Raw genomic sequence first — 57,185 nt, forward strand, 5'->3', positions numbered from 1 at the left:
GCGGTCGGGCTCGTGGAGAACTGGGCCTCGACGAGCTCGACCACCGCGAGATCACTCCGGCCCGACGACGCCCACGCGTGCCGCCCGGACCACCTTCTCGCCGATCTTGTACCCGGGCTCCACCACGAGGTTCACCGTGGTGGCCGTCGCGTCAGCGTCGGTCGAGTGCATGAGCGCCTCGTGCACGGTGGGGTCGAACTCCTCGCCCACCTTGCCGAACCGCTCGACGCCGAACTTCTGCAGGCTCTGGTCGAGCTTCTCGGCGATCGCGGCCATGGCCCCGCTCAGCTCGCCGTGCTGCTTCGCGCGCTCGACGTCGTCGAGCACGGGCAGCAGGGCCGCCAGCACGTCCTGCACGCCCCGGTTCCGCGCGGCCTCCTGGTCGCGCAGCGCCCGGTTGCGGTAGTTCGTGAAGCTGGCCCGCTCGCGCTGCAGCGAGTCCAGGTGCTCCGCCGCCTCGGCCTTCGCCTTCAGGACCTCGGACGCCTCTGCCGCTTCACCGGACGGCTCGAAGTCGAGTCCAGCCAGGGGGTCGCCGGAGGCGTCCGGGGTCTCGGCAGGCTCGACCACCGGCGCAGGCTCGACCACCGGCGCGGGCTCGGCCGCCGGCGCGGGCTCGGCCGCCTGCGCTGACTCGTCCGCGGACGCGGCATCGTCCGCCGGCTCGGCCGGGCGGGCCCGGTCGCCGGAGCTGTTCACCTTGCGCTTGTCGGTGAACTGGAAGGGGTGTTCCCCCGAGCCCTCGGGCTCGGGGGGACCCTGGGTGTTCTCTTCGGTCACTTGCGCTCGTCCTCGTCGTCCACGATCTCGGCGTCGACGACGTCCTCCTCGGGGGCGGACTGTGCGTTCGCCGTCTGCGGGCCGCCCTGGGCACCCTGTGCCGCGGGCTGCTCGGCGGCCGAGTACAGCGCCTCGCCGATCTTCTGCGAGGACGCGCCGAGCTTCTCGTACGCGGTCTTCACGGCATCGGCGTCCTCGCCCTCGAGCGCGGACTTCACCGCGGCGATGTCCGCCTCGACCTCGGTGACGACCTCAGCCGGGAGCTTGTCGCGGTTGTCCGCGATCTGCTTCTCCATGGAGTACGCGAAGGCCTCGGCCTGGTTGCGGGTGTCCGCCTCCTCGCGACGCTTCTTGTCCTCGTCGGCGTGCGCCTCGGCGTCCTTGACCATGCGGTCGATGTCCTCCTTGGGGAGGGCCGAGCCGCCGGTGATCTTCATCGACTGCTCCATGCCCGTGCCGCGGTCCTTGGCGGACACGTGCACGATGCCGTTCGCGTCGATGTCGAACGTGACCTCGATCTGCGGCACGCCGCGCGGGGCCGGGGCGATGCCGGTCAGCTCGAAGACGCCCAGCGGCTTGTTGTCGCGCGTGAACTCGCGCTCGCCCTGGAACACCTGGATCGCCACGGACGGCTGGTTGTCGTCGGCCGTGGAGAAGACCTCGCTCCGCTTGGTCGGGATGGCCGTGTTGCGCTCGATGAGCTTGGTCATCACGCCACCCTTGGTCTCGATGCCGAGGGACAGCGGGGTGACGTCGATCAGCAGGACGTCCTTGCGGTCACCGGAGATGACACCGGCCTGCAGCACGGCGCCGACGGCGACGACCTCGTCCGGGTTCACGCCCTTGTTGGGCTCGCGGCCACCGGTGAGCTCCTTGACGACCTCGGTCACGGCGGGCATGCGGGTGGAGCCACCCACGAGCACCACGTGGTCGATGTCGGAGACCGAGATGCCGGCGTCGCGGATGACCGCGTGGAACGGCGCCTTGGTGCGGTCGATGAGGTCCTGCGTCATCTGCTGGAACTGAGCGCGCGTGAGCTTCTCGTCCAGGTGGATGGGGCCGTTCTCGCTCATCGAGAGGTACTGCATCGAGATGTTGGTGCTCGTCGCGGACGAGAGCTCCTTCTTCGCCTGCTCGGCGGCCTCACGGAGGCGCTGGAGCGCGATCTTGTCCTTGGACAGGTCGACGCCCGAGGAGTTCTTCACCTGCTTGATGAGGTGCTCGACGACGCGCTGGTCCCAGTCGTCGCCGCCGAGGCGGTTGTCGCCGGAGGTGGCGCGCACCTGGATGGTCGAGAAGTCGTCCTCGTCCTTGCCTACCTCAAGGAGGGACACGTCGAACGTGCCGCCGCCGAGGTCGAAGACCAGGATGAGCTCGTCCTCCTTGCCCTTGTCCAGGCCGTAGGCGAGCGCGGCCGCGGTGGGCTCGTTGACGATGCGCTTGACGTCGAGGCCGGCGATCTGGCCGGCGTCCTTCGTCGCCTGGCGCTCGGCGTCGTTGAAGTACGCCGGGACCGTGATCACGGCCTCCGTGACGGGCTCGCCCAGGTACTCCTCGGCGTCGCGCTTGAGCTTGCCCAGGATGCGGGCGGAGATCTCCTGCGGGGTGTACTTCTTGTCGTCGATGTCCACCGACCAGTCAGTGCCCATGTGGCGCTTGACCGACGAGATGGTGCGGTCCACGTTGGTGACCGCCTGACGCTTGGCGACCTCGCCCACGAGGACCTCGCCGGTCTTGGAGAACGCGACCACCGAGGGGGTGGTCCGCGAGCCCTCCGCGTTGGCGATGACGGTGGGCTCGCCACCTTCGAGGACTGCCACCACCGAGTTCGTGGTGCCGAGGTCGATACCTACTGCGCGTGCCATGTTGGCTGCCTTCCTACGACAGATTGAGTCTTCTGCACTCAACTTAGGCCGGAGTCCGCCGGGAAGCAAGCTCGGTACCGCAAAGTTGAGTCCACATCACTCAACCCCGGTGGGAGCCGAAAAGTTCCCCCGTGCCGCATCTCGCCGACGACTGCCGGTGACGGCACGGGATTATCGTGTCGCCATGCCCTTCGACACCGCCCTGACCGACGACGTCACGCTGCGCGAGCTGACCAAGGACGACGCCGTGGCGATCGCCCACGCCTACATGCGCAACCGCGAGCACCTCGCCCCGTGGGACCCCGCGCGCCCCGAGGCGTTCTACACGGAGGAGTGGCACAAGGAGCGGCTGTGGGCGCAGGTGCTGGAGAACTCCACGGGCCGCGCGCTGCACACGGTGCTCGAGTCGGACGGCGAGATCGTGGGCTGCCTGAACCTCACCGACATCGTGCGCGGCGCGTTCGAGAACGGTCACGTCGGCTACTGGCTCGACTCCCGGTTCACCGGGCGGGGGCTGATGACCCGCGCCATCGAGGCCCTGGTGGTCCATGCGCGCGACGAGCTGGGGCTGCACCGCCTGCAGGCCGTGACCCTGCCGCACAACGAGGCGTCGCAGGCCGTGCTGACCCGAATCGGCTTCGAGCGGATCGGCTTCGCGCCGAGCTATCTGGAGATCGCCGGCGAGTGGCAGGACCACGTCATGTTCCAGCTGATCCTCCACCGGTGAGCCGGTGAGCGGGTGAGCCGGAGCGCCGTGCGACACGCCACACCCGGCACTATTTCACCCCCGTCAACAGGCGCGACGCCCGGACCTGCGGTACACAAGGGTGCACGACCGAGGCCACAGGGGGTGGGGCATCGGACGCGTACCCCGCGGGCCAGCCCGCGGGTGCCTGATGCCCGGGACCCCGGGCCCCGACGGGGGGAGACCACCATGGCAAGCATCCACGGAAGCTCGTTGTCGATAGCGCTCCTGACAGCTCTCCTCGACCCCGAGGAAGACGGACTCCGGTCGCCTCACGTCCAGGACCTGCTCCAGGAGGCGCTCGAGACGCGCGAGGACGCACGCGACGTGATCGTCGCTCTGCTCGCCTCGTCCGGCTCGATGCTGCGGCAGATCAGCTACCACAACGAGCAGGAGCCGCTCGAGTCCCTGCAGAAGGTGGCCCTGGGCTTCCAGCGCAAGGTGGTCCAGCTTCCGGGCTGAATCAGCCCGCTGCCCGGGCCGACGTCGCCACCGACTCGGCGTCGCGGAGCACTCGCAGGGTGTTCCCGCTGGTCAGCTTGCCGAGATCGGCGTCGGACCAGCCGTTGTCCGCGAGCGCCGCGAGCAGGCGCGGGTAGCCCGTCACGTCCTCCAGCCCTTCCGGCAGGTTGGGCGTGCCGTCGTAGTCGCCGCCGAGGCCCACGTGGTCGACGCCGGCGACCTCGCGCACGTGCTCGACGTGGGCGACGACGTCGGACAGCGTGGAGGTGGGCTGCGGGTGGGCGACCTGCCACTGCTTCATGAACGGCTCGAAGGTGCCGATGTCGGCGTTCCTGATCCCCTCGGCGGCTGCGGCGTCGGCGCCGGCGGCCCGCCACTCGGCGACGGCGGGTGAGACGAACTGCGGCACGAACGTCACCATGCAGACGCCGCCGTTGGTCGCGAGGGTGCCCAGGACGTCGTCGGGGACGTTGCGGGGGACGTCGCAGACGGCGCGGGCGCTGGAGTGGCTGAAGATCACCGGGGCCGAGGTGACGCGCAGCGCGTGGCGCATGGTGCCGGCCGAGGTGTGCGAGAGGTCGACGAGCATGCCGAGGCGGTTCATCTCGCGCACGACGTCCTCGCCGAACGCGGAGAGGCCGCCCAGCACCTCGTCGTCGGTGCCGGAGTCGGCCCACGGCACGTTGTCGTTGTGCGTGAGGGTCATGTACCGCACGCCGAGCGCGTGGAGCATGCGCAGCACGCCGAGGGACTCGTCGATGGAGTGGCCGCCCTCGGCGCCCATCAGGCTCGCGATCCGGCCCCGGGACCACGCCCGCTCGACGTCGGCGGCGGTCAGGGCGAGCTGGAGGGCGTCGGGGTAACGCTCGACCAGGCGGTGCACGCAGTCGATCTGTTCGAGCGTGGCCGTGACAGCGCCGCCACCCTGGAGCCTGGCCGGGACGTACACGGACCAGAACTGGGCGCCGACGCCTCCCTCGCGCAGGCGCGGCAGGTCGGTGTGGGTGGTGGTGAGGCGCTGCGCGATGTCGACGGCGTCGAGGTCGTAGGACGACTGCTCGCGCAGCTCCCACGGGAGGTCGTTGTGGCCGTCCCAGACGGGGTTCTTCTCGAGGAGCGCGGCGATGCGGGCGGCTGTCGTCATGCCGGGCAGGCTACTCCCGCGGGTCAGGAGACGTGTCAGACGTACAGGCCACCCGGGTGACCTGTACGTCTGACACGTCGGCGGTCAGCCCACCCGGCGCCAGGTGCAGTTGGCGGTCTCGAAGCCCTTCGCGCCGGACGTCAGCGTGATCGTCTTCGGGTCGGGTGCGGTGCCGGACGACAGCAGGTTGGCGCCGCCCGGCCGGCCGGTGAACTCGTCGCCGATGATCGCGTAGTAGCAGGAGCCGCCCTTGTCGGCCGGACCGGTGGTCACGTAGGTGCCGCGCTGCAGCTGGTCGCCGAGCATGTAGATGCCGTTGTTGGACGTGCTCATCCGCGGCTCCATCGTGCCCGAGTAGTACTTGACCCAGGGGCCGCAACTGTCGGACCAGAAGGCGTAGTCGGTGGACTTCACAGTGGCGATCCGCTGGCCGTAGCCGAAGTCCTGGCCGAGCAACGCCGTCTTGGAGTAGCGCTCCCAGGAGCAGAACCGCGAGCCCGCCGCGGCCACGTAGGTGCCTGCCGGCACGCTGCCGCTGCCGACGAGAAACCCGTCGTCCGCGGGGATCGCCGTGGCCGCCCGTCCGACGGCGGAGGTGGGCCCGCCCGAGCGGACCGCGGTCGCGTACCCGAACTCGCGGGCGGTGACGGCCACAGAGACCTTCTTGCCGAGCTGCGCGCCCTTGAGAGAGTACGTCGACGAGGTGGCGCCCGAGATCGGCACGCTGTCGGCGAACCACTGGTACGTGAACGACGGCGCCGGACGCCAGGTGCCGACCTTGGCCGTCAGCTTCCCGCCGACTCGTGCTGTGCCCGAGATCGTGGGCGAGGGGGACGCCGAGAACGCCCGGTCGACCGTGGAGTGGGCGGAGGTCACCGACTTCGTGGTGATGCCGGGGCGCTTGCCCGTGACCGTCACGGTGAGCTTGCGCCCGTCGTACGACGCCGGGATCGTGAAGCCCGAGCCCGTGGCCCCGGAGATGTTCTGGCCGTCGATCTTCCACTGGTAATTGGTCGTGGTGCGGGCGGGCGTGGCCGGCGGGGCGACCGCCGACACCCGCGCGCCCGGGGCGGACATCCCGGAGATGCGCGGCACATCCATGGAGAACGTCCCGTAGCCCACCGTGACGGCGGGGCTCGTGCGGGCCTCGGTCACGTAGCCCGGGCGCTTGCCCGTGATCGTGACGGTGAGCTGCTTGCCGAGGTGCGCGCTCGTGGGGACGAACGTGAACGACGTCGCGCCGGAGATCGGCGTGCCGTCCGCGAGCCACTGGTAGGTGAACGTGGTGCCGGAGGTCCAGGTGCCCGACTTCGCGTAGAGGGTGGTGCCCACCTTCGCGGCCGGGCTGATGGTCGGGTTGCTCGCAGTGATCGCTGTCGGTGCGATCACTGCGGTCTCGGCACTCGTCCGAGCCGTCGGCGTGCGTCCGGTGGCGCTGCCGAGCACCGTCACGGAGAGGCGGGCACCGCCATCGGCACCGCGGGGTGTGTAGGTGCTGCCGGTCGCCCCGAGGATCTTCGCGCCGTCGCGGCGCCACTGGAAGGTGAACGTCGCGGCCGGCGACCAGGCGGGCACCGTGGCCGTGAGCTGCACGCCGACCTTGGCCTCCGCGCCGGAGATGACCGGTTCGGGCGCGGCGTCGAACGCGAGCTTCGTGGCCAGCTGGTACGCCGCGAGGACGTCGAGCTTGCCCTCGCCCCACACGTTGTTGTCGTCCGTGGTGCCACCGCACGAGGTGTCACGCACGTCCCTCGCGGACCCGTCGAGGATCGCCCGGGTGCGCGTCACGTCGCCGACGAGCTCCGGCACGGCGTCCCACAGGAGGGCGACGGCGCCCGCGACGTGCGGCGCGGCCATCGATGTTCCGGACCACTGCTCGAACCCGCCGTCGAGCACCGCCGAACGGACGGAGCTGCCGGGTGCGGCGATGTCGGGCTTCACGGTCCCGCTCTGCCCAGGACCGCGCGAGGAGTAGGACGCGATCGCGCCCGACGGCGTGAACGCGCCCACCGAGTAGGACAGCGTGCGCGACCCCGGGCTGCCGGACGACTCGCAGCCGTACTCGCCCTTGTTGCCGTTGGACCACGTGCTGAACATGCCCGCCGCCTCCCAGGCGGAGATCACGTCCTCCATGAACGGGTCCGTCGAGAAGTCGAGGCCCCACGAGTTGTTCACGACGTGCGGGCGCTTGGCGGGGTCGGCGGCCGTGCCGTCCAGCCGGGTCGGCGCCAGGAGCCACTGGCCAGATGCAACGAGCGTGGCGTCCGCGCACCCGGCGGCACAACCGTTCGCCGCGATCCACTCCGCGCCGGGCGCCACGCCGATATTCATCGCTCCGTCGTCCGTGCCCACCATGGTGCCCATGGTGTGGGTGCCGTGCCCGTTGTCGTCGCTAGGGCTCGTTGAGCTGCCCACCGAGTCGAACCAGTTGTAGTTGCCGCCCGACGTCACACCGCGGTACTGCGCGGCCAAGGCCGGGTGGCTACGGCTTACGCCGGTGTCCAGGCCCGCGACGACCACGCCCTCGCCGGTGAAGCCGAGGCCCCACATGTCGTCCGCGTGGATCGCCTCGATGCCGTACGTCGAGTCCGACGCCGCGTTCGGCACGGCGCCGTCCGTCGTCTCCGGCTCCTCGAGCACGTGCCGCGTCGTCGGGCGGACCTCCAGGACCTGGGCGTCCGCCGCGAGGTCGACCGCCTGGTCAAGCGAGCCGTCCTCGACCAGGATCGCGTTCGTAGCCCAGTACGAGGTGTACTCGGTACCCGACTCCTCCAGGGCGGCGATCGCCTGCGCCTGGGACTCCTCCGCGGCCGCGACGAGCGTGTCGTACACGTACTCGCCACGCTCGGACCAGCTCGTGATCCCGCGAGCCGCAGAGAGGTCGGGCTCGCCGGCGAACCGCAGCCAGAAGGCCGTGTCGCCCTGGGCGCGGAAGGCCTTGGTGGCCGCGGGGGTGATCTTGTCCGCCGGGTCGACGACGCCGCGCGCCGCTTGGAGGCCGGGCAGGTCCCGGTCGGCAGCGCTGCTGGGGCGGACGCCGGCCCCGCCGACCGGCTCGGGGTCCGGCGCGGCGAACGCGGACGCGGGGGACGCGAGGAACGCGACGGTGGCTGCCGACGCGACAGCCCTGGTCACGAACGTGCGACGATGCATGTGGGCACTCCGGAGAGTTGGATGAGGGTGCCCAGTCACGGGCAGGAGCCCCCGCCGCGCAGGTTGGGGAGACAGCCGCACACTAGCCGTCGGACCGGCCCGAAATCCCGCAATCGTCGAGAAATCACCCGGCCCGTCCGGGACACCTCATCGACCCTCGCACAGGCCCGTCAATGCCGCCCGCGCAACTTGTCGATCTCGCGCCGCTCCCGCTTGGTCGGGCGCCACGCGCCGCGGTCACGCAGCAGGCTGCTGCCTGGTCGGGCCGCCGAGGCCGGCCGGAGGCGGCAAGCGAACCGCTCGCACCATGTTGCTATCCCGTGATGCGGTCGATGAGCTCCGCCAGGAAAGATCCCGCGGCGAGGTACAGCGCGAAGGCGACGATGACCACGATCCCTCCCACCGCAGCGGTCAACCCCTTTCCGCGTTGCGGCAGGAGACCGATCGACCCCTTTGCGAAATGGTGGTGCGGCGGCGCGTAGTAGATGTCGATCACGTCGCCCGGATCCACGTCCACGAGCAGGTCGACCTCCCCGTGACGCCAGATCCACGAGGCGTAGGCATGCACTAGGTAAGTTCCGCAGCGTACTGGGATGTCCCGGGTACCGGAGTACCTGACATCAACAGTGTTGCCGTCGATGTGAATCGTGCTGACCCTCGAGCCAATACTCGGGCTGACATGAAACCGTACGAGGCAATCGTATGCAGCACCGTCACTCATCCAAAACACCCTACTCCCGTACCAGGTCCTACGGGCTCACGAAGAAAGAAGATCCTCGGCAACCAACAAGATGACCTCTACCGGGTGAAAAACCCGTCGTCAATATTCGGGTCCCAGTCATGATAGGGGTGCGTCGGAAACCGGTCTTCTCCACCAGGCAGTTCCGGAAGAGTCGGTAGAATAACGTCCCACCTGTGCTGATAGTAGCGACGAACGACCTCATTGTCGCCAAGGAAGCCCCCCACTTCGCGATACATCGAACGAACCGGTGCACTACCACCGTTCTCGGTCAGGTATACGCTCGCCAATGTAGAGATAATGGTGGGGTCCACGAGGCCAATCCCTGCGAGCGCTCCGTTGATCGCAAATGAGCCGAACGACTCGAAGAACTGGTCGCTCTGCCACCCGTACGCTCGACCGTAGTGGTAGGTAGCTTCACCTTGAAAACCATTAGAGATCAGGGATGCCGCGAAACCATGCCCTCCCGGCAGCAAGTATCCCACCCGTCCAGCCAGGGTCGACAGATAAGAGAGCATATCGGCAGCCGCTGCCGGGTCATATGAGCCCGCGTGGTTCGGCCACAGCCCGACGAACTGATAGCGTGAGTTTTCATCCGTCGTAGGATCGATGCCCTGGTCTCTGATGGCACGTGAGCGCTCGACGTCGGCACTCAGCTCCCCGGGAAGCGAAGCCTGGCGCCGCTCCAGTTCTTCTCGCCATGCAGCACGTGCGGCCGCCGCGGCCGCGACCTGCGCAGCCCCCTCCGCGGCCCCGCTGTCGACAGCCGCCTGGCGAGCCGCTGCCCATGCATTCGTCGCAGACGTTCGCGCGCTCGAGGCGTACGACACGGACAGCGATGCCGACGCAGCCGCTTGGCGCGCGTGATAGTTCGCCCGCTGTACGGAGCGGCCGGCGATATCCGCGGCGAGCCGAGCAGCCTCAGCCGACTCGCTTGCGGCGGCGGCCGACGCTTCCGCGTCGTCGGCATGGCCGCTCGCCTGGGACGCGGCGTCGGACGCGTCATCGGCGTAGCCCTGCGCGCGGGAAGCCCACTGAGATGCCTCAGCTGCAGCCTTCCGTGCCACCGCTGCCGCTTCCGAGGCCCGGGCTGCGTCCTCTTGAGCTTGCGCCGCGACTTTGGCGGCACCTGCGATCGAAGCGCGGATCGCGCTTACGTGAGATGCGTGATCGTGATCCATCTGCACGGCGTGATGCTGACCCCGGCCGCTGATGAAGGAATTCCTCATGCCCGCGGGACCGCGGAGCGCGACCTCGGCCGCCGATCTCGTGTACGGACCTCCCACGTCGAGCAGCCGAAATGCCTCTACGGCTTCGTCCTCCTGTTGTGCCCGGGCAAGGCCGACCTGAACGCATTCGTTCAGCGCTTCGGGAGACCCGTCGGCAAGAGCGGCCTCGGCCGCCTCCCGGACAGCCCGTCCAGGGCTGCCTGACAGCGCCTGGAAGATGGTGAACCGGTTTTCCTCCGCAGCGGCCTCGATCCAGCCACCGTTCAGGAAAGAGGCGACATCGTCAGGGCTCTCGCTGTCGATGACCGCCTGCGCAGCCTCACCAAGGCGGACGACCGGCGACATCTTGGCGATGGAGGCGACGGCCTCGCGATCATCCTGTTGCTGTGCCAGGACGCGATCCGACTCGATCCAGTTGATGACGTCCTGATTGCCACCCGACAGTGCGAACTCGACCGCCTGTCGGGTCCAGACTGCGGTGCCTGAGTCGAGGATCTTGACGCCGGCCGCACGTGCGTCTGCGATCGCTTCGTCGATCCTGTTCTCTTGCAACGCCACTTCTGCCCGGCCGACCAACGACCGGATCTCCTCGGTCAGCTTTGCGGCCTGCGACATCTCGGCGTTGACCTGTTCCGCTTGCTCGGCCTCGTCCTGGGACTGTCGCACGGCCATGGCGATTGCCATGTCGGTTTCCTGAGCCAACCGCTCCGACTCGGCGGCCCGCGCAGATTCCTCCACTGATTGCGCCTGCGCAACCGCATCGGCGACACGCGTCGCAGCTTCGACCGCGGCCTCGGCTCGCGCGGTCGAGCGGTTTGCGAAGTCAATCGCTTCACCAGCGTGGTCAGCCGCGTCTTCTGCGGCAGCTGCGGCACTCTCGGCATGGTCCGCTGCGTCGTTGGCAGCATCACGCGCGACGCGCGCGGCACCGGCGGCCTGCCGCGCCAAGTTCTGGGCAGTCGCAGCCGCCCGTGTCGAGATGGCTGCAGCCGCCGCTGCATCTGCCGCGGCCTGGCGCGCCTCTTCCGCTTCGCTAGCGGACGCACCCGACGAGACTGCTGCGGCCGCCGACGCTGCTGCTGCTGCAGCAGCATTGGTCGCCGCGCCCGCCGCGGCCGCACCTGCCGCACCCGCGTTGTCAGCCGCCGTCGCAGCGTGCCCTGCGGCCGCTGCCGCGGACCTGGCCTGGAGCGCCGCGTTCCGGGCTCCTTCAGCTGCTAGGCGCGCCGCAGAAGCTCGGGAAGCATCCGCTGACGCAGCTATAGACGCCCGATACGCACGCGCCGCCGCTCGCCCAGTGCTCGCGGCGGCTGCAGCTGCCGACTGCGACGCATCTGCGGCTCGTCGAGAAGCTTCCTCAGCGACCCGGGACGCACTCGTCGCACTAGAGGCTGCAGAGGCCGCTCCTCTGGCCGCGGCCGCGGCCTTGGACGCTGCCCGAGCCGAGCGCTCGACGTCGTTCTCGGCCGCCCGGGCCTCTGCCGCAGCTTCCTCTGCCGCGGCCCTCGCCCGTTCTGCCGCAGCAACAGCCTTGTCCGAGAGGAGCACGGCCTTCTCTGAATTCAGCGCCGCCCGTCGGCCCCCTTCCTCGACAATCGCTACGAGCTGCTCGATCGTTGCAGATTCATCGTCACGCACCCGCGCTATGAACTGTCCTGACTCCAGGAACCAGCTCGCGGCTTCCGGCGACCCATCAGAGAGCGCACGTCGGGCATACTCGGCAACCTGTGGCGACGCCGTAGCCAAGATCTTGAAGACCTCGGCACGGTCGTCCTCCGCTTGCGCGGAGTACCGCCGCACATCCAGGAACAAGCGCAGTGCATCCTCAGTGCCAGCGTTCAGCGCGGCAGCGGCCTCGCGGCGAACTGCCGTCCCACCGTTGTTGAACTCGCTGAACACCTCGACCCGTAGATCCTCGAGCAGGACGCGCTCGAAACCGCCGTCGAGGAACGCCGAGACAGCGTCCCGACCGCCGACGAGTGCGGCACTCGCCCCCTCACGAACCGCCCTGCCGGCGAGCGGCAGAGCAGCGAACAGCGAGAACCTGTTGTCCTCGTCCTGTGCGGCAGGCAGCATCTGGTCGAGGAACACCGCGACGTCAGCGTCTGTCCCGGCCAGCGCTCTGGCCGCCGTTCCCCGAACAGCACGCCCACCCGTCTTGTACGACCACAGCACACGTCCGCGCGGAGTGGGGGGCAGCTCGGTCTCGGGGACGTCATCCAGCACCGATGCCCAAGCACGCGCCGGCAAGCAGGTGGGCAGCACAGGCACGCTGGCAACACCAACGGCCAGAGCGGTCAGAGCCTGGCGCCTAGTCCACAGTGTCGGTGGCATTGATGAACCCCTTCGTCACGAGTAGCTGAAGATCACCCAGATGGAACTGAAGACTGCGAACTGACGCGATTGCGCGAGCGGGATGCCCGACGGTTTCTACGAGCGGTCTTGACCGATTCATCGGGTCACCCGGATCTCGAGCAGAGTGGAATCGCCGTTGCCAGCGGACTCACCGACTGCCCGGATCTGGTTCGCCGGAATGTCGTACTCGGCAGCGCCCTGGTCCGAGATGAGCTCCACATGGGTGTTGCTTGAGTCGTTCGTGATCACGCCGAACACGAGGGGGATCTCAAGAGTCAGGAATCCCTCGTTACCGGTGGTCCGGAAGCAGACTTCCAAGCCCCTGGGGAGGCCTCGCGCCGAGATGCGCAGCAAGTTGCTCCCGCTGGAGCATTCCACCAGGACGATGTGCCCGTCGCCCCGCATCAGCTCGACGCCCCACTCGTCAAGGATCCGGTCCGCGCCGGGGTAGTTGAAGTCCTCGACCACGAACGGCAGGTCGTCCGGCGGCGTGGCAGCCGTCGGCGGATCGTCCGGGTACGCCATGGGCCGCGGCCCAAAGGATTCCCCTCCATCGATCCGAAAGTTGTCGACATGCTCGAACTTGAACTGGAACTCAGTAGGCGGGCACGTCGGCGGAACGGGGGCGGCAAGGGCGACGACACCGGCCGACCCGCAATCATCTGGGCCGGGAAGATACAGCGGGGGTTCCCACGCTCCGCCGTCGGCACGCAGCAGCCATGCGTCCTGTTCCTCGGTGCTCAACCGCGCCCGGACATACTCCCCGTTCGCCACCGACCTGATTGCGTAGTACCCGCCCTTCATCTGCGCCAGGGTGAACCGCTCCGTTGCTCCAGGCGTTATGACACGAGCGCGCAAGATGTCCCGATAGCTGTCCGTTCGCTCGATCTCGGCTTTCACGAAGCGGCCGTTCACTTCGGACCGGAACTCGACCGTCTCGCCGCCGTCCGCGGTGCGCAAGGTGTATGTCTCCGCGGAGGTCACATTCGCGGATGCGGCCCGAAGCAGCCTCGCCAAGTCGCCCGATCGACCTCCCTCCGCCGTCACGTACTGGCCACTTCGCCTCGACTTCAGCGCCCACCGCGCCACTCGGATGCCGATGTCCCCGGCCAGAACGTCGACGCGGGTCGCGACAGCAGCAGTACGCGTCTCCGCGGAGCCGAAGCATCCGCCCTGCCACGACCGGCTGGCGACGGCAACGAGCTCGTCACCGTCGATGCCGCTCCTGACGACGGGGCCGCCACCGTCACCCATGCAGATCGCCCCGCCGCCCTGGCTGTCGATCTGCAGGTCCGTCGCCGTACCTCCGACGACGGTGAAGGATTCGCGGTGCATCCGCAGCGGAGCCCACTCGTCCGCTGTGCGACCGTACCCGGAGACCTCCACAGTGTCGCTCGTGACTGCCGGAACACTGCTCAGGGAGACCGGTTCCACATTCGTAACCGGACTGCTCAGCCGCGCGAGTGTCAGATCGCGGCCAGCCATCGGAACGAGCTCGACAACGCCCCGCACGGCGCCGGCAGTACTCGTCGAGTCAGTCCGCCCCACGATGGCCTGCGTCGCCAGGGCCGGAGCACCGGGAACGAGCGTGGCGTACTGGGCGGGGTCATCGACAAAGCAGCTTGCCGCCGTGAGGACCCATAGCTCCTCGACGAGTGCGCCAGAGCATGCACGGTCGTGCGCGCCGATCTCGAGCTTCACGACATAGAGCTGCTCGCCTTCCGTTACCTGGTCGCCGACGAGGGCTTCGGCCGCAGGAGCCACCGCCATCGACGAGATCAGGAGAGCTGCTACCAGCATGGGCGCGGTCACAACCGCCGCCACGCGACTCGACCAGTATTTTCTCACCGAACGACCGTAGCGTGATTTAGCAGGATTTGGACTGGATTAACCCTTATAGGTGGGGTGAAAAAAGGGTTGAAGTGCCCCTTCGATGGCGCGGGCGTGCAGCCCGGCTGCTGACCGAAGCCGCGGGCTCCTCCGGTGCGGCGATCGTGCGCACGCCTGGCCAGACCGGACCCCGGAGTGCCGGACGCGCTGGACCTGCGCTGAGCAGGGGACGTGCCATGAACGTAGCGCCCTGAGTCAGGCAAAGTGGCCAAAATGCCGAGAAATCACCCGGGCAGATCTCAGGGTTCCCGCCGCCCGCGGAGCTTGTCGATCTCGCGCCGCTCCCGCTTGGTGGGGCGCCCCGCGCCGCGGTCACGCAGCCCGACGGCCTCCCGCTCGACCCGCGTCGGCAGGGGCGGGCTGTGGTCCAGGTAGGCCTTGGCCGCGATGGGCGCGCCGACCCGCTTGAGCAGCAGCTCCACGACCTCGACGTCCCGGTCCCGTAGGGGATCGCGCCAGGTCACACGATCGCCGACGGCGACGGACGTCGACGCCTTGGCGATCTTGCCGTTGATGCGGACCCGGTTGCTGCGGCACAGGTCGGCCGCGACCGACCGGCTCTTGGTCAGCCGCACCGCCCACAGCCAGACGTCGATGCGCATCGGCCCATCCTGTCACCGACTCCGGCCGTCAGAGACCCCGGTCGTCAAGGACCCCGCCGTCAGACGTACGGCTGGTACTCGAACCGCTCCACGGTCACCACCGAGTCCGACGGCGCACCGTCGCTCGTCGCGATGAGCCCCAGCCACAGGCCCACGAACCCCCCGGCCGCGACGCTGTCCAGGGTGCGCCCGTCCGCGACCGCCACCGTCTCCGGCGGCTCGTCACCGACACCCGCGAGCAGCGCGTAGTCCTGTCCCCTGGCCTGCACGGCAAGCGTGACGGGGCCGTCGCCGTCCGGCAGCGGGCGCTCCCCGAGCACCGTCGCCACGCCCGCCCGCCGGTGCACCGCGCGGACGCGGCGCCCGGCGGCGTCGGGCGAACCCGTGACCACCAGCAGCACGTGGTCCCGCTCGGACTGCCGCACCGCGAGGCCGGCCTGCTCGTCCGGCCCCGCCGGGTCGAACCGCAGCACGGTCCGCACCGTGACGTTCTGGTGCTGCTGGCGGACGCCGAGGAAGGCCGGCGTCGCCGCGTCGGTGAGATTCTCCGGGCGCGTGCGCAGCAGCCAGCCGGCGCCGTGCGGCTCGGCGAAGTCGGCCGGGCCTCGCAGCCCGGTCCACCGCAGGTCGCCGGGTAGCACCGGCCCGGCGGGCGGCCACGCAGCGACCGGGCCGCGTCCCGCGCCGTCCGCCCGGACGCCGTCCGGCACCTGCACCGTCTCGGGCACGCGGCCCTGCCCGGGTGCGAAGACCGGCCAGCCGTCCTCCCAGGTCACCGGCACGAGGAACGTCTCCCGGCCGAGGTTGTAGTGGTAGCCGCCGTAGGGGCGCATGGCGAGCAGCACGGCCCACCAGGAGCCGTCGGTCGCCTCCACCAGGTCGGCATGCCCGACGCCGACGACGCCCACGTCCCGCCCCAGGTGCCGGTGGGTCAGCACCGGGTTGGCCCGGTTGCCGACATACGGGCCGGTCACCGCGTCGGACCGCGCCACCGAGATCGCGTGGTGGAACTCGGTGCCGCCCTCCGCGGCGAGCAGGTAGTACGTGCCGTCCACCCGGTACAGGTGCGGCCCCTCGGCCCAGACCGCGCCCAGCACGGCGCCGCGCCAGAGCACGTGCTCGGGCCCGGTGAGCCGCATCGTCGCCGGGTCGAGCTCGCGCAGCCACACCTCGGTCTGGTCGTGCCACTCGGGCTCGCGGGCGAGCCGGGTGCCGTGCAGCCAGACACGGCCGTCGTCGTCGAAGAACAGGGACGGGTCGATGCCGTCCTCGTCGAGCCACACCGGGTCCGACCACGGCCCCGCCGGGTCGGTCGCGGTCAGCACGAAGTTGCCGCCCCGCGCGCTGTCCCGCTGGTCCACGAGCGTGCAGACCAGCCAGAACACCCCGTCGTGGTGCCGCAGCGTCGGCGCGTACAACCCGCCCGACGACGCGATCCCGCGCATGTCGAGCTGCCCCGCCCGGTCGATCGCGTGCCCGATCTGCTCCCAGTGCACCAGGTCGGCGCTGCGGAACACCGGCAGGCCGGGGAAGTACTCGAACGTTGAATTGACCAGGTAGTACTCGGTCCCGACCCGGCAGATCGTCGGGTCGGGGTAGCAGCCCGGCAGGATCGGGTTGTGGACGGCGGTCACGGCGCCACGGCGACGTCGACCCACCGCTGGTCCGCGGTCGTCACCTCGTGCACGTCGCCCGTGATCGCGACGACCGTACGGACCGGCGAGACGGCGACCGGCGCCGGGCCGCCGTGCGCGTCATTCGGCTCGTCCAGGTCGGCGATGCCCTCGGCCACGACTCTGACAACGCTGTCGGCCGCATGCGCACCGACCCACACCTCGACGTCGCCGGGCTCGACGATCCGCACCATCCTGCGGTCCGTGAACGCGAACCGCGTGGTCGGCACGTCGAACGTGATGGTCGTCGACTCCCCCGGCCGCAGCGTGACCCGGTGATAGCCGAGCAGCTGCGCGGTGGGTCGCGTGACGGAGCCCTGCACGTCGTGCCCGTAGAGCTGCACCACGTCGGACCCGGCCACCCCGCCCGTGTTCGTCACCGTCACGACGGCGCGGAAGGTGCCGCCCGCCTCGACCGACGGGTCGACGGACACGAGTTCACGCGCGAACGTCGTGTAGGACAGGCCGAACCCGAAGGAACGCAGCGGCGTCGAGTCGGTGGACGTCACCTCGGACGCGCCGCCGAGGATCGGGTGCAGGTACGAGTACGGCTGCGAGCCCGTGGATCGCGGGAGCGACACGGGCAGCCGGCCGGACGGGTTGACCCGGCCGGAGATCACGCCGGCGAGGGCGGTGCCGCCCTCCTCGCCCGGGAAGAACGCCTGCAGGACGGCGCCGGGCCGCGTCGCGCCGGACTCGCCCGCCGCGCCCGCCTCCCCGGGGCCAGTCGAAGGATCCAGCGCCCAGCCCACCGCGTACGGGCGACCGGTCAGCAGCACCATGACCACGGGCTTGCCCGTGGCGAGCACCGCCTCCACGAGCTCGCGCTGCACGCCGGGCAGCTCCAGCGACTCGCTGTCGTTGCCCTCGCCCACGGTGCCCCGGCCGAACAGCCCGGCCTGGTCGCCGACCACGACTATCGCGACGTCGGCGGCCTCGGCCGCGGCGACGGCCTCGGGGAACCCGGAGGTGTCGTCGCCCTCGACCGCGCAGCCCTGCGCGAACGTGAGCTCGGGCTCGGGCAGGCCCGCGCGGCCGAACTCCCCGGCCAAGGCCTCGGACACGGACGGGATCTCGAACCCGGCCGGGACGCCCGGGAAGTGCGCCAGCACATGGTTCGCGAACGAGTAGCAGCCCATGAGGGCCTCGGAGCGCGCCGCGTTCGGCCCGATCACTGCCACGCGGGCCGGCTTGTCGTGCCACGCGCCGAGCGGCAGCACGCCGTCGTTCGACAGCAGCACCACCGACTCCTCGGCGAGCCGGCGCGCGACGTCGCGGTGCGCGGGCGAGTCCAGGTCCACGACGGCGGGCGGCGCGTCCTCGTACGCGTCCGGGTCGAGGAGCCCCAGCTCCTCCTTCTGCTTGAGCGCGCGCAGCACCGCCCGGTCCACGATCTCGACCGGCACCGTCCCGTCCGTGACGAGCGCGGCGAGCGGCTCCAGGTACGCGTCACCCGACGGCAGCTCGATGTCGACGCCCGCCTCCAGGGCCGCGGCGGCGGCCGCGCCCCGGTCCGCCGCGATGGCGTGCATGACGTTCAGGAACGCGACGCCGAAGTAGTCGGCGACCACCACGCCGTCGAACCCCCACCGCTCGCGGAGCACCTCGGTGAGGTACTCCCCCGACGAGTGCATCGGCACGCCGTCGACGTCGTTGTACGAGGCCATGACGCCCCGCACCCCGCCGTCGAGCACCGCCATCTCGAAGGGCGGGAGGAAGACGTCGGCGATCTCGCGCGGGCCCGCGCTCACCGGGGCGTGGTTGCGCCCCGCCTTGGACCCGGAGTAGGCGACGAAGTGCTTGAGCGTGGCGTGCACGCCGGCGCCCTGCAGCCCGCGGACGTACGACGTGCCGACAGTGCCGACGAGGTACGGGTCCTCGCCGATGCACTCGTCGACCCGCCCCCAGCGGGGGTCGCGGACGACGTCGAGCACCGGGGCCAGCCCCTGGTGGACGCCGAGCTGCCGCATGGACTGGCCGATGAGGCGGCCCATCTCAGCGACGAGCTCCGGGTCGAACGACGCGCCCCACGCGAGCGGCGTCGGGAAGGTGGCCGCCTGCCAGGCCGCCAGGCCCGTGAGGCACTCCTCGTGCACCAGCGCGGGGATCCCGAGACGCGTCTCGCGCTTCAGCCTCCGCTGCTCGTCCCAGAGCCACGCGGCGCGCTCGGCCGGGTCCACGGGCCGCGTGCCGTACACGCGGGTGTAGTGGCCCAGGCCGTTCTTCGTGATCTCGGAGAGCGCGGCGGAGCCCTGGTCACGGGCCATCTCGCCCTGCATCGGCGCCACGACGTTGCCGCCCTGGTCCAGCCAGTACCCGACCAGCTGGGCGAGCTTCTCCTCGAGGGTCATCTGTGCGTGCAGCTCCCGCACGCGCTCCGACACCTCGGGCATCGCCCTCAGCGCCACCGGCAGCTCCGTCATTAAACGTTTCCTCTCTCGACCTGCTTGTACGACCCGGCTTGTGCGACCCGGCTTGTGCGACCGTGCTTCGGCCCTGCTTCGGCCGTGCTTGCTTCAAGACCGGGCGCGGGCGCGCCGGCAGGCGCGCCCCGCGCCCGGGGTCAGCCCTTGACGGCTCCTGTGAGACCGCCGACGATGCGCCGCTCGAACAACGAGAAGAAGATCAGCGCGGGAATCATCGACAGCGACGTGAACGCCAGCACCCGTGCCGTGTCGACCGAATACTGGGAGGCGAACGCCTGGACCCCCAGCGGCAGCGTGTACGACAGCTCGTCGTTCAGGATGAACAGCGGCAGCATGTACGAGTTCCACGACGCGACGAACGCCAGGATGCCGACGGTGATGACGCCCGGCAGCGACAGCGGCACGACCATCCGGAAGAAGAACCCGATGCGGCCCGCGCCGTCGATCGAGGCAGCCTCCTCGATCTCCTTCGGGATGGCGCGCAGGAACGGCACCAGGATGATGATCGTGGTCGGCAGCGCGAACGCGATCTGCGGCAGGACTATGCCGCCCACGGTGTTCATCAGGCCCAGGTCACGGATCAGGATGTACAGCGGGGTGATCGCCACGGTCATGGGGAACATGAGGCCGGCCGCGAACAGCGAGTACATCGCGCCGTTGAGCTTGAAGTCGTACCGCGCGAGCACGAAGCTCACCATGAGCCCGAGCGCCACGACGCCGACCGTGGTGAGGATGCCTGCGACCGCGGAGTTGGCGACCTGGCGCCAGAACACCCCGCTCGTGAGCACGCTGAGGTAGTTGTCGATCACCCACGGGCTCGGCAGACCGGACGGGTCGACGGTGATCTGCGCGTTCGTCCGGAACCCGCCCACGATGATGTAGAGCACCGGACCGATGCAGATGCCGACGAAGAGGAAGGCGATGACATAGGTCATCGGGCTGCCCCAGGCGACCTTCGGCATCCGGCGGAGCTTCTGCCCGGCCGTCGTGGGGGCTTCGAGCAGCGCCGCCATCATTTCTTCCCTTCCGTGAGTGCGCCCTCGGTGTCCCGGCGCAGCACGTAGCGCTGGTAGACCAGGGCGATGACGAGCGAGATCACGAACAGCACGACGGCGACCGCGTTGCCGTAGCCGAAGTTCCCCGCGAGCCGCCCGTTCAGGACCATGTAGGTCGCCATCGTCGAGGTGCCCGCCGTCGCGGAGACGTACTGGCCCCAGATGATGTAGACGAGGTCGAAGAGCTGGAGCGAGCCGATGATCGACAGGAACGCCCAGATGCGGAGCGTCGGGCCGAGCAGCGGCAGCGTGATGGTCCGCTGGATCTGCCAGTACGAGGCGCCGTCGATCGAGGCCGCCTCCGAGAGCTCCTCGGGGATGCTCTGCAGGCCCGCGAGGAACAGGATCACGGCGAAGCCGATGTACTTCCAGCTGATGATGATCATCAGCGACCAGATGGCGATCTTGGGATCGGACAGCCAGTCGACCGTGAGGAACCCGAGGCCCAGCTTGTCGAGCAGGTCGTTCACCGCGCCGGAGGTCTGGAGCATCAGGCTCCAGCCCGTGCCCACGATGACCTCCGAGATCACGTACGGCACGAAGATCAGGACGCGGATGATCGACCGGCCGCGGATCTTCTGGTTCAGCAGGAGCGCCAGCGCGACCGCCGCCGGGCCCTGGAGGATCAGGGACAGCACGACGATGTAGCCGTTGTGCAGCAGCGCCTCGTGGAAGGCCGAGTCCTTGAAGATGGTCAGGTAGTTCCGGAGTCCGATGAACTCCGTCGGCGGGCCGTAGCCCTTCCAGCTGAAGAACCCGTAGTAGGCCGCCAGGAAGACGGGGAAGATCACGAACGCCAGGAACACGACGATGGCGGGACCCGAGAGCAGGCTGATCTCGAGCGTCTTGCGCCAGTCGGTCTTCCGGCCCCGCCGCGGCCGGCGGGCCGGAGACGGCGTCTGCACGCCGCCTCCGGCCACCGAGGCACCCTCAGGCGAGGTCGTCACGGTTGCTGAGTTCTCGCCCAGGGAGTGAGTCATCTGGCTCGTTACTCCATCGCCGCTGCGGCGTTCACGGCGTCGACGATGCTCTGCGGGTCACCGTCACCGGCCAGCAGCTCGACGACGCCTGCGTTGAGCGCGTTGCCCACGTTCTGGCCGTACAGCGTGTCCAGCCAGACGGAGACGTACGGGGCCTTGTTGTAGGCCTCGAGGACCGACTTCAGGGCGGGGTCGGTCACGACGCCCTGGGCCTCCTGGCTGGCGGGCAGCGTGACGAACGCCTCCGCGTACTTCTCCTGGTACTCCTTCTGCATGAAGAAGTTCAGGAACTCGGCGCACTCCGGCGGCGCCTCGACGAAGCAGGAGTAGCCGTCGACGCCGCCCATGAACGCGGCAGGGTCGCCCGCTCCGCCGTCAACGGCGGGGAACGGGAACCAGCCGAGGTCCTTCAGCGGCTTCTGGTCGGGGGTCAGGCCCGCGATCACGCCCGGGTCCCAGGCGCCCATGAGCTCCATGCCCGCCTTGTGGTTCGCGATGAGACCGGCCGAGGAGCCGGCGCCCTGCTGGGCCGTCGCGGTGAGGTAGCCCTCCTGGAACGGCTCGGTCTCGGCGAACGCCTGCAGGTCCTCGCCGGCCGCGAGCCAGCACTCGTCGTCGAAGCTACGGGACTCGGCGGCGGCCTCGAGGGTCTCCTGCGAGCACTCGCGCAGCGCGAAGAAGTAGAACCAGTGCGCGGCGGGCCAGGCGTCCTTGCCGCCGAGTGCGATCGGGGCGATGTCGGCGGACTTGAGGTCGGACACGACGCCGTTCAGGTCGTCGATGGTGGCGGGCGTCTCGGTGACGCCGGCGTCGTCGAAGAGGTCCTGGCTGTAGAAGATGCCGCCGGGCAGGATGGACGTCGGCATGCCGTAGATCTTCCCGTCCACGGAGAGGGCGCTGAAGCCGGCCTCGCCGACAGCGGTCTTCGCGGCGTCGTCGATCGAGTCGGTGAGGTCCATGATCTGGCCGGCCTCGACGACGTCGGCCAGCTTGCCGCCGCCGCGCGCCATGAAGATGTCCGGGGCGTCGCCCGAGTTCAGGGCGGTCTGCAGCTTGCCGTCCATGTCCTCGTTCTGGATGGACTGGACCTCGATCTTCACGCCGGGGTTGGCCTCCTCGAAGGCGGCGACCGTGTCCTCCCAGTACGCCTTGCCGGGACCGGTGGTCGAGTTGTGCCAGAAGGTCATCGTGACGTCGCCGTCCGACCCTCCGCCGCTGCCGCCGGAACAAGCCGCGGCCAGCAGGGCAACGGTGGCGCCAAGGGCAAGAGTGCCCGCGGCCCGCGTCTTCCTCATCATTGTGGAACCCCTTGTAGGTCGTCATCGACAGTCGGCAGGAGCCTGCCGGTTGACGGACCACGAAGTCCGCCACACCAGGAGACTGTCAGGAGGGTCCTGGCCAAGTCAAACGGTTTCGATATCGATTTCGAAACGGATCGGCTTAGCGGACACAGGCTGTTGCCCGAGGTACTCTCGCACCGTGCACAGTGGGACAGGCTCACCCGGGTCCACCGCCGGACCGGGTGACAGCGTGACGAACGGCCCGGAGTCCCCGGAACCGCTCGCCACCCAGGAGCGTGCGACCGGCCGCGCCACCATCACCGACGTCGCGCGGGTCGCCGGCGTCTCGGTCGCGACCGTCTCCAAGGTCGTGAACGGCCGGTACGGCGTGGCGGCGGCCACCGCCGAGCGGGTGCTCGGCGTCGTCGCCGACCTCGGGTACGAGTCGTCCCTGGTCGCGCGCAGCCTGCGCCGCCGCAAGACCAACGTGATCGGCGTGCTCGTCGCCGAGTTCGAGCCGTTCAGCACGGAGCTCCTCAAGGGCATCTCCGCCGCCGTCGACGGGACGGGCTACGAGCTGCTCGCCTACTGCGGCGACGCCGGGCACTCGGACCACGTGGGCTGGGAGCGCCGGTCGCTGTCCCGCCTCGCGGGCACCCTGATCGACGGCGTGGTCATCGTGACGCCGACGCTCGCCCTGCCGGTGCACGAGGGCGTCCCGATCGTCGCGATCGACCCGCACACCGGGCCCACCGGCCCGGCCACCGTGGACTCCGACAACCTGGGCGGCGCCCGCGCCGCCACCGAGCACCTCATCGCCCTGGGCCACACGCGCATCGGCTACCTGGGCGGACGCGCCGACCTGGAATCGGCCCGCCTGCGCGAGCTCGGCTTCCGCGAGGCGATGCAGGCGGCGGGCCTCACCCCGGACCCGAGCCTCGTGCTCGAGGGCGGCTACCGCCCGGACCGGTCCGACCGCCCCACCCACGACCTGCTCGAACGCCCCGACCGGCCCACCGCGGTCTTCGCCGCGAACGACCTGTCCGCGATCCACGTCATCCAGGTGGCCCAGGAGCTGGGCCTGCGTGTCCCGGAGGACCTCTCGGTCATCGGGTTCGACAACATCCCGGAGGCCGCCGCGTCGGTGCCGCCGCTGACGACCATCGCGCAGTCCCTGCACGAGATGGGTGCCGAGGCGCTCCGGATGGTCGTCGGGATGCTGGAGTCGGGCACCACGGCCGGCAAGCACACGCGCCTGCCCACGCGGCTGGTGCAGCGCGCGAGCACGGCCCCGCCGCCCACCAAGTAGCTGTCAGACCGACAGGTCACCCGGGTGACCTGTCGGTCTGACAACTCTGCGGGGTCAGGGCCGGGAGCACCTGGGCGACCAGGCGCTTTCCCAGGCCGGGCTCGTCCACGGCCCCGCCGCCCCAGAACGCGGCGAGGAACGCCTGGTGCAGCGCGGCGCCGACCAGCAGCCGGGCGACCGCCTCGACGTCGACGTCGGGACGCACCCGGCCCGCCTTCATCTCCGCCTCCAGATAGGCCTGCAGCCGGAGCAGCGGCACCTGCGGCCCTGCCCCGTGCGCCGCTATCGCCTCTCGGTGCCGCGCCAGGAGCGTGCTGCTGGAGAAGATCGAGGCGGAGATCGGGAAGCTGTCCACGTAGAAGTCGAGCAGCCCGCTGACCATCCGCACCAGGTTGGCCTCGACGGTTCCCGTGCCGGCCGCGTCGTCGGGCAGGGCGAAGCCCGGCAGCCGCTCCTCCAGCACCGCCATGAACAGACCCTGCTTGTCGGCGAAGTGGCGGTACAGCAGCGCCTCCGAGCAGCCGGCCGCCCGCGCGATCTCCTTGGTCGTCGCGTGCGCGACGCCCTGCTCGCGCATCACGCGCGCCGCCGCGTCGAGGATCCGCTCCCGTGTGCTCATGCCAGACATTCTCGCCCCGTTCCCTTGACCAGCAGTCATGCCGCGTGGCACGGTGTGAGTAAGTATTCACTCACACCCTCTCGAGCACCACCCCAGAACGAGGAGATGCCATGAAGATCGCTGTCGTCGGAGCGAGCGGCCGTACCGGCCGCGAGCTCGTCCGCGCCGCAGCCGCGGCCGGCCACGAGGTCGTCGCCGTCGTGCGCGACCCGTCCCGGCTGTCCGGTCCGCCCGGGGAGGTCCGGGTCGCCGACGTTTCCGACGTTGCCGCGCTCACCGCCGCGTTCCAGGGCGTGGACGCCGTCGCGAGCTGCCTCGGGCCGGTGGCCGGCGAGTCGGCGCACGTCCTGCGCGACGGAATCACCGCAGTCCTCGCGGCCATGGACGGCGCCGGGGTGCGCCGCCTGGTCGCGATCAGCGCGAGCGGCTGGCTGGTCGACGGCGACGACCCGCTCTCCCGCTACGTCGCCAAGCCGATCCTCAAGCGGGCGCTGGCCGAGGCGAACGCCGACCTGGAGGCCATGGAGAAGGTGATCAGGGCCAGCCACGTCGACTGGACGATCATGCGCCCGCCGCGCCTCCAGGACCGGCCGGGCACCGGCCGCTACAAGGCCCGGCGCGACGGCAACGTGCGCTGGGCCTGGACGATCGCCCGGCCCGACCTCGCCCTCGCGATGCTCGACGCCCTGCCGGACGACACCGCCGTCGGACAGGCGATCTCCGTCGCCGCCTGAACCGTCGCCGCGCGAACCGGGTGCTCGGCCCGCCGAAATTGCCTCGCCGCACGACGGCGGGCCGGGCACCCTGGTCGTTATGACCTCGCCCACCGGCCGCGCGCCAGAGCCGTGGCACATCGTCGAGGTGCCCGCCGTGCCCTCGGCCGACCACCCCGATGCCTGGATGTACCACGGCACGAGCGCCGTCGAGCGGGCCGCGGAGATCGCGAGCGTGGGGCACGACGACCTCGCCCGCACGGTCCGGCAGCTCGTCAGCGGGATGCTGCACCAGGAGTACTCGCGCAAGCAGCGGCTGGTCGCGATCGTGGACCGGACCGACGGGCAGGCCCCGACGGCTGACGACGTCGTCGGGTTCGGGTTCGCGTCGATGACGCTCGAGCACAACACGCACGCCGCCGACGTCCATGTGGCGGTCCACCCCGACCACCGGCGGCGCGGCATCGGCACGGCCCTCGCCGACCGGCTGGAACAGGCGGCGGCCGACGCCGGCCGGACCACGTTCTTCGGCTGGCCGCGGTCCCCCCGGGAGGCGGCCCAGGGAGAGGACGCGCTGGTGCCGGCCACCGGCGTCGGGCGGCTCCCCGCCGACGTCGCGGGCGTCCGGTTCGCGCTCGACCGCGGGTACACGCTGGAGCAGGTGGCGCGCATGTCGCGGCTCGACCTGCCGGTGGATGCCGAGAAGCTGGCCGAATTCGAGGCGGAGGCGCGCGCGAAGGCCGGAGACGACTACCGGACGCACACGTGGGAGGGCGTCCCCGAGGAGTGGCACGCCGCATACGGCCGGCTCATGACCCGGATGTCGACGGACGTGCCGCAGGGCGAGCTCGACTTCGGCGAGGAGACGTGGGACGCCGAGCGCGTGCGCGTCTACTTCGAGGAGCGTGCGGCCAGCGGCCAGCGCCTGCTGACCACCCTGGTGGAGCACGTCCCGTCGGGCGAGATGGCAGGCGGTACGTCGTTCCTGCTGCAGGACGGCAAGCCGGCGTACGCGTTCCAGGAGGAGACGATCGCGCTGAAGGCCCACCGCGGGCGCCGGCTGGGGATGCTCGTCAAGGCGGTCAACCTGCGCGAGCTGGCCGCCCGGTACCCGCAGACCGAGCGCGTGCACACCTTCAACGCGGAGGAGAACGCGCACATGCTGGGCATCAACGTGGCCCTCGGCTTCCGCCCGTCGGGCGCGGAAGCGGCCCTCCAAAAGCGCCTCTGACCCTTCGTTGAGTGCTGGCTATTTGCGGGTCAGCGGGCGCGAACTCCGCAAATAGCCAGCACTCAACGGTGTCTGCGGAGGCGGGTGGTTGCGGCCAGCACCTTGTTCGCCGCGCGCGTGACGACGCCGCCCGTGCCGTTCGCGACGTCCAGGAGCTGGCGGACCTGCTTGTGCGTCACGCCGGAGCCGGGCTGGTACGGGAGCCGGCCAACGGGCATCGCCCTGGTCATGATCAGGACGTCGTCGGACAGGCCGGCTCCCTGCAGCATCCCCGTGACCGTCGGGCCGATGACGGGGTGCGCCATCGCCTCGCCCACCGAGGACTGCGGCGTGAGCGGCGCGACGAACGCATCCGCCCGCACGTCGACCTCGGCGGTGGCCCGGATGTCGCGGCTCGAGGCGCCCACCTCGACGCGGTACGCGCCGCCCTCCACCAACCACCGGTCGGCGCGGACGTCCCAGTACGCGAGGTCGTCCCGGGCGACCGTCAGCTCCACCTCCCGGGTCTCCCCGGGCGCGAGGTCGACGACGGAGAACGCGGCCAGGGCGCGCGGGGCGCGCGGGACCGACGAGCCGGGCAAGGACACGTAGCACTGCACCACCTCGCGCCCGGCGACGCCGCCCGTGTTGGTCACGGCGACGCGGGCGGTGAGGCCTGCGCCGTCGGTCGAGCCGGTCGAGACCCCCAGCCCCGAGTACGCGAACGTCGTGTACGAGAGCCCGTGCCCGAACGGGTACTGGACCGGCAGCTCCCGTGCGTCGTACCAGCGGTAGCCCACGAAGATGCCTTCGCCGTAGGTGACGTGCAGCCCCGTGCCGGGGAAGCTCGTCCAGGCCGGGGTGTCCTCGATGCGCAGCGGGACGGTCTCCGCCAGCCGGCCGGACGGGTTGACCCGGCCGAACAGCACGTCGGCCATCGCGCCGCCGCCCGCCTGACCCAGCAGCCAGCCCTCGACGATCGCGGGCACCCGGTCCGCGAAGCCGGACAGCCGCACCACCGAGCCGTTGGACAGCACCACGACGACGCGCGGGTTGACCTCCAGCACCCGGTCCAGCAGGTCGAGCTGGGCCGCGGGCACCTCGATGTGCCGGCGGTCGCGGCCCTCGGCCTCATCCGACTGCGGCAGGCCCGCGAAGAACAGCACCACGCTGGCGTCCCGCGCCGCGCCGACGGCGTCGGCGGCCATCGCCTCGTCATCGGCGGCCGCGTCCAGCAGGTAACCCGGCGCGAACACGACGTCGGTGCCCGAGTCCTCGATCGCGGCGAGCGCGTCGTCGAGCTGCGTCGGGACGATCTGGGACGACCCCGCGCCCTGACAGCGCGGCGTGCGGGCCAGCTCGCCGATCACGGCCAGGCGCGTCTGCGGGGCCAGGGGCAGCAACCCGCCGTCGTTCTTGAGCAGCACGATCGCGCGGCTCGCAGCCTCGCGGGCCAGGGTGTGGTGGGCGGCGTCGTGCCAGGCCTCGGGGTCGTGTCCGCGTTCCGCGAGCGCCTCCGCCGCGTCCCCGGTCGCCGCTTCACGCGCATCCCGCGCCGCGAGCGCCAGGGCGACCACCCGGGTGGCCGAGCGGTCGACGTCGGCCAGGTCGAGGGCGCCGGACTTCACGGCCGCGACGATCTCCGTGACCCGGCTCTCGCCGCCGGCGGGCATCTCCAGGTCCAGGCCGGCGCGGATGCCGGCGATGCGGTCGTGGACGGCGCCCCAGTCGGACATGACGAGGCCGCCGAACCCCCATTCGCCGCGCAGGATGTCGGTGGTGATGCGCCGGTCCTCGCCGGTGTGCGTGCCGTTGATGCGGTTGTACGACGACATGAGTGTGGCCGGCCGCGCCTTCGTGACGACGCGCTGGAAGCCGCGCAGGTAGATCTCGCGCAGCGTGCGCTCGTCCATGTCGGCGGAGACGCGCATGCGTTCGGTCTCCTGGTTGTTCGCGGCGAAGTGCTTGAGGCTCGTGGCCACGCCCCGGCGCTGGATCCCGGTGACCAGCGCCGCGCCGATCTCGCCGGCGAGCAGCGGGTCCTCGGCCACGTACTCGAAGTTGCGCCCGCACAGCGGGCTGCGCTTGATGTTGATGCCCGGCCCGAGGACGACGTCGACGCCTCGCCGCTTCGCCTCCTCAGCGACGGCCTCCCCCACCCGCTCGACGAGGCCGACGTCGAACGTGCTGCCCAGCGCGACCGCGGGCGGGAAGCAGGTGGCCGGGACGGCGCCCTCGATGTCGCCGACGTCGGCGTCGAGCCGGCGGACGCCGTGCGGACCGTCCGCGAGGTAGACGGGTGGGACGCCGGGGACCTCGGCGGTGGTCCAGAACGAGGAGCCGGACAGCAGCCGGGCCTTCTGCTCGAGGGAGAGCTTCTTGACGATCGCCGCAGGCGCAGCCGCGGTGGGGACTGCGGTCTCAACGTGCGGCTTCTTCGGCATGCGGTCACGGTATCGGGGGCCACCCACACGCGCCCCGTCTGCCGCCGCACAAAAAACCGTGCGGCCTCGCACCGCCGGGAGCACCCTGGGTCCATGACCTCGACCTCGGCAGTGCCCGCCCCGACGACCTCGGCGTGGCGGCTCATGGACCCGCCCCACCCGTCCTCGATCGACGACCCCGACGCCTGGGCGTACCGGGGCATCGCGGAGCTGCACGCCGCAGTGGGAACCGCGGACCTCGGCAGTCCGGACGACGCCCCGACCCCGCTCGGGGTCCTGGTGACGATGAACAACCAGGACTACCGGCGCAGGCTCCGCCAGGTCGCCGTGGTGGACGAACCCGAGGGGCCGCGGGTGGTGGGCAGCGCCCTCCTGAACCTCTTCGTCCGGTCGAACCAGGAGCTGGCCGTCGGCTTCGTCGTGGTGCACCCGGAGTACCGGCGGCAGGGTATCGGTACGGCCCTGGCCGACTGGCTGCGCGGCACCGCGCGGGCGGAGGGCCGGACGTCGGTCCTGGCCCCCGTCGACTTCGGGCCGGAGCGGGCCGACGGCGAGGCGCTGGTCCCGGCGTCGGGCATCGGCGAGGTCTCGGCGGGCCTGCCGGGAGTCCGCCTGGCACAGAAGCTCGGGCTGACCCTGCAGCTCGTGGAGCGTCGTTCCCGGGTCGACCTGCCGGTGCTGCCGGAGGCCGTTTCGCGCTTCGAGGCCGAGGCCCGCGCCGCCGCGGGCGAGGCCTACCGCGTCCACACCTGGAGTGCGCCGACGCCGGAGGAGTGGATCGGGCAGTTCGCCGCCCTCGAGCAGGCCCTGGCCGACGACGAGCCGCGGGGCGGTATCACCATCGAGTCCGACGTCTGGGACATCGACCGCATCCGCACCGAGGAGTTGGCGATGGCCGCCAAGGGCGACCAGTACGTGGTGACGGCCGCCGAGCACGTGGCCACGGGCGAGCTCGTCGCGATGACGATGCTGCAGTGGAACGACGAGAAGCCCGACTTCACCGACCAGCAGGCGACCGTGGTGCTCAAGGCGCACCGCGGGCACCGGCTCGGGATGCTGATCAAGGCGGTGAACCTGCGCGAGCACGCACGGCTCCGGCCCGCCGCCCAGCGGATCTACACCTGGAACAACGAGGAGAACCCACACATGCTCGCGATCAACATCGCGCTGGGATTCGCCCCGGCAGGCGGCAGCGCGGAGTTCCAGGGCCCGCTCTGAGCCCGTTCGTTGTGAGCGGGATCGTTGCGACTACCTGCCGGTCTTAGGCGCAACGATCCCGCCCACAAAAGTCAGAGGAGCTCCGGGGTGAGGTTCGGGCCGTCGCCGAAGGACTGGGGCGGGTCGAACGGGTGGACCGGGCCGCCGAGATTCGTGTGCCGGAGCCGGAGCAGGTCCTGGTCCACGCCGCCCGGGGTGAGCATGAGCATCCAGTCCTCGGCCATGTCGAACAGCTCGGTCTCGAGGTTGCCGATCTTGACGACCACGACGTCGGTCCCGCGCGGGTCGAGGCCGATCGCCGTGAAGTCCGACTCCAGGTGGTAGGGCCTGCGCCGCTCCGTGAGCACCACCTTGAGCCCGCCGACGGCGACCACGCACACGATGCCTCCCACGGGATCGTCCCTGCGGACCCGCTCGACGACGCCGCGCAGCGTCACGGGACCGTGCGGGCCGTCGTCGAACCGGGCGCCGGCCCGCACCTCGACGACGGCGCCCACCCCGGCGTCGGCCACGGTGCGGGCGGCGTCGGCGTCGGGCAGGGAGGCGTAGATGCCGCTCCGGCCGCCCTCCTCGGGCGGGACGGCGAAGGCCGGCTCCGCCAGGAGCCGCGCGAGGGTCCAGGTGACGTCGCCCGCGCCCCCCGCCATGGGGTTGTCGCCCGAGTCGGACAGGACGAACGGCCGCGCGTCGCTCGCCAGCACCGCCGCCAGGCACTCCTCGTAGGTGCCGGCTGGGGCGACGAACCCGAACTCGTCGCGCGCGTCCCAGTACCGGCGGGCCAGGCGCTCGGCCTCCCGGGTGAGGACGGCGGGGTCGTCCCCCGTCACGACGACGGCGGCCCGGCAGCGCGGCTCGTCCGCCCACGCGTACCCGCCCCAGAGGGAGGCGTCCAGCACGCCGTCCAGCGCCCCGACCCGCGCCACGTCCTCGTAGATGCCCTTCGCCGGCTCCAGCCGGGTGCTCGTCCTCTCGCCCGGCAGCAGCACCGGGACCTGCACCCACGCCTTGTGCGGACGGCCGGCGCCGTCGATGCGGTGCAGCAGGTCGGTGGCCGCGCGCTGGCGGGCCTCGTCGTCGTCCTCGTGCGCGGCCATCCGGTGGCAGGCGATGAGGTCGACGGTGGTGGCCAGCTCCCGCGACACGTTGCCGTGCAGGTCCATCGAGGCGGAGACCAGGCAGTCCGGCCCGACGGCGGCGCGCACCGACCGCGCGAGGTCGGCTTCGGCGTCGGTGTACCCGAGCACCGACATGGCGCCGTGGATGTCGAGCAGCACCCCGTCGAACGGGCCCTGTGCCTCCAGCGCCAGGCCGATCTGGGTGCGGACCGACTCGTAGACGTCGGTGGGGACGGCGCCGCCCGGGAGTGCCCCGGCCCGCAGGACCCCCACCCACTCGGCCTCGCGGCGCAACGGCGTGCCGTCCCGCAGGAACGGGTACCGCCGGACGAGCTCGTTGCCGCGCAGCAGGGTGAACGCCTCCCAGCCCGAGCGGTGCGGGGAGAACGTGCTGGACTCGATGGCCATGCCGCAGATCGCGATCCGCGGTCGATGGTGGGAACGGGTCACGCGCGCAGTTTAAGGGGACGGGTTACACCTTTGTCCCCATTCCACGGCAAAACGGGCCAGATGACCGACAGCCTGGGCTGTCGGCCACCTGGCCTTTCACGCGGGACCGCGAGGGGTCAGTCGTCGCCCCGGTCGTCAGCGTCGTCGTCCGCATCGTCCGCGTCGTTCGGGGTGTTGTCGTCCTGGTCGCCGGCGTAGTTCGCGTCGTCCGGCGAGTCGGCCGACCGTGCGGATCCCGCGGTGTCGGTCGCCGACTCGTTCGGCGAGTCCGCCGACTCCGGCGAGGGGTCGTAGTTCGCGTCGCCCGGCGAGTCCGCGGACTCGGCCGAGCCAGCGGTGTCGCGGGCGGACTCGTTCGGCGAGTCCGCGGACTCCGGAGAGGAGTCGGTCGTCGCGGCGCCCGCTCCGCCGCCGGACGGCGTCGAGCCGTCCAGGGCCACGGCCGCGGAGGACTCGGCCCGGGGTGCTGGGTCGTTCAGCGCCGCGGCGGTTCCCGCGCCGACGACGCCGAGCACGGCAGCCGTCCCGACGATGGCCCAGCGCTTCTTCATGGTCGAGGGGTTCATCTGTGGTGACCTCCTGTCTCGCGACACCCCCTGCGGGTGCCTCCTGATCCGAGTCTGCGGCGCCAGGATGAGGCGACGAGGAGACCCGGATGAGACGCCTCTCATCTCAGCCCTGAACCGGTAGCCCGCCCCGCGCACCGTCTCGATCCGGTCCGCCCCCAGCTTCTTGCGCAGGTACCGCACGTACACGTCCACCACGTTCGAGCCCGGGTCGAAGTCGTATCCCCACACGCGCGACAGCAGCTGCTCCCGGGACATGACCTGGCCCGGGTGCTGGAGGAACACCTCGGCCAGCGCGAACTCCCGCGCCGACAGCTCCACCTCCCGCCCCGCCGCGGTCGCGGTGCGCGTGCGCAGGTCCAGCCCGACGTCGCCGTGCTCCAGCCGGTCCGACGGCGCGGCCTCCCCCGTGGTGCGGCGCAGCCGCAGCTTTACGCGCGCCAGCAGCTCGTCGAACCCGAACGGCTTGGACATGTAGTCGTCGGCCCCGCCCTCCAGGCCCGCCACCCGGTCCGACAGCGAGTCCCGCGCGGTCAGGATGACCACCGGCAGCGTCGAGCCGACGTCGCGCAGCCGCTGCAGCACCGTGAACCCGTCCAGCACGGGCAGCCCGATGTCGAGCACCATCAGGTCGTAGCCGCCCGACATGGCGTGGGCGAGCGCCGAGGCGCCGTCGGTCACCACGGTGGGCTGGAACCCGTGCGCCTTGAGCCCCTTGCGCACGAACTGCGCGATCCGCTCCTCGTCCTCCGCGATCAGGATCTGGTTCACCCTGCCTCCTCCGTCCCCGTGCTCCTGACCCCGGTCTGCCGGCCGGCCGGTCCGACGCCGTCGGCCGGCCAGGTCATCACGAAGCGCGCCCCGCCGGCGCGCCGCCCTGAGCCCGTCGAAGGGCGCCGCCCTGAGCCCGTCGAAGGGCGCCGCCCTGAGCCCATCGAAGGGCGCTGCCCTGAGCCTGTCGAAGGGTCGGACCGCTCGACCGTCACCTCCCCGCCGTGTCCCTGCGCGATGGCCCGCACGATCGCCAGGCCCAGGCCGGACCCGGGCGCCCCGCCCGTCGTGCTGCCCCGCGCGAAGCGGTCGAAGATGCGGTCCGCCTCCTCCGGCGGGACGCCCGGCCCGGTGTCCCGCACCCAGAGCCGCACCCGGGGCCCGGACGGCCCGTCGACCACCTGCGAGCCGATGCCCACCTCGTCGTCGGGGCCGGTGAACTTCACGGCGTTGTCCGCGAGCTGCAGCACGGCCTGGGTGATCCGGTGCCCGTCGGCGACCACCTCGGCGTCGGCCCGGGCGTCCACCACCCAGCGCCTGGCGCCCAGCGCACGCGCCTTGTCGTGCACGTCATCCGTGAGCCGGCCCAGGTCCGCCGGGGCCGGGGTCACGAAGTCGGACCGCTCGGCCTTGGCGAGCAGGACCAGCTCCTCGACGATCTGCCCCATCCGGGACGTCTCGTCGAGCAGGAGGTCCCGCGTCTCGCGCACGTCCGCCGGGTCGTCGGGGTCGAGCACCTCCAGGTGTCCCCGCAGGACGGTGAGCGGCGTGCGGAGCTCGTGCCCGGCGTCGTCCAGGAACTGGCGCTGCGTCTCGATGGCCGTCGACAGCCGGTCGAGCATGGTGTTGAAGGCGCCGGCGAGCTCGCCGAGGTCGTCGTCGGTGCCGACGGCGACCCGCTGGGACAGGTCGGTCTCGGTCACTCGTGTGGCGGTGGAGCTGAGCTGCCGCAGCGGGCGCAGCAGGCGGCTGACGACGAGCCACGCGAACAGCCCCAGCAGCACCAGCGCCACCGAGCAGACGATCGCGTAGGTCCGCATCACCGAGTTCTCCGCCTCGAGCGACAGGTCGAGCGCCGACGCCATGACGTACGCACCGACCTCCTGCCGGTCCGGCACGGTCACCGGCACGACGACGAACCACACCCGGCCGACGTCGGTCTCGATCTCGCGCTGGACCGTCGTGCTCGACCGCGGCGTGAGGCCCTCGACGACGTCCCGGACCACCGGGTTCTCCGCGACCACCCGCGACGGCGTGGGCGGGTTGGACAGCTGGTGCTTGCCGTCCAGGTAGCTCACGAACATCTCGTTGGTGCCGGGGACGTTCCGCTCCATCGCGACGCTCATGAGCCGCCCGGCACCATGGAACTTCTCGCCGGTCTCCGGGTCCACGCCGTCGACGGCCAGCCGCTGCAGCTCGCCCATCTCCTGGTCGAAGTCCTCGGAGATGTTGTCCATGATCTGCTGGGACTGGATGGCGTGGGTGAGCAGGCCCGCCCCGAGCAGGCCGATGGCGGTCACCGCCACGACCACGGTCACGACCTTCGCCCGTACCGACGGTCGGCGCAGGCTCATCGGCGGCCCGCTCCGGACCGCGCGAGGCGGGACCCGTCGAGCCAGCCGGCCACGACGTCCAGGCGGCGCGACGTCGCCGTCTGCCAGTCGCGCTCCTGCACGCGGTGCGGGCCGGTGGCCAGGGACAGCAGCACTCCGGCGACGCGCGCGGCCAGGTCGCTCCGGTCGGCGCCCCGGCCGCCGGGCGCGGCCACGAATCCCGCCGCGTACTCGGCGGCGAGCCGGCGCATCCGGCCGGAGTACGTGGCCGGCGCGGCGTCCGACCCGTGCACGAGGGACAGCACGTCCAGGTGCGCGACCAGGCACGCCAGGTCGTCGGCGCGGTGCCCGGGACCGGCGGAGTCGACGTCGAGCAGCCCGGTGATCCGGCCGTCCTTGAGCATGATCTGCGCCTCGTAGAGGTCGCCGTGGGTGGGGTCCGTGCCGGTGCCGCGCTCCGCGAGACGCGCCCCGACGGCGCCCGCCAGGTCGGCGGCGCGGCCGGCCTCCGCGGGCAGGGCGGCCCCGATGACGCCCGCGTAGTGCTCGGCCGACTCGCTCCAGGCGGGGCGGCGCGGCAGGTCGCGCACCTCGGCGGGCAGCCGGTCGAGCAGGTCCAGCACCTCCAGCGGGGATGGGATCCGGCCGCCGTCGCGGACGGCGGTGCGCATCTCGGTGCCGTGCAGCGGGGACAGCACGAGGAGCCCGTCGTCGGACCAGCCGAGGGGGCGCGGGACCGGCAGGCCCGCCCTGGACAGCAGCGCGTGGCGCTCGTGCAGGTCGCCGACCTTGCGCGGGCGTAGCACCTTGAGGAAGACGCGCGACGCCGCGGCGCTGGCCTCGATCACGGCGCGCCGGGTCGGGCGGTAGGCCCGGACCTTGAGCTCGGGGTGTGCGCGCGCCTCGGGGCCGACACCCAGGCCGGCCAGGAGCTCCTCGACGGCGGCCGGGTTGAACGCGCGCGGCAGCGCAGGCAGCGCGGGGTCGCCCGGGAACCGCCACACGGCGACCGTCGCGTCGCCGTCGGACAGGGTGACCACGCCCGGCTTGCGGCCGTCGCGGGCGCGGCCCACGCTCGCGCCGAGCGTCTCGGTGCGCATCACACCGTCCCAGCGCACCGTCGCCCGGTACGCCACGGTGGTGGTCGAGCCGGGGCGGTGGTCCACCTGACGCACCCGCCAGTCCACGAGCTCACCGCCCGCCGTCGCGACGGCGGCGTCCAGGAGCCCCGCGGCGGCGTCGCCGGTCAGCAGGTCGAGGTGCGTGTTCACCCAGCCATCCTCGCAGCCGGTACCCGCCCAAGCCCTTTAAGGCCGATGAGAATCCTCTAACCCGGGCGGCGCCGACCCGCAGGTTGCATGTCACCACCGCCGCCGAACCGCAAGTCCCGAGTCAATGACCGCCCGGATCGACGATCATCTTTCGGGTGGACGCCGGGGCGGTGACACGCAACCTGCGGTTCGACGTCGAGAGGGAGCCGACAGGAAGTCGACAGGGAGCTGGTCAGGCGCGGAGGGCGCGGTACTTCGCGATCAGCGCCGCCGTCGACGGGTCCTGTGCCGCCAGGGCGGCCTCGTCGCCCGCCACGGCCGGGGCGATCTCCAGGGCGAGCTTCTTGCCGAGCTCCACGCCCCACTGGTCGAACGAGTCGATGCCCCACACGACGCCCTGCACGAACGTGATGTGCTCGTACAACGCGACGAGCTGCCCCAGCACGGCCGGCGTCAGCGCGGGGGCGAGGATCGACGTCGTCGGCCGGTTGCCGCTGAACACCTTCGCCGAGACCAGGTCCTCGGCGACGCCCTCGGCCCGCACCTCGTCGGCCGTCTTGCCGAACGCGAGCGCCTTGGTCTGCGCGAAGAAGTTCGCGAGGAAGAGCCCGTGCACGTCGGCGCCGGCCGCCACCGCGCCGCCATCTCCGACGGCGTCGCTCAGCGGGTACGCGGGGTTCGCGACGGCGATGAAGTCCGCCGGGATGGTGCGCGTGCCCTGGTGGATGAGCTGGTAGAAGGCGTGCTGCCCGTTGGTGCCCGGCTCGCCCCAGAACACCTCGCCGGTGTCGGACGTGACGGGCGTGCCGTCCCAGCGCACGGACTTGCCGTTCGACTCCATGGTGAGCTGCTGCAGGTACGCGGGGAACCGGTGCAGCAGCTGCGTGTACGGGAGGACGGCGTGCGTGTGCGCGTCGCGGAAGTTCACGTACCAGACGTTGAGGAGCCCCATCAGGACGGGCACGTTGCTCTCGAACGGCTGCGTCCGGAAGTGCTCGTCCATCGCGTGGAAGCCGCCCAGGAACTCGGCGAACGCGTCCGGCCCGATCGCGACGGCGAGCGAGGTGCCGATCGCCGAGTCGACGGAGTAGCGGCCGCCCACCCAGTCCCAGAACCCGAAGGCGTTCTCGGGGTCGATCCCGAACGCCTCGACCTTGTCCAGGGCGGTCGACACGGCGACGAAGTGCTTGGCGACGGCGTCGGCGCGACCCTCCTCGGAGTCCTCGATGGCGCCGGCCGCGACCAGCGAGCGCCACAGCCAGTCGCGCGCGAGGCGCGCGTTGGTGAGGGTCTCCAGCGTGCCGAAGGTCTTGGACGCGACGATGAACAGCGTGGTGGTGGGGTCGAGGTCGGCGGTCTTCTGCGCGACGTCGGTGGGGTCGATGTTGGAGACGAACCGGACCTCCAGGCCCGCGGCCACGTACGGCTCCAGGGCCTCGTACGCCATGACGGGGCCGAGGTCGGAGCCGCCGATGCCGATGTTCACGATGGTCCGCACGGGCTCGCCCGTGACGCCGGTCCACTCGCCGGAGCGCACCTTCTCGGCGAACGCGTAGACCTTGGCGAGCTCGTCGGCGACGTCGGCGGCGACGTCCTGGCCGTCGACGGTCAGCGGCTCGTCCGACGGGCGGCGCAGCGCGGTGTGCAGCACCGCGCGGTCCTCGGTCACGTTGATGTGCTCGCCCCCGAACATGGCGTCGCGGCGCTCGGCGAGCCCGACCTCGTCGGCCAGGGCGAGGAGGGAGGCGAGCACCTCGTCGTCGAGCAAGTTCTTCGACAGGTCCACGTGCAGGTCAGCGGCCTGGTGGCTGAACCGCTCGGCGCGGGCCGGGTCGGCGGCGAACCAGCCGCGCAGGTCGGGCTGGAGGTTCTTGGAGAGCTCGGTGAGCGAGCCCCAGGCGGAGGTGGTGGTGGCGTCGACAGGCCCTCGGGCCGGCTCTGAGGTCATGAGACAACCGTAGTCCGGAGCGCCTCCGCCGCAGCCTTGGCCAGTGTCTGATCGGTCACCTCGTAGCCGGAGCCGTCGCCGCCGCCGGGCCCGCCGGCGTCGGGCACCGTGCGCTTGGCGGAGAGGTGGACGGCGTCCACGCCGACGCGCAGCAGGGCCGGGATGTCCGACGCCGTGACGCCGCCGCCCGCCATGATCTCGATGCCCAGCTCGGCGCTGTGCTCGACGAGCGCGGCCAGCCGCTCGAGCCCGTCTGCCGCCCGGGCCGCGCCGCCCGACGTGAGCACGCGCGCGACGCCCAGCTCGGCCAGCGTGTCGAGGGCGGCTATCGGGTCCGCGATGACGTCGAGCGCCCGGTGGAAGGTCACCTCGGCGTCCTCGGCGGCGTCGATCAGGTCGCGCATCCGCCGGGCGTCCACCGTGCCGGACGGCGTCAGGGCGCCCACCACGACGCCGTCGGCCCCCTGGTCGGTCGCCAGGGTGACGTCACGCAGCATCAGGTCGATCTCGGCGGGCGAGTAGACGAACCCGCCGGGCCGGGGCCTCACCAGGACGTGCACCTCGAGGATCGGCGCGTTGTCGGACGACGGGACCACCGCCGCGGCCTCGACCACCGCCTCGACGAGCGCGGCGCTCGGCGTGATGCCGCCGGTGGCGCCGAGCGCGGAGCAGAGCTCGACGCGCCGGGCGCCGACGTCGGCAGCGATCACCGCCCCGGCCGGGTCCTGGACAGCGAGCTCGAGAGCGACACGTGGGGGCACGTGCGCCAGCGTAGCCGTGCGCGGCGGCCCGGTCGCCCGCCGCGTGCGCGGCTGAGTAGGTAGGGTCCCTGGCATGGCCATCGATCCCAGTGCGATCCTCCAGGGACGCGCGCCCGGGCGGGCTTCGATCGGAGTGATCCTCGGGATCGTCTTCGCCTCCGTCTGCCTCCTCGTCATCCTCGCGTTCGACGCGTTCACCGGCGGCGGCTCGTTCGTCGTCGGGCTGCTGCTGGCGGTGCTGCCGGTCGCGGTCTGGCTGCCGCTGGTGCTCGCGCTGGACCGGCTGGAGCCGGAGCCGCCGAGCGCCCTGACCTTCGCGTTCCTGTGGGGCGCCGGGGTCGCGGCGCTGTTCGCGAGCGTCCTGAACACGCTCGGGCTGTCCCTGCTCACCGAGACCGAGCTCACGGGCGAGCAGGACGGCTGGTACGTCGTCGCGACGTTCGGCGCGCCCGTGGTCGAGGAGCTGCTCAAGGGCGCCGTGCTCTTCGGCATGCTGTGGTGGCGGCGGCAGGAGCTGAACGGCCCCACCGACGGCGTCATCTACGCCGCGATGGTGGGGCTCGGCTTCGCCGCGACGGAGAACGTCCAGTACTTCGTCGACGCCGTCGAGGTGGACCAGCTCGGGTACGTGTTCGTGCTGCGGGCGATCGTCTCGCCGCTGCTGCACCCGCTCTGCACCGCGATGACCGGCATCGGCGTGGCGGTGGCCGCCATGTCCGGGCCCGGCCGGACGCGCCGCCGCGCGCCGCTGTACGGGCTGCTCGGCGCGATCGCCCTGCACAGCCTGTGGAACGGCTCGACGAAATTCGGGATCGGCGGCCTCGCCTTCGCGTATCTCGTCGGGTTCGCGGTGCTGATCGCGCTGATCGTGATCCTCGCGCGCGACCGCCGTCGGATCGTCCAGCTCATCGGCCACTACCTGCCGCTGTACGGGCCGGTCGGCATCGTCACGCCCGACGACCTGCGGATGCTGTCGAGCCTGCCCACGCGCCGGGCGGCCCGGAGGTGGGCCCGGTCCGCGGGCGGCCGGGTGACCGAGCGCGCCATGACCGACTACCAGCAGGCGGCGACCGAGCTCGCCCTGCTGCACCAGCGGGCCGGGGCGCAGAAGGACCTCGACCCGCACGGCCTGGAGCAGCAGCGGCAGTACCTGGTGTGGCTCATGCAGCAGGCGCGCGCCACGTTCGTCGCGAGGCAGCCGCGCCCGCCGGCCACCCCCTGGGGCACGACGGGCTTCGCCCAGCCAACCCGCCCCTGACACTCCGTTGAGTGCTGGCTATTTGTCGACTCGCCACGCGAAAGTCCGCAAATAGCCAGCACTCAACGGTCAGGGGGTTGGGGTGAGGGTCAGTAGGAGCGCGCGCAGGAGTGCTGTGCGGTCGGCGATGCGGTCGACGAGGACGTGCTCGTCGTCAGCGTGCGCGCCGCCGCCCACGGCGCCCAGGCCGTCGAGCGTGGGCGTGCCGACCCCCGCGGTGAAGTTGCCGTCGGACGCCCCGCCCACCGCCACGCCGGTCAGCGCCGGCAGCCCGGCCGCCCCGGCGAGGCGCGACGCGCGGGCGAACAGGTCGGCGGACAGCGCGGCCTCCAGCGGCGGCCGGTTGATCCCGCCCTCGATCTCGAGCGCGGCGTCGGGCAGCACGGGTGCCAGCGCGCGCAGCGCGGCGTCGACCCGCTCCTGCTCGGCGACCGTCCGCGCGCGGACGTCCACAGCTATCCACGCGTCGGACGGGACCGTGTTCCGCGTCGTGCCGGAAGCCGCGGCCGTGGGCGTCACCGTGGTCCCGAGGGCCGGGTCGCCCAGGGCGGCGACGGCCAGCACCTGGTGCGCCAGCTCGATCGACGCGTTCACGCCCTTCTCCGGCTCCAGCCCGGCGTGCGCGGCGCGGCCCTTCACCAGCACCCGGTAGATGGAGGTGCCCTTGCGCTCCAGCTTGAGCGCGCCGCCGTCGGCCGACGCCTCCAGCACGAGCGCGGCCTCCGCCCCGCGCGCCTCGTCCTCGATGAGCGTCCGGGACGACGGCGAGCCCAGCTCCTCGTCCCCCGTCACCAGGAGGGTGACGCCGGTCCGGTCGTCGAGGGACCCCAGCACGTGCAGCGCCATGGCCAGGCCGGTCTTCATGTCGAAGCTGCCGGGGCCACGCAGCACGCCGTCGGCGATGCCGAACGGGTGCGTCAGGAGCGAGCCGAGGGGCCACACCGTGTCGTGGTGCGCCAGGACGAGCACCCGCGTGGGGCCGCCGAGTCGCCACCGCAGGTGGATCCCGAGCCGCTCGGGCTCGGCGCCCAGCCGCTCGGTGCCGAGCCGGGCCACCAGGTCGGCGGACCGGGCCAGGGCGACCGGGTCCGACGACGGCGACTCGCACTCGACCAGCGTCCGCAGGTCCTCGATCAGGGCGTCGACGTCGGGGGCGGGAGTCTCGTGGAAAGCCATGCCCGCACGGTAGCCGCCGGCCGGCGTCCGCGTCAGCCGCGTCAGAGCGAGAGGAGGCGCAGCACCAGAGCCGCCGCCGAGACGAGCATCAGCACCACGACCGGGACCATGCCCGCCCAGTCCTTCGCGCGGGCATGCGTGATGACGGCGCCGATGAAGTAGAGGACGAAGCAGCCGGTGGCGGCGATGCCGATCGGCGCCCACCAGATCCCGACGACGGTGCCGGCGGCGCCGGCGACCAGCAGCGTGCCGAGCACCGGGATGAGCCGCTGGGGCACACCCAGCTTGGTGGTGAGCGGCTCGACCACCTGCGGGTTGCCCGTCAGCTTGCCGAAGCCGCTGAACGCGGTGGCCAGGGCGAGCAGGGCGGAGACGACGACAGAAGCAATGAACACGGGTCCTCCGAGGACGACGGCCGGACGTACCCGGCGAGAGCAGGCGCCCCGGTCGGGCGCCTCGTGCATCGTCCGGCACTGCGCGGGACTTGCCAAGGGTCGGGTTAGCAACTCACTATTAGTAAGTGACTTCCGCGACGACCCGTCCTCCCGCCCGCGCCCGAAGCATCCTCCCGAGCCCCACGCAGCCCGCACCCGCGAACGCTCCCGCCGAGCCGGACGAGTGCGACCTCTTCCAGCGCGTCGTCGAGCGCGCCGGGCGACGCTGGTCGGGCGCCATCCTCTTCGCCGCCGTCGCGGGGGCGCGGCGCTTCGTCGAGTACCGCCGCGCCGTCCGCGGCATCTCCGACCGGGTCCTGACCCAGCGCCTGCGCGAGCTCGAGCAGCAGGGGCTGATGGCGCGCGAGGTGGTGCCGACCATGCCCGTGCAGATCCTGTACACGCCGACGCCGGCCGGCGCCGACCTGATCAAGGCGCTGGGCCCCTTGGCCGAGTGGGGTGGCAAGCACCGCGAAGTCCTCGAGGCCCCCGAGTAGGTCTCCTCGTTGTGGGCGTGATCGTTGCGCCTCAAACGGACAGGTAGTCGCAACGATCACGCCCACAACAAGCAGGGTCAGGGGGTGAGGTCGAAGGTTCCCCTGTCCACGCCCGTGAGCGTGGTCGTGTTCCCGGCGAGGTAGCGCGCGAGGTACGGCGCGGGCTCGCCGGGGGTGGCGGCGTCGCCTGCCGGGTCCTGCAGGTCGAGCGAGAGCCGGGCGCCGGTCACGGTGATCCGGTTGCCGGAGGGCTCGGCCAGCCAGCCGCCCGACTCGATGGTCCCGATCTGCACGCCGAGCTGGTGCCCCTCGGCGAGGGTCCAGTCGGCCGACTTCAGGTCGAACGCCACGTCCCCACGCCGCTCGATGAGCGCCACGTTCTCGTCGAACATGGTCGCCGTGCCGTCCGGCGCGACGTCCCACAGCCGCACCATCACCTCACCGGCCGCGCTCGCCTTCAGCGTGACCGACGGCGTCCCCGTGACCCGCACGTCCGAGGCCACCGGCCGGGAGTACGTCAGGTACGACGACGACGCGCCCGCCGCGAACGACCGGCTCCGCGTCGCGATCCGCGGAGCGACCGTCGGGGCGTGCTCCATGTCCCAGCCGTCGACCTGCGCCGTGGTCAGCCCGGTCGCCGCGAGCGACGCCGCCCCGCCGTCGTCCACGTAGATGCCCTTGCGGAGCTTCGCCACCGTCGATCCGTCGGCCTCGGGCCAGGTGTCCTGCGCGCGCCAGGCGCCGCTGCTGTCCTGGATCGCGTACGCCGGGTCCTCGACGCCGGGCGTCTCGCCCTTGAGGAACTCGTCGTAGAACCGCATCACCTCGTCGAAGTAGCCCTCGCGCCCCATGGCGAGGCGGCCGTCCGAGACGACGTCGTTGCCCCGCACGTGGTCCCACGGGCCGAGCCAGCCGCGCTCCACGCCCGCATGGTTGTCGAGGTAGACCTCCATGTCCTCGGGCTTGGTGTTGGGCTCGATGAAGCCCTGGGTCACGAAGAGCGGGGTGTCCGTGCCGGCGGCGTCGTCGGCCAGGTTGCGCGCGTCCCAGTACTCCGACCCGAGGTCGGGCTCGTTCGCGTCCGCCAGGTTGTCCGACAGGCACTCCGGGTGCTGGTCCTCGTAGCGGGCGTTCGCGGCGTAGTGCGCGTCGTCGCCGTCCATGGGCGCCATCGTGGCGATGCTGTTGTACGCCTCGGGCGTGCCGGTCACGTTGGGCCGCGCGACCTCGTTGCTCCACAGGTAGTTGTACATGTTCCACAGCGGCTCCTGGGCGACCACCGCCTTGAGCGGCTCCAGGCCCAGGTTGTTGCCCGCCAGACCAGTGACGGCGTCGTACGACTTGCCGTACATGCCGACGTCGCCCGTGGACCACTCCTGGCTCGCCGACCACTCGATCGCCGCGCCGATGTCGGCCTGCTCGCCCGGCCCCACCCAGTCGAGGCAGCCGGTGCTGCCGCCGAACCCGCGGATGTCGACCATCACGAACGTGTACTCGTTCGCCATGAGATCGGCGCCGTCGACGAAGTCCCGGAACCGAGCGGACGGGCCGACGACGTCCCAGCCCTCCGGCCCGGTCGCGCCGGCGTGCGCGAAGTACGGCCCGACCGACAGGATCACCGGCGTCCGCGCGTCCGCGGCGAGGTGGGCGGGCCGCAGGATGTCGGCGTGCAGCTCCACGCCGCCCGACGACGGGAAGTACGCCTCGGTCCACGCCGCGCCCTCCGGCACGCGCTCGTTCTCGTCGTGGGTGACGGGGTCGTCGGAGGTCGCCGCCGTCTGGCCGACAGCGGCTCCGCCCGGGCCGGCGCCCGTGGCGGGCGCTCCGCTCGCGGCGGGTGCGGCGCTCGCGGCCAGCATGAGCGTGGCCGCTGCGGCGACCGCGGGCGCAGTCCTGCTGAGTCTCGTACGAAATCTCATCGGGCGTCCTCCCCCAGGGGACCCAGGTCCGATATGCCTGGGTTTACCCGAGAGGTTAGAGAACATTCACCCGCAATGCCCGCAATTGGGCGAGAGTTGATCCGGGCGTAACACCCGCCCAGGGCAGAGCGGCGCGCAGTGCTGTCTCGGCGAGTGGCTCAGCCGCGCAGGCCCAGGAACTCCGCCACCTGGTCCGACGCCGGGGCGGCTCGCAGCTCGTCCGGCGCGGCTACCTGGAGCAACCGCCCGCGGTCCATCACGCCGACCCGGTCGGCCACGGCGGCCGCCTCGGCGTGGTCGTGCGTGACGAAGACCGCCGTCGTGCCGGTCTCGACCAGTGCCGCACGCACCTCGCCCGCTAGCCGCTCGCGGAGCTGCCGGTCGAGGGCCGACAGCGGCTCGTCGAGCAGCAGCAGGCGCGGTCGCGGCGCCAGGGCCCGCGCGAGGGCCACCCGCTGCTGCTCCCCACCCGACAGCGTGGGCACGGCCCGCTGCTCGTAGCCGGCAAGCCCCACCAGGCCGAGCAGCGCGGTCACGCGGGCATCGCGTTCCGCCCGGGACAAGTCCTGCGTCTCCAGCCCGTAGGCCACGTTCCGCCGCACGTCCCGGTGCGGGAAGAGCTGACCCTCCTGGAACATCAGCCCGAACCGGCGCTTGTGCACCGGCAGCCCGGCCAGGTCGGCGCCGTCGTACAGCACGTGCCCGCCCGCCAGCGGCTCCAGCCCGGCCACGGCCCGCAGCAGGCTGGACTTGCCGCAGCCGCTCGGCCCGAGCAGCGCCACCACCTCGCCGGGGTCGACGTCCAGCGACACCCCGTCCACCGCCGTCGTACCGCCGTACCGGACCGAGACGTCCCGGACCTCCAGCCCGGCCTCCAGCCCCGCCATCAGAACTCCCCTCCGGCGCGCTCGTCGCGCAGTCGCTCCGCCACCATCATGACCGTCGCGGTCAGCGCGGCGAGCACCACCGACGCCGCGAGCGCCATCCCGTAGTTCTCAGCGCCGGGCCGCCCGATGAGGCGGTAGATCACGACGGGCAGCGTCGCGCCGTCGGGCCGCGCGAGGAACGACGTGGCGCCGAACTCGCCGAGCGACACCGCGAACGCGAACCCGGTGGCCAGCCCGACCGACCGCAGGGCGATCGGGAGGTCCACGGTCCGCAGCACGCGGCCGGGGCCGGAGCCGAGCACCGCGGCGACCTCGCGCAGCCGGGGGTCGATCGCCCGCAGCACCGGCAGCACGGTGCGGACGACGAGCGGCACGGCGACGACGGCCTGCGCCACCGGCACGAGCAGCCCGGACGTGCGCAGGTCCAGGCCGAGCACGGGCTGGTCCATGGTGATGAGGAACCCGAAGCCGACGGTCACGGCGGACACGCCGAGCGGGAGCATGAACAGCCCGTCCAGGGTGCCGACGGCGCGGCGCGCCCCCACGGACCGCGGCCGGCGGGACACGACGAGCGCCACGAGCCCGCCCACGACCAGCGAGAGCACCGTCGCGACCAGGGCGATGCGCAGCGAGGTGGCAGTGGCCTCCCACACGGTCACCACGAGTGCGTTCCGCTCGCCGGTGGTCCCGAGGGCCACGTAGTTGCCCGGGCCCCAGGACCCGTCGGGCTCCCGGAGGGACCGGGCGACCAGCCCGGCGAGCGGCAGCAGCATGAGCCCGACGACGATCGCCGCCCCCGCCAGCGCGACCGCCACGTCCGCGGGCGAGCGCCAGGACAGCGGCCGGGCCGCGCCCCGCGAGGACACGAGCCGCAGCGCAGCCTCCCGCCGCCGGCGCGCCCGCGCGGACGCCGCGAGGGTCGCCGAGATGACGAGGAGCTGCAGGATCGACAGCACCGACGCGGACCGCAGGTCCAGGAACTGGGTGGTGCGGGTCCAGATCTCGGTCTCGATGGTCCCGTACCGCACCCCGCCGAGCACCAGCACCACTCCGAAGGCGGTAGCGCAGAACAGGAACACCACCGAGGCCGCCGACGCCACGGCGGGCGCCAGGGACGGCAGGGTCACCGTCCGGAACACCCGCGCGGGGCTCGCGCCGAGGGATGCGGCGGCCTGCTCGGTGCGCGGGTCGAGCCGCTCCCACAGCCCGCCGACCGTCCGCACCACCACTGACACGTTGAAGAAGACGAGCGCGACGACGATCCCGGCCAGCGACTCCTCCAGCCCGAGGAACCCGAGCGTGCCGCCCGGGGCGAACAAGGCGCGGAACGCGACGCCGACCACCACGGCGGGCAGCACGAACGGCACGGTCACGAGCCCGCGCACCAGGGTGCGTCCGGGGAACGAACGCCGGTACAGGAGATAGGCGAGCGGCAGGCCGAGGAGCACCGAGAACGCGGTGCCGAGCACTGCCTGGGTCAGCGTGAGCCCGACGAACCGCCACGTACGCGGGCGGGACAGCACCTCGGTGAAGCCGGTGAGGTCCAGCACGCCGTCGGGCACGAAACCGCGTGCCACGAGCGCGGCCACGGGCCAGGCGAAGAAGACCGCGAGGAAGCCGAGGGGGACGGCGACCGCCGTCCCCCAGAGCAGCGCAGCGGGCTTCAGGCCCAGCGGCCGCCTCAGCCGACTACGGTCTCGGTCCACCGCTCGATCCACTCGTCGCGGTGCTCGCTCACGTCGGCGGGCTCCACCTCGAACGGCGCGTCGGCCTGGGGCGCGAACTTCTGCCAGTCCTTCGGGAGCTGCACCGAGGAGTCGGCCGGGTACATGTACATCGACTCCGGCAGCGCGGCCTGGACGTCCTGGGTGAGCAGGAAGTCCACCAGCTCCTGCGCGCCCTCGGGGTTGTCGGCGCCGGCCAGGACGCCCGCGTACTCGACCTGCCGGAAGCACGTCTCCAGCAGGGCGCTCGTGGTCGACGTGGAGCCGTCCTCGCTCACCGTGAACGCCGGCGACGTCGCGTACGACAGCGCGAGCGGCCGCTTGCCGCCCTCCCCGGCGCCCGAGAAGTCCACGTAGTACGCGTCCTCCCAGGAGTCGGCGACCTTCACGCCGTTGTCCACGAGCGAGGCCCAGTAGTCCTCGAAGCCGTCCTCGCCGAACGCCCCGATGGTCGCCAGCAGGAAGGCGAGCCCGGGGGACGACGTCGCCGGGTTGGTCACCACGAGCAGGTCCCGGTACTTCGGGTCGGCCAGGTCCTCCAGGGTCTTCGGCACCTCCAGGCCGGACTTCTCGAACCAGGCCTCGTCCGCGTTCACGCACACGTCGCCCTGGTCGATCTGGGTGAGCGCCCCGCCGACCTGCTCGACGCCGTCGGGCAGGTCGGCGGGCGTGTACGCCTCGACCACTCCCGCCTCCAGCGCACGGGAGGCGAACGTGTTGTCGATGCCGAACACGGCGTCGCCGAGCGGGGCGTCCTTGGTCAGGACGAGCTGGTTCACCAGGGTTCCGGCGTCGCCCGCGGCGCTGACCTCGACGGTCATGCCGGACTGCTTCTCGAACCGGTCGATCAGCTTGTCGTCGAGCGCCCAGGAGTCGTGGGTCACCAGCGTCACGGTGCCCGACGCCGACGGGTCTCCCCCGCCGGTCTCGGAGCCACCGGACCCCGGGCCGCCGGAACAACCGGCGACCAGCAGTGCGACGGCTGCCGCCGCGGCGACCGCTCCGACCGTCCCGGTGTGCACGGTGCCCCTGTGGGCACCCGAAAGACGCAACATCGTGCCTCGACTTCCTCCGCCGGTGTGACCCGGATCAGGTTCAAGGGTCTGCGGTTGTCCGCACTCTCAGCGCCCGTGGGGCGCTCCCCTGTCGTGTCCAACCAGACTACTGGCCCGTCGGGGGCTACGGTGTGGAGGTGGCCCAGATTGAGACGGAACAGACACTCGCCGAGAAGGTCGGCACTCTCGCCCTGACGCTCGCGGCCGGCTGGGTCGCGCAAAAGGCGGTCGGCATGATCTGGAAGGGCGTGACGGGTAACGACGCGCCCAACAAGCCGGACGACCCAGAGCTGGACCTGGTGCAGGCCACCGTGTTCGCGGCGGTCGCCGCCGGCACGGCGGTGCTCGCCAAGCGCCTGGCGGCCAAGGGCGCGCACAAGGCCGCCCGGGGGCTTGCCGCCCGCCGATCGGCGCGCTGACGACACTCGGCACACCACGCCGTCCGACGCACTGGCCCCCCGGCCCCCGAGCGGGCTCGACCCGCGGCCGACCCAACCCGAGCCCACCTCAGCCAGCCTCAGCCCGCGAGCTTGCGCGGCCGCCGGGTCAGCAGCGGGTCGTGGCCCCGCGGCCGGCCCACGGGCTCGATGCCGTCGAGCGCGCGCGTCAGCGCGGCCTGCGTGACGCCCTGCTTCCCGCTCTCGGCGCGCAGCCTGGTCATGACCTGGTCGGCCGCCAGCCGCAGCGGTACGCCCGCCTTGCTAGCGGCGTCGAGCAGCAGGTGGCCGGCGGTCTCGTCGTCCACGCCGCGGACCGCGACGATGACGCCCTTGGCCTGCTCGATCACCGCCTGGCTGACGAAGGCCCTGGTGACCACGCCGTCCGACCGGCGGGTCAGCGCCTCCTTCTCGACCGGCGTGACGTCGATGACGTACCCGGCCAGCTCGGGCGGCCGGTCCTCGCTGCCGCGCCAGCCCTGGCCGATGACGACCAGCGAGCGCGTACGGCCCTTCCGGTCGACGATCCGGTGCGCGCAGGCGAACGGCCTGCCGAACCGCAGCGCCTCGGCGGCGGCACGGACCATGCGGCCGCGATCGTCAGGGTGCTTCCGCGAGCACAGCGCTTCGAGGCCCGGTTCGACCTCGTGCCGCTTCCAGCCGTGCATGGTGTAGACCTCGTCCGACCACCACCAGGTCCCCGAGCCGAGCTCGACGCGATAGCGGCCGACGAGCAGGTTGGTCCCCAGGCCGAGAGCCTGTGCCAGGTCTCCCACCGAGACGTTCGGTGGCGGTGTCGCGGTGTCGCCTCCGGCGCCGTCCACGAGAGCGAGCCTGGGCTGCTTGAAAGGGGGCATGTATCCCTCCCAGATCCGATGCGGACCGGGAGCCGCTTCATGACTCCGCGCTCTCGATTGTAGAGCGACTCGCCCGGGTAGGGGAGCCCCTTTCCTCCTCCGAGTTGTCCGGCTCCGAGTTGTCCGGTGACTCCCCGGGCTGTCCGGTGCGAGCGGCGCGGCCTCGTGCCAGCCTGAAGGAGCCCGGCGCAGGGACCGAACACCGGCACAGGAGGTGCACCGTGAGCGAGAGCCCCCACGACGCGACGACGGATCCCGGCGACGCCGGCATCGGCACCCAAGGGATCCTGGCCCCCGGCCCGCTGCGCACCGACGTGGCGGTGGTCGGCGCGGGGCTCACCGGCGTCGTCACCGCCCAGCTCCTCGCCGAAGGCGGCGCGAACGTCGTGGTGCTCGACGCAGGGACCGCCCGCATGACCACCACGGCCCGCTCGACCGGCAAGCTCTCGGTGCTCCAGGGCACCCGGCTCGCGCGCATCGCCCGGCACGGCGACGACGTGGTGCGCGACTACCTCGCGGCCGGCTTCGCGGGGCTCGGGTGGCTGCGCCGCACCCTGGAGGACCTGAACGTGCCGGTCGAGAGCCGCGACGACCTGACCGTGGCGACCACCCCCGAGCAGGTGGCCGACGTCGACGCCGTGCTCGCGACCTGCGCCCGGCAGGGGCTCGCCGCGCAGTGGGAGGAGGACCCGCCGTATCCCGCGCGGACGCTCGGTGCAGTGCGCCTGCCCGGCCAGGCCCAGGTCGACCCGCTGCGCATGCTCTCGGCGCTCCGTGCCCGCCTGCGCTCGCGCGGCGTCCCGGTGCACGACGGCGTCCGGGTCCGGCAGGTGCACCGGCTGGGGACCGGCGTCGCGCTGCGCACCACCCGCGGCACCGTGCTCGCCGACCGCGTCGTGCTGGCCACCGCCGTCCCGCCCGGGCGGCAGGGCGGCCTGATCCTCCGGCTGGAGGCGGGCCGCAGCCTGCTCACCACGCGGGAGGTGCCCGACCCCGGCGCGCTGCCGCCGGGGTTCGCCGAGACGATGTCGATCACCGCCGGGCCGCCCATACGTTCGCTCCGCATGGCCGACGGGCTGCTCATGGTGGGCGGCGAGGGCTTCGTCGTCGGCCGGGAGCGCGACCCCGCTCGCCGGCTGGCCGTGCTCGACGAGTGGACCCGCGGGCATCTCCCGGTGGGCCCGTCCCGGCACGCGTGGGCGGCTCAGGACTACACCAGCGATACCGGGCTGCCGTTCGTCGGGCCCGCCGTCCCGCGCGACGAGCGGGTGCTCGTCGCCACGGGCTACGGCAAGTGGGGCCTCACCAGCGGGGCCGCGGCCGGGCTGGCGCTCGCCGGCCGCATCCTCGGCGAACCCGTGGAGTGGGGCCCGGCGCTCGAGCCGTGGGCCCGGCCGCCCGTACCGAGCAGCCACACCGCCGCCACCTTCGCCCAGCAGACCAAGGGCTGGGCCTGCGCGGTGGGCCGCCCGTCGGGACAGCGGCCCGGCGTCACGCGGGTGTCCCGGATCTGCCCCCACTTCGGCGGCGTCGTGCGCTGGAACGACGAGGAGCAGTCCTGGGACTGCCCGGTGCACGGGTCCCGTTTCGACCCGGACGGCGCCCTGCTCGAGGGCCCAGCTACGAAGGGCCTCGCACCACGTTGACCTGCGCGGACGGCGCGACCAGCGCGGACGCGACGAGGCCGTCGAGAGTCGGTTGGAGATGCGAGTGGTTCTCCGGCCGGTGAGTGTTGAAGAACCGGAAGAAGCCCGTTGACGCCCCTCCGTGGAGGTCACCTGCCATGTCCCTCAGCCGCCCGGTCCGGGTGCTCGCGGTTCGGCTGGACAGCGACGGTGCCGTGCTGCTGACCGGGCCTGCCGTGCGTGCCCTGGCCGCGACGTACGACCAGGTGGACCTCCTGGTCTCCGCCTCGGGCCTGCAGGCAGCGGACCTGCTGCCCGGGGTGACCGAGGTCCTCCGGTTCGACGCGCCGTGGTGTGGCGCGAAGCCGCCCCGGGTCTCGCCCGAGGCCCTGCTCGACCTCGTGGCCGACCTGGTCGCGCGCCGCTACCAGCTCGCGGTGATCTTCACGTCCTCCGGCCAGTCGCCGCTCCCGATGGCGCTCCTGGCCCGCCTGGCCGGGGTGCGCCATATCGTCGCGGCGACCGAGGATCACCCCGGCTCGCTGCTGGACGTGCGACACCACCGCCCGCCGGGGCTGCACGAGGTCGAGGCCTGCCTCGACCTCGCCGATCAGGCCGGAGCGCGCCTGCCGGTGGACGACGACGGGCTGCTCGCCGTCCGCCGTCCGCTGCCCGCCGTGCCGCGCACCGCGGAGCACGCCCTGGGGGCCGGGGGCACCGGGGTGCGGCGCTCCGTCGTCGTGCACCCGGGGGCCTCCGTGCCCGCCCGGGCGCCGCTCCCGGAGGATGCCCGGGCCATCGCCGGGCACCTCGCGCGCGACGGCTGGGACGTGCTCGTGACCGGTTCCGCCGCCGAGCGCGAGCTCACCGCCTACGTGGCGGGCGGCCACGCCACCGATCTGGGCGGGCACACGACCCTGGCCCAGCTCGCCGCCGTCCTGGAGTCGGCGGCGTGCGTGGTGGTCGGGAACACCGGGCCCGCGCACCTGGCCGCGGCCGTCAGCACGCCGGTGGTCAGCCTGTTCGCCCCGGTCGTGCCCGCGGACCGGTGGGTGCCGTACGGGGTGCCCCGGCTTGTCCTCGGCGACCAGGGAGCCGCGTGCCGCGCAACGGGGGCGAGCACGTGTCCCCTGCCGGGCCATCCGTGCCTGGGGTCCGTCACGCCGGACCAGGTCTCAGACGCCGTCGCGCGCCTCGCGCACCTGCCGGCCCATGACACCCTGGTCCCGTGAGCTTCACGCATCTGGACGACCGTGGCCAGGCCCGCATGGTCGACGTCACCGCCAAGCAGCCGACCATCCGCTCCGCGACGGCCTCGGGCACGGTCCGCTGCGGCCCCGCCGTCGTGCGGGCGCTGCGCGACGGCGCGGTGCCCAAGGGCGACGTGCTGGCGGTGGCCCGCATCGCGGGCATCGCCGCGGCCAAGAAGACGCCCGAGCTGCTGCCGCTGGCGCACGTGATCGGCGTGCACGGCGCGGCGGTGGACCTCGAGGTGACCGACGACGGCGTCTCGATCACGGCGACCGTCCGCACCGCCGACCGCACGGGCGTCGAGATGGAGGCCCTCACGGCCGTGGCCGTCGCGGGCCTGGCCGTGGTCGACATGGTCAAGGGCCTGGACAAGTCCGTGACGCTGGCGGACGTGCGGCTGGAGCGCAAGACCGGTGGCAAGTCCGGCGACTGGGTGCGCGCGGAATGATCACAGTCCGCTACTTCGCCGGTGCCCGCGAGGCCGCCGGTCTCACCACCGAACAGCTCGCCGGCCCGACGTCGGTCGGCGCCCTCCGCGGGACCCTCGCGACCGCGCACCCGGCCCTGGCCGCCGTTCTCCCGAAGTGCGCCTTGCTGATAGCGGGCGCCCGCGCGCCGTCGGACGAGGCGACAATCCCGGACACCGCAACGGTGGACGTCCTCCCCCCCTTCGCGGGCGGCTGACCCCGCTCCGCCGAGGCCGACCTACCTCACCCTGGTTCTACGTCGGCGTGGCGGGGGGCGGGTGGTCGCCGCCCTCGAGCTGGGAGCGGACGTGCGCCCAGAGGGTGAGCACCACCTGGAGCCCGTCGCGGACCCCACCGGACGATCCCGGCAGGTTCACGACGAGCGAGCGCGTCCCGCCCGCGCCACGGGCCACTCCGGCCAGCCCCCGGGAGAGCGCGGCAGTGGGCACACCCGCCGCGATGCCCTGCTGGCGGACCGACTCCGCGATCCCCGGGATCTCGTAGTCGAGCACCTCGCGCGTGCCCTCGGGGGTGAGGTCACGTGGCGTGATCCCCGTGCCGCCGGTGGTGATCACGAGCCGCGCGCCGTCGTCGAGCGCGGTCCGCAGCGCGGTCCGGACCTCCTCGACGCCGTCAGGCACCAGGTAGGTGCTCACGTCGGTGAGGCCGGCCTGTTCCAGGAGCGACACCGCCGTCGGGCCGGACCGATCCTCGGCCTCGCCGCGTGCACAACGGTCGGAGACGGTGATCACCGCTACCCGGTCGGACGTCATACCGACACGCTATCGGCCTCCGGCTCCTGGGGCTTGACGTCCGACTCCTGCGGCTGCGCGGCCTTGACGGCCTTATCCCGGCGGTACGCGCGCACGGACCAGGCCACCGCGGCGACCCAGCCGATCCAGATCACCACGTACACGGCGGTCTTCACGCCGTCGCCGGCGGCCATCCAGTCGCTGTTCAGCAGCGTCCGCGTGTTCGTGAGGACGATGACGCCGCCCACGAGCGAGCCGAGGACACGCGGCGGCACGAGCCGCACGAGCCAGGCGGCGATCGGCGCGGCGATCAGGCCACCGATGAGCAGGGCCAGCACCCAATAGAGGTCGATGCCCTCGCCGCTGAGGCCGACGAAGAATCCGGCGCTCGCCGCGATCGCCACGAAGAACTCGCTGGTGTCGATCGAGCCGATCACCTTGCGCGGCTCCAAGCGGCCGCTCGCCAGGATCGCGGGCGTGCCCACGGGGCCCCAGCCGCCACCGCCGGTGGCGTCCATGAAGCCGGCCACCAGGCCGAGCGGGGTGAGGAACCGGCGGCGCAGCGGCTTGTCCGAGCGCGCCGGCAGGCCCTGCACCGTGAAGCGCAGCAGCACGTAGAGGCCCAGCCCCAGCAGGATCAGCGACATCACCGGCGCTGCGATCTCGGTCGAGAGCGAGGACAGGAACGTGGCACCGGCGAACGCGCCGATCGCACCGGGGATGCCGATGCGGGCAACGACCTTCCAGTCCACGTTGCCGAAGCGCCAGTGCGAGGCGCCCGAGGCCAGCGTGGTGCCGATCTCGGCGAGGTGCACAGTGGCCGACGCCGCGGCGGGGTTGGTGCCGATGGCCAGCAGCAGCGTCGTGGAGGTGACGCCATAGGCCATGCCCAGACTGCCATCCACCAGCTGCGCGCCGAGGCCGACGAGCGCGAGCAGGATCAGGGTTCTCATGGTCGATGACCTTCCAGGTCCGGGGGTTACGGCACGGGCCACTCGAAAGTGGCCCCCATGCAGGGTAACCAACTAGCCCGGTCGGAAACAACAATCATCTCAGTCATCGGATAAGTGCGCATGCAAAGTTCGACCGGCGCCCCTCCGGCTCATGAGCTTCTTACGTGTTGGACCAGGCCGACTCGCCCTGCGTCAGCGCCCGGATGTCGGCCGGCAGCGTCCCCGCCACCAGGTCGGCCAGCGACACGGCCTCCAGCACCGCGCGCACGTTGGCGCGCAGCGCCACCCACACGTGCAGCAGGGGCGCGGCCGGTCCCTGGAACTCCAGGTCGGACGGCCGGTTCCCGCGGACGAAGACCAGCGGCCCGTCCACGGCGCGCACCACGTCGGCGATGGTGATCGTCTCGGCCGCCCGTGCCAGCCGGTATCCGCCACCCGCCCCGCGGTGGCTCGTGACGAGCCCGTCGCGGCGCAGATCGCTCAGGATCCCCTCCAGGAAGCGGTGGGGGATGTCCTGCGCCCGGGCCAGTGCCTCGGCGCGGACAGGTCCGTCCTGGTCGGCGGCCGCGAGCTCGGCGGCTGCCCGGACGGCGTAGTCGGCTCGTGCGGAGATCCTCATGAACCCATTGTCTCCCGTACGCCGTCCACAGTGCGCCGGGACGGACTCGGCGCCGGGTGAGCTGCCGCGATCCAGGACGAACGAGGCTATCTGAAGTCGCGAACACGGTGCTACCGTCCATTCCGTGCCGCACATGAGGATTCGAGAGGCCGCCGCCTATCTCGGCGTGAGCGACGACACGGTGCGTCGGTGGATCGACCGCGGACTGCTCAGCGCCCAGGCGGACGAGTCCGGCCGGATGGTGGTGGACGGTTACGCGGTAGCCATGGTGGCGCGCGAGCACGCCGCCCCACCCAGCCTGCCTCCGGGCCTGCGCAGCTCGGCACGCAATCGCTTCGTCGGCCTGGTCACCGACATCCGGACGGACCCGGTGATGGCGCAGGTCGAGCTCCAGTGCGGCCCGTTCCGAGTCGTCTCCCTGATGAGCAGCGAAGCCGTCCGCGACCTCGGGCTGGAACCAGGTTCCGTGGCAGTCGCGGTCATCAAGTCGACGAACGTCGTGATCGAGACCGAGGACCGGAAGGGTTCCGCATGAACGCGTACGCGCGGATCGCGGCCCTGACGACGGCGGGCGTCCTCGCGGCGTGCGCACTGACGGCCTGCGGTGGGCCCGACGGCGGCAACGCCGAGGGCGCGACGTCGGACCGGACGCTCACGGTCTACGCGGCCGCGTCGCTCACGAGCGCGTTCGAGCAGATCGCTGCGGACTTCGAGGCGGCGCACGAGGGGGTCGACGTCGAGCTCTCCTTCGCCGGTTCCTCGGACCTCGTCGCCCAGATCCAGCAGGGCGCCCCCGCGGACGTGTTCGCCTCGGCGGACACCACGAACATGGACAAGCTCGTCGCCGACGACCTCGTGACCGGGTCCCCCACCGACTTCGCGTCGAACACGCTGACGATCGCGGTGCCGCCGGACAATCCCGCGGGGGTGACATCGCTGGCGGACCTGGCCGCGGACGACCTGAACCTGGTGGTGTGCGCACCGGAGGTGCCGTGCGGCGCCGCGACCGAACGCGTCGAGGCCGCGGCAGGGCTCACCTTCTCACCGGTCAGCGAGGAACAGAGCGTCACCGACGTGCTCAACAAGGTGATCACGGGTGAGGCCGACGCCGGCCTTGTCTACGTCACGGACGTTCGTGGCGCCGGCGACCGGGTCGAGGGCATCGATTTCCCCGAGTCGGACGACGCGATCAACGTCTACCCCGTCTCGGCCCTGAGGGACAGCGCACAGCCGGAGCTCGCCCAGGAGTTCGTCGAGGCGGTCCTGGGCCCGGAGGGACAGCGGGTGCTGGCCGACGCCGGTTTCGCGGGCCCATGATCCCGCGATGGGTCGGCGCCGTCGCGGCGGTGGGGGCGCTCCTGGTGGTCCTCCCGCTCGCGGCGCTGACGGCGCGCGTGGACTGGACGAACTTCTGGGCCCTGATCAGCAGCGAGTCGTCGGTCGCGGCGTTGCTCCTGAGTCTGCGCACCTCCGCGACGAGCACGCTGGTGTGCCTGGTCGTCGGCATACCGCTGGCGCTGGTCCTGGCCCGCGCTCGCTTCGCCGGGCTCGACCTGCTGCGTTCACTGGTACTGATCCCGCTCGTCCTGCCGCCCGTGGTCGGCGGGATCGCGCTCCTGTACACCTTCGGGCGGCGGGGCCTGCTCGGTGAGACGCTGGAGATGGCTGGGATCCAGATCGCGTTCTCCACCGTCGCCGTCGTCCTGGCGCAGACCTTCGTCGCCCTGCCGTTCCTCGTGATCAGCCTGGAGGGCGCCCTGCGCACGGCCGGGACGCGGTACGACACAGTGGCCGCGACCCTGGGTGCCCGGCCCACCACGGTCCTGTTCCGGGTGACGCTGCCGCTCGTGTGGCCGGGCCTGGTGTCCGGCACGGTGCTGTCGTTCGCCCGCTGCCTGGGCGAGTTCGGGGCAACCATCACCTTCGCCGGCAGCCTGGAGGGCGTGACGCGCACGCTTCCGTTGGAGATCTACCTGCAGCGAGAGACCGACGCCGACGCGGCGGTCGCGTTGTCGCTTGTGCTCGTCTCGGTGGCCGTGCTCGTGATCGGCTTCACCCGACGTCACCGGGGCGCACTGTGAGTCTCAGCCTCTCCGCGAGCCTCCCGGACCGCGACGTCCAGGTCGACCTCGAGGTCGCCGACGGCGAGACGGTCGCCCTGCTCGGCCCGAACGGCGCGGGCAAGTCCACCCTCCTGGCCGTGGCGGCAGGGCTGCTGCGTCCGCACGACGGCCGGGTCTCGCTCGGCGGCCGCACGCTCACCCACGTCGAGGCCGGCCGCACCCGCGCCTGGGTGCCGCCGCACGCGCGGCAGGTCGCTCTGCTGGCGCAGGACCCCTTGCTGTTCCCGCACCTCTCGGTGCGGCACAACATCGCGTTCGGGCCTCGGGCCCGTGGTGCCTCGCGCGGGGATGCCGCCGTGGACGCCGACCGCTGGCTGGCCCGGATCGGCCTGTCCGACCTCGGAGAACGTCGGCCGTCAGCCATCTCCGGCGGGCAGGCACAACGTGTGGCGGTGGCCCGCGCGCTGGCGGCGAAGCCGCGTCTCCTGCTGCTGGACGAGCCGATGGCCGCCCTCGACGTCGACGTCACCCCGGCGCTGCGGCACCTGCTGCGCGAGGTCCTCGGTGAGCAGACGGTGGTCATCGCCACGCACGACGTGCTCGATGCGCTCCTGCTCGCTGATCGGGTGGCAGTGCTCGACGGCGGCCGCGTCGTCGAGCTCGGCCCCACCCGCGAGGTTCTCGCCAGGCCACGGAGCGCGTTCGCTGCCCGGATCGCCGGCCTGAACATCATTGCGGGCACCTGGGCCGTCCGCGGGATCCGTACCCCGACCGGTGACGTGGTACAGGGACGGCTGCACGACGATGGCGGGGGTACGGACCGCGTCGAACCCGCCGCCGGGGACCCGATGGTCGCCGCGTTCCGCCCCTCGACGGTGTCGGTCT

The 57,185-nt window shown here is 72.0% G+C and carries 47 protein-coding genes, 1 pseudogene and 1 riboswitch (1 of these 49 running past the window's edge); of the genes and pseudogenes, 17 read left to right on the plus strand and 31 right to left on the minus strand.

The genetic code is table 11. The annotated features are described in order from the left end of the window. Positions 1-51 precede the first annotated feature (51 nt). Both grpE and dnaK read right to left on the minus strand, forming a co-directional pair. The gene (grpE, locus tag ACFT2C_RS17920; RefSeq protein WP_377208426.1) at positions 52-780 is read right to left on the minus strand and encodes a nucleotide exchange factor GrpE; all 729 of its coding nucleotides are present in this window, start codon (positions 778-780) and stop codon (positions 52-54) included. Continuing rightward, positions 777-2,645: a molecular chaperone DnaK gene (dnaK, locus tag ACFT2C_RS17925; protein WP_377208427.1), complete on the minus strand. Its 1,869-nt coding sequence runs from the start codon at positions 2,643-2,645 to the stop codon at positions 777-779. The genes grpE and dnaK overlap by 4 nt, the downstream gene beginning before the upstream one ends. A 184-nt stretch (positions 2,646-2,829) precedes the next feature. Here dnaK and ACFT2C_RS17930 point away from each other — a divergent pair, with 184 nt between their 5' ends. Then, positions 2,830-3,372 (plus strand): GNAT family N-acetyltransferase, encoded by a 543-nt coding sequence (locus ACFT2C_RS17930; RefSeq protein ID WP_377208428.1) that lies wholly within the window; start codon positions 2,830-2,832, stop codon positions 3,370-3,372. 207 nt (positions 3,373-3,579) lie between these two features. Then, complete coding sequence (locus ACFT2C_RS17935; protein ID WP_253870913.1) at positions 3,580-3,852, plus strand: hypothetical protein; 273 nt, start codon at positions 3,580-3,582, stop codon at positions 3,850-3,852. 1 nt (position 3,853) lies between these two features. On the opposite strand, the gene ACFT2C_RS17940 is transcribed toward ACFT2C_RS17935, so the two are convergent. The 11 genes from ACFT2C_RS17940 to ACFT2C_RS17990 form a co-directional block, all read right to left on the minus strand. Continuing rightward, positions 3,854-4,996 carry a dipeptidase gene (locus ACFT2C_RS17940; protein WP_377208429.1) on the minus strand — a complete coding sequence of 381 codons (1,143 nt, stop codon included), beginning with the start codon at positions 4,994-4,996 and terminating at the stop codon, positions 3,854-3,856. Between the two features lie 84 nt (positions 4,997-5,080). Then, positions 5,081-8,149 carry a S8 family serine peptidase gene (locus ACFT2C_RS17945; RefSeq protein WP_377208430.1) on the minus strand — a complete coding sequence of 1,023 codons (3,069 nt, stop codon included), beginning with the start codon at positions 8,147-8,149 and terminating at the stop codon, positions 5,081-5,083. Between the two features lie 313 nt (positions 8,150-8,462). Beyond that, a complete protein-coding gene (locus ACFT2C_RS17950) occupies positions 8,463-8,870 on the minus strand; it encodes a hypothetical protein (RefSeq protein ID WP_377208431.1) in 408 nt (135 codons plus the stop codon). 77 nt (positions 8,871-8,947) lie between these two features. Next, the gene (locus ACFT2C_RS17955; protein ID WP_377208432.1) at positions 8,948-12,388 is read right to left on the minus strand and encodes an ALF repeat-containing protein; all 3,441 of its coding nucleotides are present in this window, start codon (positions 12,386-12,388) and stop codon (positions 8,948-8,950) included. A 180-nt stretch (positions 12,389-12,568) separates the two neighbouring features. Beyond that, the gene (locus ACFT2C_RS17960) at positions 12,569-14,320 is read right to left on the minus strand and encodes a trypsin-like serine protease (RefSeq protein WP_377208433.1); all 1,752 of its coding nucleotides are present in this window, start codon (positions 14,318-14,320) and stop codon (positions 12,569-12,571) included. A 281-nt stretch (positions 14,321-14,601) separates the two neighbouring features. Then, positions 14,602-14,964 carry an RNA-binding S4 domain-containing protein gene (locus ACFT2C_RS17965; RefSeq protein ID WP_377208434.1) on the minus strand — a complete coding sequence of 121 codons (363 nt, stop codon included), beginning with the start codon at positions 14,962-14,964 and terminating at the stop codon, positions 14,602-14,604. Positions 14,965-15,023: 59 nt separating this feature from the next. Next, entirely contained in the window at positions 15,024-16,598 is a 1,575-nt protein-coding gene (locus tag ACFT2C_RS17970) for a glycoside hydrolase family 43 protein (protein WP_377208435.1), read from the minus strand. After that, positions 16,595-19,060, minus strand: coding sequence for a beta-glucosidase (locus ACFT2C_RS17975; RefSeq protein WP_377208436.1), 2,466 nt, complete (start codon positions 19,058-19,060; stop codon positions 16,595-16,597). The genes ACFT2C_RS17970 and ACFT2C_RS17975 overlap by 4 nt, the downstream gene beginning before the upstream one ends. Before the next feature lie 140 nt (positions 19,061-19,200). Beyond that, positions 19,201-20,076: a carbohydrate ABC transporter permease gene (locus ACFT2C_RS17980; protein WP_377208437.1), complete on the minus strand. Its 876-nt coding sequence runs from the start codon at positions 20,074-20,076 to the stop codon at positions 19,201-19,203. Then, positions 20,076-21,098, minus strand: a complete 1,023-nt coding sequence (locus ACFT2C_RS17985; protein WP_377208438.1) for a carbohydrate ABC transporter permease — start codon at positions 21,096-21,098, stop codon at positions 20,076-20,078. Before ACFT2C_RS17985 ends, ACFT2C_RS17980 begins: the two co-directional genes overlap by 1 nt. Before the next feature lie 8 nt (positions 21,099-21,106). After that, on the minus strand, positions 21,107-22,393 hold the full coding sequence (locus ACFT2C_RS17990; RefSeq protein WP_377208472.1) for an extracellular solute-binding protein: 1,287 nt from the start codon (positions 22,391-22,393) through the stop codon (positions 21,107-21,109). A 184-nt stretch (positions 22,394-22,577) separates the two neighbouring features. Between ACFT2C_RS17990 and ACFT2C_RS17995 the strand changes: the two genes are divergently transcribed. Continuing rightward, positions 22,578-23,687: a LacI family DNA-binding transcriptional regulator gene (locus ACFT2C_RS17995; protein WP_377208439.1), complete on the plus strand. Its 1,110-nt coding sequence runs from the start codon at positions 22,578-22,580 to the stop codon at positions 23,685-23,687. A 16-nt stretch (positions 23,688-23,703) separates the two neighbouring features. Here the strand turns inward: ACFT2C_RS17995 and ACFT2C_RS18000 are convergent, their stop codons facing one another. Further along, on the minus strand, positions 23,704-24,306 hold the full coding sequence (locus ACFT2C_RS18000) for a TetR/AcrR family transcriptional regulator (RefSeq protein WP_377208440.1): 603 nt from the start codon (positions 24,304-24,306) through the stop codon (positions 23,704-23,706). 110 nt (positions 24,307-24,416) lie between these two features. Here ACFT2C_RS18000 and ACFT2C_RS18005 point away from each other — a divergent pair, with 110 nt between their 5' ends. Then, positions 24,417-25,040 (plus strand): NAD(P)-dependent oxidoreductase, encoded by a 624-nt coding sequence (locus tag ACFT2C_RS18005; protein WP_377208441.1) that lies wholly within the window; start codon positions 24,417-24,419, stop codon positions 25,038-25,040. A gap of 79 nt (positions 25,041-25,119) precedes the next feature. Continuing rightward, on the plus strand, positions 25,120-26,250 hold the full coding sequence (locus tag ACFT2C_RS18010) for a GNAT family N-acetyltransferase (protein WP_377208442.1): 1,131 nt from the start codon (positions 25,120-25,122) through the stop codon (positions 26,248-26,250). 62 nt (positions 26,251-26,312) lie between these two features. Here the strand turns inward: ACFT2C_RS18010 and ACFT2C_RS18015 are convergent, their stop codons facing one another. Beyond that, entirely contained in the window at positions 26,313-28,673 is a 2,361-nt protein-coding gene (locus ACFT2C_RS18015; RefSeq protein ID WP_377208443.1) for a glycoside hydrolase family 3 C-terminal domain-containing protein, read from the minus strand. Positions 28,674-28,766: 93 nt separating this feature from the next. On the opposite strand from ACFT2C_RS18015, the gene ACFT2C_RS18020 reads away from it, so the two are divergent. Next, positions 28,767-29,891: a GNAT family N-acetyltransferase gene (locus ACFT2C_RS18020; protein WP_377208444.1), complete on the plus strand. Its 1,125-nt coding sequence runs from the start codon at positions 28,767-28,769 to the stop codon at positions 29,889-29,891. 71 nt (positions 29,892-29,962) lie between these two features. On the opposite strand, the gene ACFT2C_RS18025 is transcribed toward ACFT2C_RS18020, so the two are convergent. From ACFT2C_RS18025 to ACFT2C_RS18050, 6 genes and pseudogenes are all read right to left on the minus strand, one after another. Continuing rightward, positions 29,963-31,456, minus strand: coding sequence for a M81 family metallopeptidase (locus tag ACFT2C_RS18025; protein ID WP_377208445.1), 1,494 nt, complete (start codon positions 31,454-31,456; stop codon positions 29,963-29,965). Between the two features lie 680 nt (positions 31,457-32,136). Next, a pseudogene (locus ACFT2C_RS18030) lies at positions 32,137-32,793 on the minus strand (response regulator transcription factor); the annotation flags it as partial. Then, positions 32,790-34,367 carry a sensor histidine kinase gene (locus ACFT2C_RS18035; RefSeq protein WP_377208446.1) on the minus strand — a complete coding sequence of 526 codons (1,578 nt, stop codon included), beginning with the start codon at positions 34,365-34,367 and terminating at the stop codon, positions 32,790-32,792. The gene ACFT2C_RS18035 and the pseudogene ACFT2C_RS18030, both read right to left, overlap by 4 nt. Beyond that, the gene (locus ACFT2C_RS18040) at positions 34,364-35,617 is read right to left on the minus strand and encodes a phosphotransferase (protein WP_377208447.1); all 1,254 of its coding nucleotides are present in this window, start codon (positions 35,615-35,617) and stop codon (positions 34,364-34,366) included. The genes ACFT2C_RS18035 and ACFT2C_RS18040 overlap by 4 nt, the downstream gene beginning before the upstream one ends. Positions 35,618-35,849: 232 nt before the next feature. After that, positions 35,850-37,565: a glucose-6-phosphate isomerase gene (gene pgi, locus ACFT2C_RS18045; RefSeq protein ID WP_377208448.1), complete on the minus strand. Its 1,716-nt coding sequence runs from the start codon at positions 37,563-37,565 to the stop codon at positions 35,850-35,852. Next, on the minus strand, positions 37,562-38,326 hold the full coding sequence (locus tag ACFT2C_RS18050) for a copper homeostasis protein CutC (protein WP_377208449.1): 765 nt from the start codon (positions 38,324-38,326) through the stop codon (positions 37,562-37,564). The genes pgi and ACFT2C_RS18050 overlap by 4 nt, the downstream gene beginning before the upstream one ends. A gap of 73 nt (positions 38,327-38,399) precedes the next feature. Between ACFT2C_RS18050 and ACFT2C_RS18055 the strand changes: the two genes are divergently transcribed. After that, positions 38,400-39,584: a PrsW family intramembrane metalloprotease gene (locus ACFT2C_RS18055; RefSeq protein WP_377208450.1), complete on the plus strand. Its 1,185-nt coding sequence runs from the start codon at positions 38,400-38,402 to the stop codon at positions 39,582-39,584. Positions 39,585-39,653: 69 nt separating this feature from the next. On the opposite strand, the gene ACFT2C_RS18060 is transcribed toward ACFT2C_RS18055, so the two are convergent. Further along, positions 39,654-40,760 (minus strand): M20 family metallopeptidase, encoded by a 1,107-nt coding sequence (locus ACFT2C_RS18060; RefSeq protein WP_377208451.1) that lies wholly within the window; start codon positions 40,758-40,760, stop codon positions 39,654-39,656. Positions 40,761-40,801: 41 nt separating this feature from the next. Next, positions 40,802-41,155 (minus strand): DoxX family protein, encoded by a 354-nt coding sequence (locus ACFT2C_RS18065; protein ID WP_377208452.1) that lies wholly within the window; start codon positions 41,153-41,155, stop codon positions 40,802-40,804. Positions 41,156-41,280: 125 nt separating this feature from the next. Here ACFT2C_RS18065 and ACFT2C_RS18070 point away from each other — a divergent pair, with 125 nt between their 5' ends. After that, positions 41,281-41,691 (plus strand): winged helix-turn-helix transcriptional regulator, encoded by a 411-nt coding sequence (locus ACFT2C_RS18070; RefSeq protein ID WP_377208453.1) that lies wholly within the window; start codon positions 41,281-41,283, stop codon positions 41,689-41,691. A 77-nt stretch (positions 41,692-41,768) separates the two neighbouring features. On the opposite strand, the gene ACFT2C_RS18075 is transcribed toward ACFT2C_RS18070, so the two are convergent. The 4 genes from ACFT2C_RS18075 to ACFT2C_RS18090 all read right to left on the minus strand — a co-directional run bounded on the left by ACFT2C_RS18075 (position 41,769) and on the right by ACFT2C_RS18090 (position 47,276). Further along, positions 41,769-43,610 (minus strand): CocE/NonD family hydrolase, encoded by a 1,842-nt coding sequence (locus ACFT2C_RS18075; RefSeq protein WP_377208454.1) that lies wholly within the window; start codon positions 43,608-43,610, stop codon positions 41,769-41,771. A 158-nt stretch (positions 43,611-43,768) separates the two neighbouring features. Further along, positions 43,769-44,497, minus strand: coding sequence for an ABC transporter ATP-binding protein (locus tag ACFT2C_RS18080; RefSeq protein ID WP_377208455.1), 729 nt, complete (start codon positions 44,495-44,497; stop codon positions 43,769-43,771). Beyond that, a complete protein-coding gene (locus tag ACFT2C_RS18085; RefSeq protein WP_377208456.1) occupies positions 44,497-46,203 on the minus strand; it encodes an ABC transporter permease in 1,707 nt (568 codons plus the stop codon). The genes ACFT2C_RS18080 and ACFT2C_RS18085 overlap by 1 nt, the downstream gene beginning before the upstream one ends. Beyond that, positions 46,179-47,276: a thiamine ABC transporter substrate binding subunit gene (locus ACFT2C_RS18090; RefSeq protein ID WP_377208457.1), complete on the minus strand. Its 1,098-nt coding sequence runs from the start codon at positions 47,274-47,276 to the stop codon at positions 46,179-46,181. The genes ACFT2C_RS18085 and ACFT2C_RS18090 overlap by 25 nt, the downstream gene beginning before the upstream one ends. Further along, positions 47,271-47,376, minus strand: a riboswitch (TPP riboswitch). Its footprint overlaps the gene before it by 6 nt. Before the next feature lie 37 nt (positions 47,377-47,413). On the opposite strand from ACFT2C_RS18090, the gene ACFT2C_RS18095 reads away from it, so the two are divergent. Beyond that, positions 47,414-47,695 carry a DUF4235 domain-containing protein gene (locus ACFT2C_RS18095; RefSeq protein WP_377208458.1) on the plus strand — a complete coding sequence of 94 codons (282 nt, stop codon included), beginning with the start codon at positions 47,414-47,416 and terminating at the stop codon, positions 47,693-47,695. Positions 47,696-47,793: 98 nt separating this feature from the next. Here ACFT2C_RS18095 and ACFT2C_RS18100 read toward each other — a convergent pair whose 3' ends face one another. Continuing rightward, positions 47,794-48,570, minus strand: coding sequence for a PAS and ANTAR domain-containing protein (locus ACFT2C_RS18100; RefSeq protein ID WP_377208459.1), 777 nt, complete (start codon positions 48,568-48,570; stop codon positions 47,794-47,796). Positions 48,571-48,791: 221 nt separating this feature from the next. On the opposite strand from ACFT2C_RS18100, the gene ACFT2C_RS18105 reads away from it, so the two are divergent. The 4 genes from ACFT2C_RS18105 to ACFT2C_RS18120 all read left to right on the plus strand — a co-directional run bounded on the left by ACFT2C_RS18105 (position 48,792) and on the right by ACFT2C_RS18120 (position 52,130). Beyond that, entirely contained in the window at positions 48,792-50,216 is a 1,425-nt protein-coding gene (locus tag ACFT2C_RS18105) for an FAD-dependent oxidoreductase (protein ID WP_377208460.1), read from the plus strand. A 137-nt stretch (positions 50,217-50,353) separates the two neighbouring features. Continuing rightward, positions 50,354-51,427 (plus strand): glycosyltransferase family 9 protein, encoded by a 1,074-nt coding sequence (locus ACFT2C_RS18110; RefSeq protein ID WP_377208461.1) that lies wholly within the window; start codon positions 50,354-50,356, stop codon positions 51,425-51,427. Further along, positions 51,424-51,894: a cyclic pyranopterin monophosphate synthase MoaC gene (gene moaC / locus ACFT2C_RS18115; protein ID WP_377208462.1), complete on the plus strand. Its 471-nt coding sequence runs from the start codon at positions 51,424-51,426 to the stop codon at positions 51,892-51,894. Before ACFT2C_RS18110 ends, moaC begins: the two co-directional genes overlap by 4 nt. Beyond that, positions 51,891-52,130 carry a MoaD/ThiS family protein gene (locus ACFT2C_RS18120; RefSeq protein WP_377208463.1) on the plus strand — a complete coding sequence of 80 codons (240 nt, stop codon included), beginning with the start codon at positions 51,891-51,893 and terminating at the stop codon, positions 52,128-52,130. Before moaC ends, ACFT2C_RS18120 begins: the two co-directional genes overlap by 4 nt. A 37-nt stretch (positions 52,131-52,167) precedes the next feature. On the opposite strand, the gene ACFT2C_RS18125 is transcribed toward ACFT2C_RS18120, so the two are convergent. The 3 genes from ACFT2C_RS18125 to ACFT2C_RS18135 form a co-directional block, all read right to left on the minus strand. Next, positions 52,168-52,686 carry a molybdenum cofactor biosynthesis protein B gene (locus ACFT2C_RS18125; RefSeq protein ID WP_377208464.1) on the minus strand — a complete coding sequence of 173 codons (519 nt, stop codon included), beginning with the start codon at positions 52,684-52,686 and terminating at the stop codon, positions 52,168-52,170. Further along, positions 52,683-53,618: a sulfite exporter TauE/SafE family protein gene (locus ACFT2C_RS18130; protein ID WP_377208465.1), complete on the minus strand. Its 936-nt coding sequence runs from the start codon at positions 53,616-53,618 to the stop codon at positions 52,683-52,685. Before ACFT2C_RS18130 ends, ACFT2C_RS18125 begins: the two co-directional genes overlap by 4 nt. A 160-nt stretch (positions 53,619-53,778) precedes the next feature. Next, positions 53,779-54,237, minus strand: a complete 459-nt coding sequence (locus ACFT2C_RS18135; RefSeq protein ID WP_377208466.1) for an RrF2 family transcriptional regulator — start codon at positions 54,235-54,237, stop codon at positions 53,779-53,781. A 124-nt stretch (positions 54,238-54,361) separates the two neighbouring features. Between ACFT2C_RS18135 and ACFT2C_RS18140 the strand changes: the two genes are divergently transcribed. The 4 genes in view from ACFT2C_RS18140 to ACFT2C_RS18155 are tightly spaced (each overlapping or abutting the next) and all read left to right on the plus strand, a layout consistent with a single transcriptional unit that may run on beyond the window. After that, the gene (locus ACFT2C_RS18140; protein WP_377208467.1) at positions 54,362-54,772 is read left to right on the plus strand and encodes a molybdopterin-binding protein; all 411 of its coding nucleotides are present in this window, start codon (positions 54,362-54,364) and stop codon (positions 54,770-54,772) included. Beyond that, on the plus strand, positions 54,769-55,554 hold the full coding sequence (gene modA, locus ACFT2C_RS18145; RefSeq protein ID WP_377208468.1) for a molybdate ABC transporter substrate-binding protein: 786 nt from the start codon (positions 54,769-54,771) through the stop codon (positions 55,552-55,554). Before ACFT2C_RS18140 ends, modA begins: the two co-directional genes overlap by 4 nt. Then, positions 55,551-56,318 carry an ABC transporter permease gene (locus ACFT2C_RS18150; protein WP_377208469.1) on the plus strand — a complete coding sequence of 256 codons (768 nt, stop codon included), beginning with the start codon at positions 55,551-55,553 and terminating at the stop codon, positions 56,316-56,318. The genes modA and ACFT2C_RS18150 overlap by 4 nt, the downstream gene beginning before the upstream one ends. Continuing rightward, a protein-coding gene (locus ACFT2C_RS18155; protein WP_377208470.1) for a sulfate/molybdate ABC transporter ATP-binding protein crosses the window boundary here: on the plus strand, positions 56,315-57,185 show its 5' portion. The gene runs 206 nt beyond the window's last position; 871 of the gene's 1,077 nt are visible here — the first part of the coding sequence; it begins with the start codon at positions 56,315-56,317; the stop codon falls past the right edge of the window. The genes ACFT2C_RS18150 and ACFT2C_RS18155 overlap by 4 nt, the downstream gene beginning before the upstream one ends.

It is taken from the genome of Promicromonospora sp. NPDC057138 (genome assembly GCF_042670845.1).
Taxonomy (GTDB): Bacteria; Actinomycetota; Actinomycetes; order Actinomycetales; family Cellulomonadaceae; genus Promicromonospora.

Coding starts and splice junctions, on each gene's coding strand:
- dnaK (WP_377208427.1), bottom strand. CDS start 2,645: ATGGCACGCGCAGTAGGTATCGACCTCGGCACCACGAACTCGGTGGTG.
- ACFT2C_RS17930 (WP_377208428.1), top strand. CDS start 2,830: ATGCCCTTCGACACCGCCCTGACCGACGACGTCACGCTGCGCGAGCTG.
- ACFT2C_RS17935 (WP_253870913.1), top strand. CDS start 3,580: ATGGCAAGCATCCACGGAAGCTCGTTGTCGATAGCGCTCCTGACAGCT.
- ACFT2C_RS17940 (WP_377208429.1), bottom strand. CDS start 4,996: ATGACGACAGCCGCCCGCATCGCCGCGCTCCTCGAGAAGAACCCCGTC.
- ACFT2C_RS17945 (WP_377208430.1), bottom strand. CDS start 8,149: ATGCATCGTCGCACGTTCGTGACCAGGGCTGTCGCGTCGGCAGCCACC.
- ACFT2C_RS17950 (WP_377208431.1), bottom strand. CDS start 8,870: ATGAGTGACGGTGCTGCATACGATTGCCTCGTACGGTTTCATGTCAGC.
- ACFT2C_RS17965 (WP_377208434.1), bottom strand. CDS start 14,964: ATGCGCATCGACGTCTGGCTGTGGGCGGTGCGGCTGACCAAGAGCCGG.
- ACFT2C_RS17975 (WP_377208436.1), bottom strand. CDS start 19,060: ATGACGGAGCTGCCGGTGGCGCTGAGGGCGATGCCCGAGGTGTCGGAG.
- ACFT2C_RS17980 (WP_377208437.1), bottom strand. CDS start 20,076: ATGGCGGCGCTGCTCGAAGCCCCCACGACGGCCGGGCAGAAGCTCCGC.
- ACFT2C_RS17985 (WP_377208438.1), bottom strand. CDS start 21,098: ATGACTCACTCCCTGGGCGAGAACTCAGCAACCGTGACGACCTCGCCT.
- ACFT2C_RS17990 (WP_377208472.1), bottom strand. CDS start 22,393: ATGAGGAAGACGCGGGCCGCGGGCACTCTTGCCCTTGGCGCCACCGTT.
- ACFT2C_RS18000 (WP_377208440.1), bottom strand. CDS start 24,306: ATGAGCACACGGGAGCGGATCCTCGACGCGGCGGCGCGCGTGATGCGC.
- ACFT2C_RS18005 (WP_377208441.1), top strand. CDS start 24,417: ATGAAGATCGCTGTCGTCGGAGCGAGCGGCCGTACCGGCCGCGAGCTC.
- ACFT2C_RS18010 (WP_377208442.1), top strand. CDS start 25,120: ATGACCTCGCCCACCGGCCGCGCGCCAGAGCCGTGGCACATCGTCGAG.
- ACFT2C_RS18015 (WP_377208443.1), bottom strand. CDS start 28,673: ATGCCGAAGAAGCCGCACGTTGAGACCGCAGTCCCCACCGCGGCTGCG.
- ACFT2C_RS18020 (WP_377208444.1), top strand. CDS start 28,767: ATGACCTCGACCTCGGCAGTGCCCGCCCCGACGACCTCGGCGTGGCGG.
- ACFT2C_RS18035 (WP_377208446.1), bottom strand. CDS start 34,367: ATGAGCCTGCGCCGACCGTCGGTACGGGCGAAGGTCGTGACCGTGGTC.
- pgi (WP_377208448.1), bottom strand. CDS start 37,565: ATGACCTCAGAGCCGGCCCGAGGGCCTGTCGACGCCACCACCACCTCC.
- ACFT2C_RS18055 (WP_377208450.1), top strand. CDS start 38,400: ATGGCCATCGATCCCAGTGCGATCCTCCAGGGACGCGCGCCCGGGCGG.
- ACFT2C_RS18060 (WP_377208451.1), bottom strand. CDS start 40,760: ATGGCTTTCCACGAGACTCCCGCCCCCGACGTCGACGCCCTGATCGAG.
- ACFT2C_RS18075 (WP_377208454.1), bottom strand. CDS start 43,610: ATGAGATTTCGTACGAGACTCAGCAGGACTGCGCCCGCGGTCGCCGCA.
- ACFT2C_RS18080 (WP_377208455.1), bottom strand. CDS start 44,497: ATGGCGGGGCTGGAGGCCGGGCTGGAGGTCCGGGACGTCTCGGTCCGG.
- ACFT2C_RS18090 (WP_377208457.1), bottom strand. CDS start 47,276: ATGTTGCGTCTTTCGGGTGCCCACAGGGGCACCGTGCACACCGGGACG.
- ACFT2C_RS18100 (WP_377208459.1), bottom strand. CDS start 48,570: ATGCCCCCTTTCAAGCAGCCCAGGCTCGCTCTCGTGGACGGCGCCGGA.
- ACFT2C_RS18110 (WP_377208461.1), top strand. CDS start 50,354: ATGTCCCTCAGCCGCCCGGTCCGGGTGCTCGCGGTTCGGCTGGACAGC.
- ACFT2C_RS18120 (WP_377208463.1), top strand. CDS start 51,891: ATGATCACAGTCCGCTACTTCGCCGGTGCCCGCGAGGCCGCCGGTCTC.
- ACFT2C_RS18125 (WP_377208464.1), bottom strand. CDS start 52,686: ATGACGTCCGACCGGGTAGCGGTGATCACCGTCTCCGACCGTTGTGCA.
- ACFT2C_RS18130 (WP_377208465.1), bottom strand. CDS start 53,618: ATGAGAACCCTGATCCTGCTCGCGCTCGTCGGCCTCGGCGCGCAGCTG.
- ACFT2C_RS18135 (WP_377208466.1), bottom strand. CDS start 54,237: ATGAGGATCTCCGCACGAGCCGACTACGCCGTCCGGGCAGCCGCCGAG.
- modA (WP_377208468.1), top strand. CDS start 54,769: ATGAACGCGTACGCGCGGATCGCGGCCCTGACGACGGCGGGCGTCCTC.
- ACFT2C_RS18150 (WP_377208469.1), top strand. CDS start 55,551: ATGATCCCGCGATGGGTCGGCGCCGTCGCGGCGGTGGGGGCGCTCCTG.